The organism is Rhodococcus sp. UFZ-B548 (assembly GCF_903819475.1).
Taxonomy (GTDB): Bacteria; Actinomycetota; Actinomycetes; order Mycobacteriales; family Mycobacteriaceae; genus Rhodococcus_F; species Rhodococcus_F erythropolis.
Window position 1 is genome coordinate 1 of the sequence record NZ_CAIJDS010000051.1, and the last position, 56,765, is coordinate 56,765.

Here is a 56,765-nt window from a genome sequence, read left to right on the forward strand (position 1 = left end):
TCGCCAGGGAGAATCCTCGAATCGCGTGCATCCGATGCAACTCCACAGGGTTCTCCGGGATCCCGATCTGCATCGGCAACGTCGGAGCTGTCCGATCCAATGCCTGAATCTGCGACTTCTCCTCCACACACAGCACGATCGCGTTTTCCGGCGGATCGAGGTACAACCCTACGATATCGGTCACCTTCGCAACCAGTGCCGGATCGGTGGAAAACTTGAATGTCTCACTGCGCCACGGCTGCACACCGTACTCACGCCAGATCCGCGCGACCGTGCCGTACCCGATCCCCAAATGGTTCGCGAGCAAACGCGAACTCCAGTGCGTAACACCGTATTTCTTCGGCGGCGGCATCAAGGTCGCCGAGACGATCTCCCGGTGATCGAGACTGCGTGGCCGCCCCGACCGAGCATCGTCCTCGAGGCCGGCCAACCCGTCCGCATCGTAGCGAGCGCGCCAGGAAATCACCGTCGGCCGCGACACTCCGACCAGCTCTGCGATCGACGAATTCGACTCACCTTGAGATGCGAGCACAATGATCCGTGCCCGCTGCGCCGCACCCGAAGGAATCGACCTCGACCGCACCCGCCTCGCCAATTCGACGTCGTCGCCGTCACGCAAGATCAGAGGCTCAATCCGCATGCCTGAAGTATCTCAAACCGAACTGTCAAAGAACTTTAGGCGCGCGGCACTAGCGTCACTCCTATTTTGGGGTGTGAGACTATGTACACAAAATTTCGTCTGGTGGAGCATTATAATTTAGGATTCCTGTCGAGTTGCTAGTAAGACGGTGCAAGAAGTTTTGTCTAGCGGTGGATGGAGTTTGAATCGGCTGTAATTCAAGCTCTTCGATAGCGGTCGACGGCCTTGAATCCGTGTATGAGAAAAATCAATCTACCTAAGCCCCGGTCTCTTCCCTCCGTGCGAAGTAACCCGGTGGTCCGGTGGTGTGGACAATATTGCGGACTTTATGCAGATTACTGATTGCAGAAAAGACCGTATGTGGCCGAAGTAATGAGACTTCCTGGAACGCTCAAGACAACTACCTTCCCCATGGCTGGCCCGACACCGCGGCGCTACTTGCCGATGTGAAAACCTCGGCTTAACTCGCCTGAATCCACTTGATTTCTACGGACTCCTCCGGCCACCCCCAGTCGCTGGTTGGATCCCTGCTGCGAAGGCCGATGGTTCGAAGCATTCGCCCCGCTGCTTTCCGTCCACGTGTGTCCGAAATGTCGTCCCCATCGGGGACGCCTCAACCCCGAGACTTCAGCGCCACCCGCGCGGCATTGAACCCACCCATCCCGTGGACCCCGCCGCCCGGGGGAGTCGCGGACGAGCAGAGGTACACGCCCGGGGCTCCGGTGGCATAGGGGTCCAGTCCGAACCGGGGGCGCGCGATGATCTGCCGCGCAGTGTTCGCCCCCGCGGAGATGTCGCCACCCACGTAGTTGGGGTTGTACGCCTGCATCTGGGGCACATTGCGCACGTGGACGCCCACGATCCGGTCCCGGAATCCCGGCGCAAAGCGTTCGATCTGACGCGTGATCGCATCGGTGGCGTCACCTGGATATCCGTGCGGCACATGCGCATACGCCCACACGGGATGGATGTCTCCGACGGAACGGGAAGGGTCGGCCAAGAATTGCTGGCCCAACAGAATGAAAGGCTTGTCCGGCATCTGACCCCGCACGGTCTGACGTTCGACAGCAGCAGTCTCCGAAATCGTCCCGGACAGATGCAGGGTGCCGGCCTTGCGGGCATGCGGATTCGTCCACGGCACGACGCTTCCGTCGGAATCACCACGCACGGCGTAGTCGACCTTGTAGGCGGCGGTGCCGTAGCGGAATTTGCGGTAGGCCCGGGCAATGCGGTCGGGCTGCCGGCCGTCGAGCAGACGACCGGCCGCATCGGGGGCGATGTCGAGCATGACGATGTCGTAACCGGCGATCTGGGAGTAGTTGGTGACCCAGTTCCCAGTTTCGATGGTGCCACCGAGGCTGCGCAGAATCGACGCGAGCGCCGCAGCAATTGATCCTGAACCACCCTGCGCCACAGGCCAACCGTGTGCATGAGCGGCCGCGGTCAGCATTGACGCGACAGCGCTGGACAGGGGAAGGTCCAACCGCCCGAACATGTGCGCCGCGACGCCACCGAACAGCGCCCGCGCTTGTGGGGTCTTGAACATCCGTGCGAAACCTGTCGCGGGAAGCAGAGCGCCCGTCCCGAAACGGGCGAGCATCAGCGGATGCTTCGGGAGATGCACGATCGGCTGGAAGACGTCCTGCACCAACTCGTCGAAGTTCTCGGCGAGGTATCCGAAGACGTCGAGCCAGCGCTTGCCGTCGACACCCAGTCCATCAGCGGTCCGGTTGATGTCGCGCCACAGAACCCCGGCGGTGCCGTCGTCGAGTGGATGGACCAGATCGATCTCGGGCCACAGCCACGTCAGGCCATGCTTGGCGAGCCCGAATTCGCGGTCGAGTTCCTTGAAGTAGGGAGAGGCCAAGGCCGTGGGATGGAAGGCGGAGCAATCGTCGTGGACGAGACCGTCGACTATGTATTCGCTACTGCGGGTACCGCCGCCGATCTTGTCCGCACCCTCGATGACGTGGACGTCGATTCCGGCGCGGGCGAGTTCGATCGCCGCCGCGAGACCGTTGGGGCCACTGCCCACCACTACTGCTGTTGTCATTTGCTCTTCGCCACCCGTCTTCTCAAGGTGAGCCTACGGAAATTACAGCGATGGCATTCTGCGAGCAAACAATTCAGGCCTAGACCTTGGTTGATCGATCAACTTTTGTTACAGTTCGAGGCGCACTGGCCGCAGCTGATTTTTATCGCTGCGGCCAGTTGTTGCATTCATCGCCCATCGCGCCTGTTTCCTGCGGATTCGGTATCCTGTGAATCGGAACTTCTCTGCACAGACGCAGCTCCGAAATCTGTCGAGGGGCCTTCCGGCTCCCTGCATCGCCGCAGTTCAGAGCAATTATAGGGCTACCTTAGTTGCGCCCGTGCCGGGGTTCTGAATTATCGTTTTCGTTACACGGTTGACTCACAAAAGTTTCAACCGACCGAAGACTCACGTCGCCGGGTGCCAGAACGCACACCATCGCGTCTGCGCAGGGCGGCTACTTCGGTGGTACCGAACACATCGTCGTGTCGGTGCTTTGAAGGACTTGCATTGCAAGTTGATGGCCATCAGCGCTGCTGGTCGTCGGTGCATCTTTATGGCATACGAAGGCTGGGTATGAAGCAACTTCCAGGCCCCCAGGGCCTCTATCACCCGTCCAATGAGCACGACTCCTGTGGAGTCGCATTTGTTGTCGACATGCATGGTCGCCGCAGCAGGGACATCGTCGAAAAGGCGATCACCGCTCTGGTCAACCTCGAGCATCGCGGCGCTGCCGGATCAGAACCCAACACGGGTGACGGTGCGGGCATTCTGCTGCAGGTTCCCGACAAGTTCTTCCGAGCTGTCGTGGACTTCGCGCTGCCCGCCGAAGGCGCATACGCAACCGGTATCGCATTCCTCCCGCAGGGCGATGCCGATGCACACGAGGCTGCTGCTGCAGTCGAGAAGATCGTCGTCGAAGAGGGCCTGAAGGTTCTCGGCTGGCGCGAGGTCGGAACAGACGACTCCTCGCTTGGCGCACTGGCGCGCGACGCGATGCCGACGTTCCGTCAGATCTTCATCGGCTCCGAGGATGACAAGTACACCGGCATGGACCTCGAGCGTCGTGCATACGTGGTGCGTAAGCGCACCGAGCACGAACTCGGCTCCGAAGGCGCCGGCAAGGGTGGCCCGGGTAGCGAGACCGTGTACTTCCCCAGCCTGTCCGGCCAGACGTTCGTCTACAAGGGCATGCTCACCACCCCGCAGCTCAAGGGTTTCTACCTCGACCTGCAGGACGATCGTGTCGAGAGCGCACTGGGCCTGGTCCACTCGCGCTTCTCCACCAACACGTTCCCGTCGTGGCCGCTGGCGCACCCGTTCCGCCGGGTCGCTCACAACGGTGAGATCAACACCGTCACCGGCAACGAGAACTGGATGCGCGCTCGCGAGTCCCTGATCGACAGTGACGTCTTCGGTGGCCGCGAGAACCTGGACAAGATCTTCCCGATCTGCACCCAGGGCGCCAGTGACACCGCTCGTTTCGACGAGGTGCTCGAGATGCTGCACCTCGCCGGTCGCAGCCTGCCGCACGCAGTTCTCATGATGATCCCCGAAGCCTGGGAGAAGCACGAGAGCATGGACCCCGCTCGTCGGGCGTTCTACGAGTACCACTCGGCTCTCATGGAGCCCTGGGACGGACCGGCGTCGGTGTGCTTCACCGACGGCACCGTCATCGGCGCCGTGCTGGACCGTAACGGTCTGCGTCCGTCGCGTCTGTGGATCACCGAAGACGGCCTCGTCGTCATGGCGTCGGAGGTCGGCGTCCTGCCGATCGATCCGTCCACCGTGGTCCGCAAGGTCCGCCTCCAGCCCGGCCGCATGTTCCTCGTGGACACCGCGCAGGGCCGGGTCATCAGCGACGACGAACTCAAGTCCGAACTCGCTGCCGAGCACCCGTACCAGCAGTGGATCGACGAAGGTCTGATCCACATGGACGACCTGCCGGACCGTCCGTACACGTACATGTCGCACGAGCGCGTCGTGCTGCGTCAGCAGCTCTTCGGTTTCACCAGCGAAGAGGTCAACCTGCTGGTCAAGCCGATGGCACTCTCCGGTGCCGAGGCACTGGGCTCGATGGGTACCGACACTCCGATCGCCGTGCTCTCGTCACGTCCCCGGATGCTGTTCGATTACTTCTCGCAGCTCTTCGCTCAGGTCACCAACCCGCCTCTCGACGCGATTCGTGAAGAGGTTGTCACCAGCCTCGGCGCGACCATCGGCCCCGAGGGCGACCTGCTGCACCCGAATGCGGACTCCTGCAAGCAGATTGCGCTCCCGCAGCCGATCCTGCACAACGACGATCTGTCGAAGCTCGTTCACGTCAACGACGACGGCGAATTCCCGGGCTTCCGCAGTGTCGTGATCCGCGGCCTGTACCCAGTCAAGGAAGGCGGCGACGGTATCCGTCGTGCGCTCGAGGGCATCAAGTACCAGGTCTCGCAGGCAATCGAGGGTGGCGCACGCATCATCGTGCTCTCGGACCGCGAGTCCACCGAGGACTACGCGCCGATCCCGTCGCTGCTCCTCACCTCGGCCGTGCACCACCACCTGGTTCGTGAGAAGTCGCGCACCAAGGTCGGCCTCATCGTCGAAGCCGGCGACGCCCGCGAGGTGCACCACATGGCGCTCCTCATCGGCTTCGGTGCCGCAGCGGTCAACCCGTACATGGCTTTCGAGACCATCGACGAGTTCCTGCAGAACAAGGAACTCGAGGGCCTGACCCTCGAGAAGGGCATCGCGAACTACATCAAGGCAGCCGGCAAGGGTGTCCTGAAGGTGATGTCCAAGATGGGCATCTCGACGCTCGCGTCGTACACCGGTGCTCAGCTGTTCCAGGTCATCGGCCTCTCGCAGGAGCTGACGGACGAGTACTTCACCGGTCTGCAGTCGCAGCTCGGTGGCATCGGCCTCGACCAGATCGCAGCCGACGTCCAGGCACGTCACGCCGTCGCATACCTGGATCGCCCCGAAGAGCGCGCTCACCGCGAGCTCGAGGTCGGTGGCGAGTACCAGTGGCGTCGTGAAGGCGAGTACCACCTGTTCAACCCGGAAACGGTGTTCAAGCTCCAGCACGCAACTCGCACAGGCCAGTACGAGGTGTTCAAGGAGTACACGACCATGGTCAACGACCAGTCGGAGCGCCTTGCCGCTCTGCGTGGTCTGTTCGACTTCAACATCGGCAAGCGGCCGTCGATCTCGATCGACGAGGTCGAGCCGGCCAGCGAGATCGTCAAGCGTTTCTCGACGGGTGCGATGAGCTACGGCTCCATCTCCGCCGAGGCTCACGAGACTCTCGCCATCGCGATGAACCGTCTGGGCGCCCGCTCCAATTCCGGTGAGGGCGGCGAACATCCGTCGCGCTTCACGCCGGACGAGAACGGCGATCTGCGACGCAGTGCCATCAAGCAGGTCGCGTCGGGACGCTTCGGTGTCACCTCGCACTACCTGAGCAACTGCACCGACATCCAGATCAAGATGGCGCAGGGAGCCAAGCCCGGTGAGGGCGGCCAGCTTCCGGCTCACAAGGTGTACCCGTGGGTGGCCGAGGTTCGGCACTCCACGCCTGGCGTCGGCCTGATTTCGCCGCCGCCGCACCACGACATCTACTCGATCGAGGATCTCGCTCAGCTGATCCACGACCTGAAGAACGCCAACCCGCAGGCCCGCATCCACGTGAAGCTGGTCTCCGAGGTCGGCGTCGGAACCGTCGCGGCCGGTGTCTCCAAGGCACACGCCGACGTCGTTCTGATCTCCGGTCACGACGGTGGCACCGGTGCCACCCCGCTGACCTCCGTCAAGCACGCGGGCGCACCGTGGGAGCTCGGCCTCGCCGAGACCCAGCAGACGTTGCTGCTCAACGGTCTTCGTGACCGCATCGTCGTGCAGGTCGACGGCCAGCTCAAGACGGGTCGCGACGTCGTCGTCGCTGCCCTGCTCGGCGGCGAGGAGTTCGGTTTCGCCACCGCACCGCTGGTGGTCTCGGGCTGCATCATGATGCGCGTCTGCCACCTCGACACCTGCCCCGTCGGTGTCGCGACGCAGAACCCGTTGCTGCGTCAGCGTTTCAGTGGCAAGCCGGAATTCGTCGAGAACTTCTTCATGTTCATCGCCGAAGAGGTTCGCGAGCTTCTCGCGGAACTCGGTTTCCGCACGCTGCTCGAAGCAGTCGGCCAGGTCGACATGCTGGACACCACGCGCGCTCTCGATCACTGGAAGGGAAGCAAGGCAGGCAATCTCGATCTGTCGCCGATCCTGACCCAGGTCGAGTCCGCGTTCATGGACCAGGACGTCCACTGCACCGGAACGCAGGATCACGGTCTCGACAAGGCACTCGATCAGCAGTTGATCGTCTCGGCCCGCAACGCACTCGACAAGGGTGAGGCGGTCTCGTTCGAGTCCGCGATCACCAACGTCAACCGCACGGTCGGCACCATGCTCGGCCACGAGGTCACCAAGGCGTTCGGTGGAGAGGGCTTGCCCGAGGGCACCATCGACATCACGTTCACCGGTTCCGCCGGTAACAGCTTCGGTGCTTTCGTGCCCAGCGGTATGACCCTGCGCCTGCACGGCGACGCCAACGACTTCGTCGGCAAGGGCCTCTCGGGTGGACGCATCGTCGTACGCCCGCCGCTCGATGCAGCGGAAGGCTTTGTCGCCGAGGACAACATCATCGGTGGCAACGTCATCCTGTTCGGCGCCACCAGCGGCGAGGCTCTGCTTCGCGGTGTCGTCGGCGAACGCTTCGCAGTCCGTAACTCCGGCGCCACTGCCGTCGTCGAGGGTGTGGGCGATCATGGTTGCGAGTACATGACGGGTGGAAAGGTGGTCATCCTCGGAGCCACCGGACGTAACTTCGGCGCCGGCATGTCCGGTGGCGTCGCGTACATCTACAACCCCGACAAGGCATTCGAGAAGAACCTCAACACCGAACTGGTGGACCTCGAGGATCTTTCGGGCGACGACTTCACCTGGTTGAAGAGCGTCATCGAACGTCATCGCGACGAAACCGGCTCCGAGGTTGCCACGCGCATCCTCGGCGACTGGTCGCAGCAGGTGGGTCACTTCGCAAAGGTGATGCCCCGCGACTACAAGAAGGTTCTTTTGGCCATCGCGGCCGCAGAGAAGGATGGCAAGAACGTGGACGAGGCAGTTATGGAGGCAGCTCGTGGGTGATCCAAGCGGCTTCCTGAAGCACACGTCGCGCGAACTTCCGGTTCGCCGGCCGGTGCCGTTGCGCCTGCTCGACTGGAAAGAGGTCTACGAGGAGTTCCCGAAGGAAACCCTCCAGACCCAGGCCAGCCGTTGCATGGACTGCGGAATTCCTTTCTGTCACAACGGTTGCCCTCTCGGAAACTTGATTCCCGAGTGGAACGACCTGGTCTTCAAGGACCACTGGCACGACGCCATCGAGCGTCTGCACGCGACCAACAACTTCCCGGAGTTCACCGGTCGTCTGTGCCCCGCACCCTGTGAGGCGTCCTGTGTCCTGGGCATCAACCAGGATCCGGTCACCATCAAGCAGGTCGAGGTCGAGATCATCGACAAGGCCTTCGACGAAGGGTGGGTCAAGCCGGTTCGCGCCGCGCATGCCACCAACAAGAGGGTCGCAGTTGTCGGCAGTGGTCCGGCCGGTCTGGCTGCAGCGCAGCAGCTGACCCGCGCCGGTCACGCAGTGACGGTCTTCGAGCGGGCAGACCGCATCGGCGGCCTGCTGCGCTACGGCATCCCCGAGTTCAAGATGGAGAAGCGGCACATCGACCGCCGTCTCGAGCAGATGGAAGCCGAAGGCACCGTCTTCAAGACCAACGTCAATGTCGGCGTGGACATCACCGCGGACGAGCTGCGCGAGCAGTTCGACGCAGTGGTTCTGGCCGGCGGCGCCACCGCAGCTCGCGATCTGCCGATCCCGGGCCGCGAGCTGGACGGCATCCACCAGGCGATGGAGTTCCTGCCGATCGCCAACCGTGTGCAGTTGGGTGACCTCGACGCTCCCACCATCACCGCTGAGGGCAAGAAGGTCGTCATCATCGGCGGCGGCGACACCGGCGCGGACTGCCTCGGCACCTCGCACCGTCAGGGCGCAGCCAGCGTGCACCAGTTCGAGATCATGCCGCGTCCCCCGGAGACTCGCGCCGAGCAGACTCCGTGGCCGACGTACCCGCTCATGTTCCGCGTGGCTTCGGCTCACGAGGAAGGCGGCGAGCGTCTGTTCTCCGTCAACACCGAGAACTTCGTCGGTGAAAACGGCAAGGTCACCGGACTCAAGGCTCACGAGGTCGAGATGAAGTCGGGTCGTTTCGAGAAGGTCGAGGGCTCGGACTTCGAGCTCGAAGCCGATCTCGTGCTCCTGGCAATGGGCTTCGTCGGTCCCGAGAAGCCGGGTCTGCTCACCGATCTCGGTGTCGACTTGAACGAGCGCGGCAACGTCGCCCGCACGTCGAAGTGGAACACCAACGTCGACGGCGTGTTCGTGGCCGGTGACATGGGCCGCGGTCAGTCCCTGATCGTCTGGGCCATCGCCGAGGGACGTTCCGCAGCAGCCGCTGTGGACACCTACCTCGAGGGTGTCACCGCCCTTCCGTCACCGATCCACCCGACAGCGGCTCCGCAGCGCTAGAGGCTCTTACAAAGCCGCACCCCATCGCATTCGGTGGGGTGCGGCTTTGTTTCTGCAAGTAGTTCGCACGATCTGTAACAAACCTTCATCAATCGTGCATCGGACAGACACAACGCCCAGACAGTATGATTCCGGAGCATCGATAGTGGTGTATGGGTTGCTTAAGTTAAATCAGGGGAGTTTCATGCGTGCGAGGCGTCTCGTTGCGGTGTTGTCGGCACTAGCTGCGGCAGTAGTGGTACCGGTTGTCAGTTCTCCCGTGGCGTCGGCTGATCCCTGCCCCGGTCTGTACGTCGTGGCCATTCCGGGAACCTGGGAGCCTTCTGGTACTTCTCCCGGTGCCGGCATGCTTGCCCCGGTCACCAACGGCCTTCCCGGTTCCGTGCGCACCGATTACGTCACGTACTCGGCAACGGCCTTCCCGTGGGAGTCCAACGTCTACGCCAAGTCGAAGCAGCAGGCTGTCGACAACGCCCGCGGCATGATCGCCGCGATGGCCGCCTCGTGCGGTGACACCCGCTTCGCGATCGTCGGATACAGCCAGGGCGCCGACGCGGCAGGCGATCTCGCAGCCGAGATCGGAACCGGCATCGGCGTTGTTCCCCCGACTCGCGTCGAGGGCGTCGGCCTCCTGTCCGATCCCCGCCGCTCCGAGTCAGACGTCCTGATCGGACCCGCTGTCGGAGGCAACGGCGCCAGCGGCGCTCGCATCGGTGGATTCGGTTGGCTGTCAGGCAAAACGGTGACGCTGTGCGCCGTCGGTGATCTGTACTGCTCGACGCCCAAGGACGATTTCGTGATGCGTCTGGCCGGGTTCATGGCTCAGGTTTCCGACCCCACTCCCGCAAACGCTCTCTCGCTACGCGACGAGGCCGCCGTGATCGTCAACGATCTGGTCACCGCAGGCGGACTCCCCGCACTGATGGCTCAGCTCGATCCAGGCGCGAACTCGCGGCGTGTCGATCAACTGGTCGCCTTCTACGGCTCGCAGGTTCACACCGACTACACGCGTTACGTTGTTGACGGCGCAGGCAATTCGGCTACATCCTGGCTGCACAACTGGTTGGCAGGAAAAGCCTGATCAGCAGTACGTCTGCTCCGCGGTGTCGACGTAGATCTCGGCGATTCGCTGCGAAGACATCGGCGTGATCTGTGAGTACACCTCTCCGACGGAGTTGAACTCCGCCAGCACCTCGGACCGCGGCATGCCGTCGGCCAGCGCCTTGCAAGTGCCGTCGGCGTAGAGGATCTCGGCGGAATCCATTCCGGCGGGCGGGATCCCGGCCAGACGTAGTGCAGCGATGTACCGCTGTCCCTTCTCGCCTGCGTTCGCGACGATCTCGTCCGGTGAGCGTGCGTCGATCGGCGCGTTCGCCGGTGGCGCTACCTGTGGCGCTACCGGAAGCGACACCTCCGGGGGCGTCGATTCGACGACGCTCGGCGCTGCTTCCGCAGGTTCGGCGAGTGGGCTGGTCGGCAATTCGGGGAGCGAACTGGGAGCAGTCGAACTCGACGTTGCCGCCACCGTGGTGCTGGTGGCAGCAGAAGTGGATTCCGCTGCGTCGCTGTCGGATTGGCTGCTGCAGCCGCTGAGGAGTAGGCCCGCTGCCGCGACGCAGAGGACAAGTCTGTTCGTGTTCATCACCCGTGAGTGTTACACACCGTACCGCTTAGTTTGTCCGTTTTAAGGAAACTCCCTTTTGCCCTGTTTTTAAGTCGAAGTCCTGTGATATACATCTGTTCAGTTGTTACTTGTGAGTAGGAGCACACCGCAAGACCTTGTCGGCGGCGGTCGAAACACAAGCAATGACTGCGAGTTTCGTCCCCCATCACATAAACGGCAGGGAGAAATCAGTGCAGAAATCTCACAAGAACGGCAACAGACGTCTCGGCACGCGCGTGGCCGTTATTGCAGGTACCGCAGGTGCAGTGCTGGCTTTTGCAGCGCCGATGGCCTCGGCTCAGGACCCGGTCGACAATTCGGTACCGGGCGCCGCAGTGTGTCCGGCTACTGCCGAATCCTGTGTGTCGGTAGTGGTTCAGAGCGGAACCTTCGACAACAACGGCTTCAACCTCCCGATCGGAAAAGGCGACATGATCATCGCCGCCGAGGCCGGCTCCGGTGAAGGTGAGTCCACCGTTCTTCTCCCGCGCGACGACGGACACAACGGTGTCTACTCCAAGCCGCTGACGGTTCCCGGCGGCGTTCTGGGAATCGATCTTCCGTTCGGCAATCTCTTCGGCCTGGCCGCAGTAACGGCCGAAGTGGAGGCAACGGCTGCGCCGACCCTCAACGGAATCATCACCGACATGGATCTGAGCATCCCGGTGCGGATGAAGATCAACAACGCGTTCCTCGGTGACAACTGCTACCTGGGTTCCGCGGCGGCGCCGGTGAATCTTCGTCTCGCGCCTGACCCGTCGGTGGTCCCTACCTACACGGTGCTGCCGTCGACTGCACTGAAGGTGAGCCCGGTCGGGAACGAGGCCACCGGCTTCGCGCTGCCCGCCGCCAGTGGTTGCGGACCGTTCGGAGTGCTGAATCCGATCGTCAACTGGCGAGCAAAGGTACCGGCCACGTCCGGAACCTCGCTCAGCACGATCTCCGACGCCTACCTGTATCCGGGCGGGCTCACCGGTAGCGATCCTCTCGACGATCTCGGTGGCGGAACAGGATCCAGCGGTTCCAGTGGCTCGAGCGGTTCGTCCGGAAGCTCCGGTTCCTAGAAACTCGGAAGCCTAGACGCAGCGGTGGTGACGGAATGTCACCACCGCTGCGGCGTCCGACCTGTAATAACCTGTGCCTCAGGGTGGGCGAAGGCGGCACTCCATCAGGAGGACCTGCGCGGCCACGAAATCACAGGGGAGTCCTCAAACATGTTTCGAGACAGCGTTATTGCCGGTCCGGTCCTGCGTCGAGGTGTGACGGCGCTGGCAGTTGCAGCCGCGGCCACCATGTTTGTCGGCACCGCAGCAACGGCGGAGCCGGCAGCAGTTGTCGGTGAGGTGTCCGCGGACTCTATCGCGGCAGCCCGTGCGCAGGCCATCGGAACGACGGTCACCGTCGTGGGAACCGCGACCACGCCGTCCGGAGTGTTCGAATCCAGCTTCTACGACAAGGGCTTTGGTCTCCAGAGTGGCAATTCGGGCATTTACATCAGCGATCCGAACAACTCCGGGATTGCTCTCGGCGATCAGGTTCAGGTCACCGGAGTCCTCGCGGATCAGGAAGGCCTGCTCGTCGTCCGCCCGACTGCCGTCGAGGTAATCGGCACGACCACCCAGATCAGCCCGGCGCGATTGCCCCTCAATGCAATCGGTGAGGGCAGCGAAGGTCGTCTCGTGACGGTGTCCGGGATCGTGAGCGGACCCGTCGTCGACGATCTGCCGTACGGTCACAAGATCCTGGTGTCCGGCGTCGACGGAAACACCGTCATCTTCGTCAACACCCAGACCGGAATTGACGTCGACGCCATTGCAGTCGGACGCCCGATCACCGTCACCGGTTTCAGTGGCCAGTACGCCAGCACCTACGAGGTTCTTCCCCGTTCGGAAGCCGATGTGCAGCAGGGTTTCACGGGCAGCCTGAGTTTCGGAAGCTGACCTAGATCTCGAACCGAGCTCCGACGCGCATCGACCCGGGAGACAACCGGCTGATCGTGCGTCCGAGCTTGGCTTCGACGGTCACGGGCACCACGGCCTTGTTCGTGCGAACTGCTTTCACGATGGCACTGGCCACCCGGTCGGGGGTGAAGTTGCGCTTGCGGTAGAAGTTGTCGACCTTGGTCTGATTCTCGAGTTGTTCCTCGGCGGTGGTCCCGGCGAACTCGGTGGTCTTGAGGATGTTCGTGTGCACGAGGCCGGGGCAGATGGTGCTGACGCCGATGCCGTGTGGAAGCAGCTCTGCCCGTAGGCAATCCGAGAGCATGAATACCGCTGCCTTGCTTGTCGAATACGCGGTGAGGGCCTTCTGGGGTGTGTAGGCGGCAGCCGAGGACAGGTTGACCACGTGTCCGCCGGTTCCCCGGTCGATCATCATCGGGGTGAATGCCCGGCAGCCGTAGACAACTCCCCAGAAGTTGATGTCCATGACGCGCTCGAACTGGCGCTGCTCGGTGTCGGCGAATGTCCCGGAGAACCCGATTCCAGCGTTGTTGACGACGATGTCCGGCACGCCGTGATGCGCCGCGACTGTCTCCGCGAATCGGATCACGGCCTGTTCGTCGGACACGTCGACCTGGTAGGCGTGCGAACCGCCACCGAAAACCGCTTCGGCTCCGCTGGCCTGAGTGGGTGTGTTGATGAGTGCCGCAGTGTCCTGCGCGCTTTCGAGGTTGATGTCGGAGACGACGACGATAGCTCCCTGGGCCGCGAAGGCGAGGGCCGTTTCACGCCCGATGCCGCTGCCTGCACCGGTGACAACTACGAGCGTGCCGGTGAGGTCGCGTAGTCGACGCTGCAACTTCGTGCCGCGTCGCCAGCCGGTGACGTCCTTCAGTAGCCCCATTGGTTGCCCTTTTCGTGTGTACGTTTGCGGCGTGTGTCTCTAGCTGACTTCCCCTCTGCGAAAGGTATCCGATGAGGGAGCTTCGTGTCGTACGAGTCGTTAGAGTGCGCACATCTGCAGGCTGCACTGGCCGCGGCTGCCCACTCCTCGACGGGGCTCCGGCAGTTCACCCGTTGAGGACACTCGAATCGGAATGAATTCCTGACCTTCGCTAACGGCCTGACCTGCAAATGTCGCTCGAAAACTGAACAATCTTCTCGCTGCATTCCACTGAGCGGGACCTGCAACTAATCCCTGTGCCTTACGTCACAAACTGTCTCGACAATGCTTCACATCACAGTTTCTGACCTGGAGGTTTTGAATGAGTCGCAGTTCTCGGCGCGGTCACCGCAAGGTTGCCGCCGTCGCGCTGGCTGTCTCCGCCGGCCTGTTCGTCTCGTCGTGCGCTGACAGCGGGAACGGGGGTGGGAGCGGCGACGCACCGGATTCCGGTTCGGGGTTGTCCATCGGCCCGGTCAACGAGCAGTCCGGCGAGGGTGACGCGGTCAAGGGCGGCACGCTCACGTTCAGCGGGTACTCCGCTGTCACGAATCTCGACCCCGCGAAGACTCAGATCGCCGGTTCGGTCGCCGGTTCGGAGCTGGGCGCCATCTACGACACCCTGCTGCGCTACGACCCGGCGTCGAAGGAATTTGTTCCGAAACTCGCGGAGTCGATGGAACCGAGTTCCGATTTCAAGACGTGGACTCTCGAACTGCGCGACGGTGTGAAGTTCAGCGACGGGACGCCGGTGGATTCGGCGGCCGTGTCAGCGAGCCTCAATCGCTACGTCACCAACAAGGGGCCGCAGTCGAGCCTGTACGCGTCGAAGATTGCGTCGGTCGACACCCCGGACGCGTCGACCGTCGTCTTCAATCTTGTCGACCCGTGGACCGGTATCGAGTCACTGCTCTCCACCGGACCCGGCATGATCGTCGCGCCGAGCGCCCAGCAGGGCGATCAGTTCACCCCGATCGGCGCCGGCGCGTTCACCCTCGAGAAGTTCGCTCCCAACGAGGAATTGATCCTCGACGCTCGGGAAGACTACTTCGACGGCGCCCCGAACGTGGACAAGCTGCGGTTGATCAGCATCGTCGGTTCACAGTCCACCACCGAATCCCTCAAGAGCGGCGGCACCGACGTCGCGTACATGCGTTCGCTTCCGAACGTCCTGGATCTGATCGACTCCGGCTACCCAGGCTTCGTCGACATCCCGTCGCTGTCGTACCTCTCGCTCGTCAACACGGCTCCCGGTCGTCCCGGTGCCGACGTGCGGGTGCGTCAGGCATTGGCGCTCGCGACCGATCCCGTCGCTCTCGACAACCGACTCAACGAAGGTAAGGGTCTGCCCGGGCAGGTCATCTTCCAGGACACCTCTCGCTGGCACAACGACGTCGCTCCGATCGGCGTAGACACCGCCAAGGCGAAGCAGCTTCTCGACGAGGCCAAGGCCGACGGTTTCGACGGCAAGATCACATACCTGACGCTGCAGGAGAATTCGGCGCAGGCGATGGCTCTGGCGTTGCAGTCGATGGCCAACGCCGTCGGTTTCGATTTCCAGATCGAGTACGTCAACTCGGTTGCCGACGTCGTCAAGCGTTTGTACGCCGACCGCGACTTCGACATGGCAACAGGTTCGGCCAATCTTGCGGAAGCCGATCCGTTCGAGCGTCTGTACTCGAACCTCAAGTCCGGTGGACGAAACAACGCCACGAGCTTCTCCGATCCGGAGATCGATTCGCTGCTCGACCAGTTGGGTGTAGCGACGTCGAACGACGCGAAGATCGAGGTGCTAGCCAAGATCCAGGAGCGCGCCAATGAGGTTGTGCCGTGGCAGGTTTACGGCAACACTCCGTGGCTCGGTGTGTGGGGACAGAATGTCCACGGCATTCAGCAGAGCCTGGACGGAATCATGTTCTTCGACAAGGCCTGGAAGAACTGAAGGCCTCTGAAGAACTAAAGAACTGATCAGACCCGAGAAGCGTCCCCGCGGGGACGCTTCTCGGCATCAGAGAGTGTGACCGATCAAGAAGTGAGATCGAGGGCGGCGCGAACGATGCTGTCGGAGTCGAGGCCGTGGTACCGGTAGACGTCTTCGAGTGAACCGACCTGACCGAACCGGCTCACTCCGAGCGCAGCACCCGGGACATTGTTGATTCCCGTCAGGAACGCGAGGGTGTGCGGGTGCCCGTCGAGAACGGTCACCATCGGCGCTGACCGGCTGCTCGGAAAGACCTGATCCAGGATCCACGACGGACCGTCCGCGAGACCGCGCCGAGACTGGAGTGCTTCGAAGAGCAATCCGGGGCTGGTCACGCACACGACGTCGGCGGAAATGCCTTGCTCGCCCAGTCTTTCGGCGGCGACAAGTGTTTCGGTGACGGTGGCACCCATGCCGACCAGGGTGATGGCCGGATCAGGGTTGTGCCGCAGCGTGTACGCGCCGGCCACCACCTGACGTCGGCGGCGTTCTCGCGCAGCCGGATCGGTCGGCACCGCGGCCAAGGCCTGATCGACCGGACGGGTCGACAGACGCAGATACGACGAGCTGCCGTCTGGTCGGCCGAGGCGTCCGATGCTGTCGAGGAGCGTCCACTCCACGTCGACGGCGAATGCCGGTTCGAAACTGACGCATCCCGGCTGTTCGAGTCCGATGGACGGGGTCTTGATCGACTGGTGCGCACCGCCTTCGGCTGCCAGGGTGACGCCCGACGGAGTGCCGACCATGATCGACTGTCCACCGGCGTAGATGCCGTACGACCACGGTTCGAGAGCCCGCTCGATGAAGGGGTCGTACATCACGCCGATGGGGAAGAGCGGCTGGCCCCAGCGACTCCAGGTTGCACCGAGTTCGCCCATCAGTCCGACCAGGTTGGTCTCGGCGATACCGAGTTCCATGTGCTGACCGGTGGGCTTCTCACGCCAGTGCATGATCGTTTCGGCGTCGTCGGCAAACCAGTTGTGCCGCTCGTTGGGGGACCAAACCCCGACCTTGTTCAGCCACCCTGCCAGGTTGGTGGTGGAACTGACGTCCGGGCTCAGTGTGACAACACGTTTCGCGGCGTCCGGCGCCTCTCGGCTGAGGTCGAGTAGCACCCGACCGAGAGCTGCCTGAGTGGTGGATGTGCCAGAGGGGGTACGGCCGATGTCTTTCGGAACTGCCGGGGGCACCAGAGGCTCCACCTTCGGGCGAGCCAGCCGCTCAGCGGTTTCGGCGCAGATGCGGCCAGACGGGCCGTCCGCCTCGAACCGTTCCCAGGGCTTCGACGGATCCATGCCGAGTTCCGCCGCCAGAATCTCGTACTGCTCGGTGGTGAGCAGCGACGAGTGGTTCTGCGGATGGCCCTGCGTCGGCAGGCCCCTGCCCTTGATCGTGTACGCGATGATCACGGTGGGACGGGTGTCGTCGATCTGCGCGTACGCCTCTCGCAGAGCGTCGAGGTCGTGGCCACCGAGATTGCGGATGGCCTCGAGCACCGTGGCGTCGTCGAGGTCGTTGATCAGCGACGTGATCGCGTCGGCGTCCGCCGCGTCGCCAGGCAGCCTCAGACGGACCTCGTCGGCCGTGCATCGCAGCAGACGCTGGTACTCCGGATTCGGCATGTCCAGGATTCGTTCGCGCAATGCGGTGCCGCCCGGCCGGGTGAAAAGTGATTCCAGGAGCGCGCCGAATTTCACGGTGATGACCTGCCAACCGGCGCCCGAGAACATGCGCTCCAGGCGGGTGGCCGCGATGTTCGGCACCACCCGGTCGAGTGATTGGCGGTTGAGGTCGACGATCCACACGATCTCACCCAGTTCGGCAACTGAATGATCGAGAACTGCTTCCCACACAGCGCCCTCGTCGAGTTCGGCGTCACCGACAAGGGAGTACTGACGCCCGGTTCCGGCGCCGCCGAGGGAGGCGTCGACGTATCGGCGTGCGATGGCGCCCCAGATGGGAGCCGTTGCACCGATTCCCACAGATCCGGTCGAATAGTCCACCGGATCAGGATCTTTTGATCGACTCGGGTAGCTCTGCAGGCCCCCGAACTCGCGCAGCGTTGTCAGGTACGACTCGTCGAGTTCACCGAGCAGATAGTTGATGCCGTGGAGCACCGGAGCCGCGTGCGGCTTGACGGAAACCCGGTCGCCGGAACGAAGTTGGCCGAACCACAGCGACGTCATGATCGAGACCATCGACGCGCACGAGGCCTGGTGGCCGCCGACTTTGAGCCCACTGGGATTCGGACGGACACGGTTGGCGTGATGGATCATCGCGGTCGACAACCACAGAACGCGCTTCTCGATCTCCGCCAGTGGCTCGGGAGCGTTCTGGTTGATGCTGGGGCTGTTCACGGCCGGTCCTGCCTTCGATAGTTGACATCGATCGCCGCACCGCCTGTACCCCAGATCATGGGGCCGACGATGTGGTTGTGATGTTTGGCAGGACTTCCTGAGGCCGAACCGTTCGGCGCGGCAAAGTCCAGCCGCACCTGTCGATCTGTTGTGCAGATTCTGCGTCAAAGTCCATCATCGGCATACAGATTGGGCAATAGCTACCCAGTGGATTGAGCAATGTGCGCAACACCGAGGCCTGTGCGCCGTGCGAGGTGGGCACTATGCGCAGCACACTGCGAGTCGTGCGCGATCAATCCATCAGATCGTGGACGTAGCACCAGCGCCAGGATTCGCCGGGCTCGTGCGAGCGCATGACCGGGTGCGCGGTGTCGCGGTAGTGGTTGGTCGCGTGCTGATGGGGGCTGGAATCGCAGCACCCGACGTGGCCGCAGGACAGGCACATGCGCAGGTGAGACCAGTTATCCTCGCCCAACTCGGCGCACTCCTGGCAGACGCCGGGCGTCAGCGCCGCCGGGTCCGTTTCGGGCGCATTGGTTAGTTCCTCGCAACCGGTCGGAGCGGGTGCGGGCTGCTGTGTGCGAGCTGCTGCTCGCTTCAGGATTTTCTTCATCGCCTTCCATACTGCATGCTGCCAGAGTGAACGGCATATTACTGGGGGTTGTAGTAGCGGCGTTGCTGGTGGCGGCGGTCGCGCGAAGGTTCGGATTGTCTTCGCCGCTGATCCTTGTCCTGGTCGGTTTGATCGCCTGCCAGATACCCGGTGTTCCGGAGTTGGAGCTCGATCCGGACCTCGTCCTGTTCGTCGTGTTGCCTCCACTTCTGTACTCGGCGGCGCTGGACAGTTCATACCTGGCACTGCGGTCCAATCTGCGTCCGATCGGATTTCTCGCAGTGGGGCTGCCCCTGGCGACGACGGCAGCGGTGGGCTTTGTCGCCTACCTGATCGTGCCGGAATTCTCGATTGCGGCCGCACTGGTTCTCGGCGCCATCGTGGCGCCGCCGGACGCGGTGTCCGCGAGCGCAATCGGACGCAAGCTCGGTCTGCCGCGCCGAATCATGACCCTGCTGGGCGGGGAGAGCCTGCTCAACGACGCCACCGCCCTGACGGCATACAAGGTTGCTCTCGCCGCGGCGGTGGGTACCGGTGCGACACTGATCGGCGGCTTCGAGACCTTCCTCGTCGCAGCGGTCGGTGGAACGGTGATCGGCCTCGCGGTGGGCTTTGTCATCTCGAAGGTTCGCGGCAAACTCCAGGATCCGGTGATGGAGAGTGGAATCGGGTTGGTGGTGCCGTTCTTCACCTACCTGGCTGCTGAAGAGGTCCACGCGTCGGGCGTCATCGCGGTCGTCGTAGCCGGATTGTTCCTCGGCCAGCGCTCCACGCGCGCGAGTTATGCGACGCGCTTGCAGGACACGGCAGTGTGGAAGGCCGTCGACCTGATCCTGGAGTCCTTCGTCTTCCTGTTGATCGGGCTCCAATTGCCCAGTGTTGTCAACGGATTGCAGGGGTACAGCACCTCGATCGTCGTCTGGGCGTCGATTGCCGTGCTCGTGACCGTCGTGGTGGTGCGGATCGCCTGGGTGTTCCCGTTCACGTATGTACCGCGTTGGCTGTCGCCCCGTATCCGAGCGAGGGAGCCGGAGATTTCGGCGCGGGCAGTGTTCGTCGTCTCGTGGGCCGGTATGCGAGGGGTCGTGTCGCTGGCTGCTGCCTTCGCCATTCCGTTGACGGTCAACAGTGGTGAAGACTTCCCGGGCCGTTCGCTGATCCTGTTCCTGACGTTTGTCGTCGTGGTCGGCACGCTGCTGCTGCACGGCCTGACGTTGCCGTGGGTCATCCGTGTCCTCGGTGTGCAAGGAGACGAGGAGCAGTCCGACGCACGCGCCGAGGCGGCGGCTCAGGACAAGGCTGCGCGCGCCGCTGCAGCGCGTCTGGACGAATTGGTCGGAGCCGACGCCGACGACGTCCCTCAGGTTCGGAATCGTGCCGCAGACATTTTGCGGAGCTGGAACACCCACCGCGCGAACTCGGCGTGGGAGCGACTGGGACGCAGCGACGAGGATCTGGGGGAGAGCCCGTCGAACGCCTTCCGCTCGCTGCGCCTCGAGATGATCGATGCCGAGCGAGGTGTGTTCATCGCCGAGCGCGATGCCGGCCGGATCGACGACGAGGTTCTCCGCAAGGTACTTCGAGAGCTCGATCTCGAGGAAGCCACGCTCGACCGGGACTAGACCGGCTGGTCTGATGTCGGTGAGGGTAATCGCTGGCCAGGGTCGGTTTACCTGGCCGTTGAGGCCTGCAACTTAACCGATTCCACTGAGCGAGACTCGATCCAATTTTCTGTGCCTCCCGTCACAGACTGTTTCGTGTTCAACATCACGTCACGGTCTTACCCCGCCTTGGAGGCATTCGAATGAGTCGTAGTTCCCGCCGCGGAAGTCGCAGATTGGCTGCGGCTGCGCTGGCGATCACCGCAAGTATGTTCCTGGCGTCGTGCGCCGACAACGGCTCGAGCAATGGCGGCGGCGAATCCGCTGATTCCGGTTCCTCGCTGAAGATCGGCATGGTCAACGAGCAGGCCGACCCCGGCACTCCCACCAAGGGCGGCACGCTGACGTTCAGCGGCTACTCGGCGGTCACGACTCTCGATCCCGCGAAGGCTCAGGTTGCCGGCGCCACCGGCGGCAGCGAGCTCAGCGCCATCTACGACGTGCTCATGCGCTACGACCCCATCGGGCAGAAGTTCGAGCCCAAGCTCGCCCAGTCGCTCGAAGCGAGTTCGGACAGCAAGACCTGGACGCTGAAGCTCCGCGACGGTGTGAAATTCAGCGACGGAACAGCTTTCGATTCCAAGGCAGTGGCGGACAGCATCAACCGCTACGTCACCAACAAGGGACCGCAGTCGAGCCTGTGGGCTTCCAAGGTTGCCTCGATCGACACCCCCGACGCGACGACTGTCGTCTTCAACCTCGTTGATCCGTGGACGGGCATCCAGTCGATGCTCGCTACCGGACCCGGCATGATCGTCGCCCCGAGCGCGCAGCAGGGTGACCAGTTCACCCCGATCGGTGCGGGCGCGTTCACTCTCGAGAAGTTCGCTCCCAACGAGGAACTGCTGTTGGCTGCTCGCCCCGACTACTACGACGGCGCACCGAACATCGACAAGCTCAAGCTGATCAGCATCGTCGGCGCTCAGCCCACCGCTGAAGCCCTCAAGACGGGCGGCATCGACGCCGCGTACATGCGTACGCTCACCCCGATCCTGGATCTGATCGAGTCGGGTTACCCCGGCTTCGTCGACATCCCGTCGCTCGGTTACATCGCCAACGTGAACATGGCCCCGGGTCGCCCGGGCTCGGATGTTCGTGTCCGCCAGGCGATGGCGCTTGCCGTCGATCCGGAGACGCTCAACACCCGCGTCAACAACGGCAAGGGACTGCCCGGCCAGGAGATCTTCCAGGACACCTCGCGCTGGCACAACGACGTCGCACCGATCGGCGTCGATCCCGCCAAGGCGAAGGAACTGCTCGATCAGGCCAAGGCCGACGGCTACGACGGAAAGATCACCTTCCTCTCCATCCAGGAACCGTCCGCCCAGGCAACGGCTCTGGCCATCCAGGCAATGCTCAACGCTGTCGGATTCGACGCTCAGATCGAATACGTCACCGGTGCAGGTGATCTGGTCAAGCGGATGTATGCCGATCACGACTACGACATGAGCACCGCAGCACTGAGCCTCGCCGAGGCCGATCCCTACGAGCGTCTGTACACGGGCATCAAGTCCGGCGGCCGTAACAACGCCACCGGCTACTCCGACGCCGAAATGGACGCTCTCCTGGACAAGTTGGGCGTCGCAACCACCGACGACGACAAGAAGGCAGTCCTGGCACAGATTCAGGAACGCACCAACGAGACCGTCCCGTGGCAGGTGTGGGGCAACGTCGCCGCACTCGACGTCTGGAACCAGAACGTTCACGGTCTCGAGCAGAGTCTCGACGGAATCGTGCTCTTCGACGGAGCTTGGAAGTCCTAGAGAGCCTGAAGTCCTGGAGAGCTTGAACCAAGACCTGAAATCAGAGGAACTGCTGTGTATTGCGAGCTCGCTGTCCGAAGGAGACGAAATCGATGAACATCGGCGCAATAGGTAAGAAATTGGGCCAGCTCGTCATTGTGATCCTGATCGTCAGCTTCGGAACCTTCGTGCTGGCATCACTGATCCCCGGCGATCCTGCTGTCTCCGTTCTAGGTGAAGGCCGAACGCCCGCCGAGTACGAGGAAGTTCGGCAGCAGCTCGGGCTCAACGATCCACTCCTGGTTCGCTATTGGGACTGGCTGACCAGCGCTCTCCAGGGCGACCTCGGTAATTCGCTTGTTCCCCCGCAGCAGGACGTTCTGACTGCGATCGGCTCGGCACTGCCCGTCAGCGTTCAGTTGGCCGTGATGGGTCTGTTCATCGCACTCGTCGTCGCCGTGCCGCTCGCACTCTGGTCGGCGCACCACGAAGGCGGCGTCATCGACCGCGTCATCAGCGCCGCGACGTTCGGTGTTCTTTCCGTCCCGAGCTTCCTCGCCGGTCTGTTGCTGATCATGGTCACCGTCAATTGGCTCGGCTGGTTCCCGCGATCACAGTGGGTGCGCATCGGGGACAGCCTCTCCGGAAACCTCTCACACGCAATACTCCCGGCTATCACCATCAGCCTCCTCGAGATGGCGATGTTCACTCGCGTTCTCCGATCCGATCTGGTGACGACGCTCCGTGAGGATTACATCCTCGCTTCGAAGGCGAAGGGAATGCCCACGCTGCGAGTGCTTTTCAGTGACGCGCTCCGACCGTCGTCGTTCTCGCTCATCACGATGATGGGTCTGGCTCTCGGCGGCATGATCGGCAGCACCGTGATCGTCGAGACGCTGTTCTCGTTGCCCGGAATGGGCACGCTCATCGTCCGCGCAGCGCAGCAAGGTGATTCGCCGATGCTGCTTGGCGCGGTGGTCGTGATCGCGGTCATCTACGTCCTCGTCAACAGTGCGATCGATGTTCTGTACACCTATCTTGACCCGAGGAGTCGTCGTGTCCATGTCTGAAGTGACGCCAGACGGAGCGGCCCCGTCGCCGGCCCCGTCCGAGGTGATGACATACCGGCAGCAGACAGTCCTGCTGGCTCCCGGTCCCGTCGAGACGTTGGAACAGCCCAAGAATCTGGTCCTGATCGGATCGATTCTCACGGTGATCGGCGTTGCGCTGCTCGGCACCGCACTCTTCGGTTCGGCCATCATGATGACCGTCCGCATCGTGCTCGCGCTCGTTGCCCTGGTTTTCCTCTTCAAGGGTCTCGGCAAGCTCGGTACGTCCAAGTGGGGCAGTCAGTTCGATCTCTCGTACTGGTTGGCGTGCATCTGGCTGGCCGCGCTGATCCTGGCCGCGATCTTCGCACCGCTGCTGCCGCTCGGTGAGTACAAGGACACGGTCAAGACCTTGGCCGAGCCGGGCTTCGCCTCGCCGAGCCTGCTCTCCGATCACCCGTTGGGTACCAACAACTTCGGTCTCGACCTGCTTGCCCGCGCTTTGTTCGGTGCCAGGGCATCCTTGACCGTGGCCATCTGCGCCGTACTGATCGGCATGATCATCGGCGGCACCATCGGCGTCATGGCCGGTTACTTCCGCGGCAAGGTCGACGCAGTCGTCGGAATCCTGACCAACTCGCTGCTGGCCATTCCTTCTCTGGTGCTGTTGATCGCACTGGCCGCGGTGCTCACGTCGAACCTGCGCAACATCACCCTCGCACTCTCGATTCTCTGCATTCCCAGCATGGTTCGAATCGCCAGGGCCAACACCATCGTCGTCGCCCAACGGGAGTTCGTGCTTGCCGCGCGGGCCATGGGCGCCACCAAATGGCGCGTCATCTGGCGCGAGTTGGTTCCCAACGTCCTCGTTCCGGTCGCCGCGCTCGGCCTGGTGGCCGTGTCCGGCCTGATTGTCGCGGAAGCATCACTCAGCTTCCTCGGACTCGGTATCGCACAACCTGATCCGACCTGGGGCAACATGATTGCGGAAGGCCAGGGCGGGATCGTGGAGAAGCATCCGTTCATCGTTCTGGTTCCCGGCGTCTTCCTCTTCCTGACGGTGTTCTCCTTCAACCTCATCGGCGAGAAGTATCGGAGTAAGCTGTGACCACTTCAGTTCAGAACGGCGTTCCGCTACTGCAGGCGGACAACATCAGGACCGTATTCGCCACTCCGCGTGGCCAGTTGCGAGCAGTCGACGGTGTCTCGATCCACGTTTCCGCCGGTGAAACTCTCGGTATCGTGGGTGAATCCGGTTCCGGCAAGTCGGTTCTCGGACGCACCATCATGGGTCTGCTGCAGAAGGGTCCGGCTCTGGACATCAGCGGGACGGTGACGTTTGCCGGCCGCGACATGTCGACGATGAAGAAGTCGGAGATGAAGCACTTCTGGGGACCCGAGATCGCCATGGTCTTCCAGGATCCGATGACCTCGCTCAATCCGTTCAAGCGCATCGGTACCCACATCACCGAATCCTTGAAGTTCCACCTGGGTCTGAAGAAGGACGCGGCCCGCGATCGCGCTGCGGAATTCCTGTCGATGGTGGGTATCCCCGAGCCCAAGCGTCGGCTCGATCAGTACCCCCACGAACTTTCGGGCGGTATGCGTCAGCGTGTGGTCATCGCGATGGCCCTGGCCTGCGAGCCGAAACTGCTGATCGCGGACGAGCCGACCACAGCTCTCGACGTGACCGTGCAGAAGCAGATCCTCGACCTGCTCGCCTCGCTCAACGACAAGCTCAACATGGCCGTCATCCTGATCAGCCACGACCTCGGTGTGGTCTCGGGACGGTCGGATCGTGTCGCCGTCATGTACGCCGGTTCCGTCGTGGAAACGTCGGCCACCGAAGAGTTGTTCACTCGTCCACGCCACCCGTACACCGAAGCGCTGATGGCCGCGATTCCGCGACTCGAATCGCCGACGCACACAGTGCTGCAGACAATTCCGGGTGGACTGCCGGACATGACGAAGCCGATCACCGGTTGCCGCTTCGCCGCTCGCTGCCGGTATGCCCAGGACGACTGCCTGACCGGCGAACCGGCTCTGGCTCCCGGTGGCCTGGGAGACAACACAACCGAAAGTCACACGTTCGCGTGCCACTACCCGGTCGACACCCCTGAAGGCACAACGGCATTGGTCGCCAACGAGAAGGCCGGCACTACCGCAGCGGGCCTGACGCTCGCGGTGAAGGAGATGGTCTGATGACTGCAGCAACCGAAACCAGAAAGCCCGAGACGGTGGACGCGGCCCTGACGGTCGAGGACCTGGTCGTCGAATTCAACGTCGGCAAGGGGCAGACCGTTCACGCCGTGTCCGGGATCAGCTTTACCGTCGCTCCGGGTGAAACATTGGGCGTTGTCGGTGAATCCGGCTGTGGCAAGTCCACAGCGGGCCGGGCGATCATGCAGTTGCCCTCACCGACGTCGGGCTCCATTCGCCTCGGAGAGACCGAAATGACGGCACTGGGCGCAGAAGAACTGCGTCGCAGTCGCACTCAGTTGCAGATGATCTTCCAGGATCCGATCTCCTCCCTGAACCCGCGTCGCAAGGTCAAGGCTCTCGTCACCGAGGGTCCGTCGATCTGGGGCGGAAAAGACAAGGCCGCCATCGAAGCTCGGGCACGCGAGGTTCTTGCCGAGGTCGGGTTGGACCCGGACATGGTGTGGGACCGGACCCCGCGGGAACTCTCGGGCGGACAGTGCCAGCGTGTGTGCATCGCCCGCGCATTGATGCTCGATCCCAAAGTCCTGATCTGTGACGAGCCGGTCTCGAGCCTCGACGTCTCCGTGCAGGCGCAGATTCTGAACCTGCTCGAGGATGCGAAGAAGCGTCACGGGCTGTCTTTGCTGTTCATCGCGCACAACATGGCCGTCGTGAAGAACATCAGCGACCGCGTGATGATCATGTACTTGGGCCGCGTCTGCGAAATCGTTCCCGCAGAAGACATGCAGAACCGCGCGCTGCACCCGTACACGCAGCTACTGCTGTCGTCGATTCCCGATCCTGATGCCACCGTCACCGCAGCGCAGAACGTCGAGCAGAAGGTCATCGAGCTGCCGTCGCCGCTCAATCCGCCCAGCGGCTGCCGGTTCCGCACGCGGTGCCCGCTGGCCACGGATCTTTGCGCCGAGGAAGTTCCCGAACTTCGTCTCGTCCAGGGCGGTCATCAGGTGGCGTGCCACAACGTGTGACTACACGCGAAGCATGTTGCGTACGTGACCGGTTTCGTTGATCGACCCGACCCTGCGGCTTCCGTCCCGGGAAACAAGAATTCGCGTGACGGACACGTACTCGATCGGGAAGGTCAACGGACGCTCCAGCCCGAGTAGTTCCTGCAGAACGATATTGATGACGCCGCCGTGGCAGAAGATCGCCACGGTGGCGTTGTTGTCGGTTGCGGCGACGACGTCGTCGATCGCACCGAGGACTCGCGCACGAAAAGCGTCGCCGTCCACCGACTCGGGTAGCCATCCGGCCTTGATGCGCGCATACGTTTCCGGTGCGCGTTCCAAGACCTCGTGCATCGGGATGTAGTGGGGCTGCTCGTAGTCGTACTCCGCCAGACCCTCGAGCTGGGTGACCGGAAGATCCAATGCCTGCGCTACCGGGTCCGCGGTCTCGAGTGCGCGCTTCTGCGGGCTACTGAAGAGCCCGGTGATCCGGTAGGGGGCCAAAGCCGCAGGCAGCCGAAGTGCCTGCACGCGACCGGCGTCGGTCAGTGAGGGATCGGCGAAGCCTTCGGTGACCTCGGCGAGTTCGGGGAGCGCGTGTCGGATCAGGAGTAGTTGCACCCACGTCACCTTGCCATGTACAGATCGACGGCCACCACGAGGTTTCGGCCTTCACGTTTCGCCTGGTACATGGCGGTGTCGGCGATGTCGAGCAGAGCGTCCATCTCGGCCATGGCCTGATCTACCCAGGCGACTCCGATACTGACCGTTCCGGCGAAGCCGCGGATGGATCGGGAGTGCGCCTCCTGTCTCTGCCTGATGCGTTCTGCCAGGGCAATTGCTTCCTCGAATGTGCAGTCGGCGGCGGCGACGGCAAATTCCTCACCGCCAAGGCGACCGGACAGTCCCAGTCCTTCGGTAGTGGCGAGGAGGGTGTTTCCGAACTGTTCGAGGACCGAATCTCCGGTGAGGTGGCCGAGGTTGTCGTTGATCGATTTGAAGTGGTCGAGATCGAGCATCATGACGGCGATCGATTTTCGCGCTGTGTGTTGGGTGTCGAGGAGTTCTTGCGACTGGGTCCAGAATGCATGTCGGCTCAGCGTTCCGGTCAGGGCGTCGCATTCGGCGATGCGTTGGAGTTCACGTTCAGCGCGTCGCTGTGCGCCCGTGGCGACGGCTACGGCGATGGGGGAGAGCGCCATCAAGATGACGGAGATTCTGGTGGTTACACCTTCGCTGAGCAGATGAACCGGATCGGCCAGGGCCAACCGCCCCTGGCCGGCCATGATCAGCGCCCACGCGCTCCACCCAGCCGCGAGGAGCGAAGTGCTGAACAGCGAGACGCGCATCGCGCACCACAAGAGCGCCGGCATCGGAAGCAGCAATGCGAGGGCTCCCTGCACTTCGAGGGCCAGCGGGAGGCAGGCGAGGAGGGCTGCCAGCGGCAGAAGGATCTGGGCGACCCGTCGAAGTCGCAGATTCTGCCGCACGGACGGCCCGAACGTACGACGGACGTGGTCGAACGGAGGTGCGGAAAGAAGGATGGGCAGCACGATCAGATAGGTGCACAGGTCGGCGAAGAACCAACCCACCAATTCCGTTCCCGCACCGCTTCCTTCGTGGAGTTGAGTGCGCAGCGCGCTCGCGGACCCAGCCGTGAACGACGCCAGAACCGAGACGACGAAGATTCTGGTCGTGTACTTGGTCTCGGAGATCCGCCGCGGAAAACAGCCGAGCAAGTTCGCGGCGATCAATCCTGTCGTGACGCCGACCAGATTGATCGCATTCAGTTCGAAGGCCCTCTGCACGGGGCTTCCGGTCGCAAGATCCGCCGTCAGCAGCGCGGCGCCGCCGACAGCGAGTCCGATCGGCGCAAACGAGCGTGGGTTACGAAGGAGAATGCCCAGAAGGATCGCGTTGGCGGGCCAGAAGGTCGACAGAAACCCGGGCGGACGGGCGGCGATGCCGGCGAGGGCGACAACGAGTATGGCGACGAAGATCAGCGACGAGCGCACCCGGGTTGTCGAACGATCCATGGCCAGCCTGTCGTAGAAAGCAGAAGCTGTCCGAGCCTAGCAATGATCCGGCTACTGTCCGAGTTGTACGTTGAAGTGTCATTCCCGAGGGTTCGGCTGCGTGAGGCGCCGAATCAAGTTCGCCAACTCCTCGGGCTGATCGATCATCGCGTGGTGATGCGCCGGGCGCAGGACGTGAAAACTCCCGCCGAGGTAGGTGGCGAGTTTCTGCTGCTTTGCCATCCAGGCGATGGACCAGGGAGTGGTGTGGCCAGTGTGTGCGGCAACGACGCTGAGGTCGATGTCGGGCAGTGGATGCTTGCTCGAGCGTCGTAAAGCGGTGAGCTCCAGCGCCATATCGGTGTACGCGACGTATTCGATCATCGCCGCCTCCAGATAGTGAGGCTCGCGGTAGATCTTCCTGACCCATTCGAGGGTGGCTTCGGACGACCCGCTCGGCGGCACGGACTGGTTGAGGATCTTGCGCGTCGTGGTGCCGAGGAGTCGTTGGAGCCCGGTGGTGCTGAACGAAGCCGCGGCGGCCCGGGAGGCGATCAGCAGCAGGTCACGGGGGAAAAGACGTTTCGGTTCTTTCTCGGCACTGGAATCGAGGAGCAGCATCCCCGCCGCCCGATCGGGGAACAGTCGCGCGAAGCCTTCGGCGTAGAAGCCGGCGATGGAGTGGCCGACGACGACGGCCGGCCGTGCCAATCCCAGAGTGTCGAGCACGTCGCGGATCCGCTGAGCTTCGCCGCGGACGGTCGGCACTTCGGAAGACGGCTCGCTGAGTCCGAAGCCCGGGCGATCGAAGCGGACGACGGTGTGGTCCGACTGGAGATGACGCGCGCAGTCATCCCAGTCGAACCAGTTGCCCGCCAGCCCGCCGCACAGGACGACGACGGGGCCGTCGCCCTCGGCAAGAACATGAAGTCGGCTCTCGCCGACCTGCAAGATCTCGCCCGGTGGTTTCACGTGGAACAATTCCGGCACGTGAGAATCCGGACTACTGACGCGGTTTCGCGAGGGGGAAGGCCAGCGTCTCGCGGATGCTGCCACCCGTGATCAGCATGACGATTCGGTCGACGCCCATCCCGAGACCACCCGTCGGCGGCATCGCGTGTTCGAGGGCTTGAAGGAAGTCCTCGTCCAATTCCATTGCTTCTGGATCACCGCCGGCCGCAAGCATCGACTGCTCGGTGAGCCGGTTGCGCTGATCCACGGGGTCGGTCAACTCGCTGTACGCGGTTCCCAGTTCGACACCCCACGCCACGAGGTCCCACTTCTCGGCGACGCCGGGGATGCTGCGATGCGGCCGGGTGAGCGGAGACATCGAGGTGGGGAAGTTGGTGTAGAACGTGGGGAACTCCGTGTAGTCCTCGACCAGGTGCTCGTACATCTCCTGCGCGATGGCGCCGGTATCCCAGCTGGACTGGTACGGGATCTCGTTGGCGTCGCACAGCTTCTGCAGGTCTTCGAGACTCGTCTCGGGGGAGACGTCGACACCAAGCTTTTCGGCGACGGCGCCGTGCATCGTCTTCACCGGCCACTCGCCGGAGATGTCGACCTCGACCAATTCGCCGTCCGGGCCGGGTCGCATGATGATCTCGCGCCCGAACGCTGCGACGGCCGCCGCCTGGATGAGCTCGCGGCACATCCGCATCATGCCCTCGTAGTCGCTGTGCGCCTCGTAGGCCTCGAGGATCGTGAATTCGGGATTGTGTTTGAAGTCGACGCCCTCGTTACGGAACACGCGGCCGATCTCGAACACCTTCTCCATTCCTGCGACGCACAAGCGCTTCAGGTACAGCTCGGGTGCGATGCGGAGATAGAGGTCGAGGTTGTACGCGTTGATGTGTGTCAGGAACGGAGCGGCGTTCGCGCCGCCGTGCACCTGCTGCAGGATCGGGGTCTCGACTTCGAGGTATCCGCGACCACCGAGTGAATCGCGAAGCGACTTCACGACGGCACTTCGAGCTTCGAGCAGTTCGCGGGCCTTCGGGTTGAGGGCGATGTCGAGGTACCGCTGGCGGACTCGGGTCTCGGGATCCGAGAGGCCCTTCCACTTGTCCGGCAGCGGGTGCAGGCACTTGCCGTTCATGCGCCACTCGGCGGCGATGAGCGACAGCTCGCCCTTGCGGCTACGCCCGATGGTTCCGCTCACTTCGATCAGGTCACCGAGATCGAACTCGGCGGCGAACTCCGCCAGCTTCTCCCGGCCGACGTTGTCCTGGTCGACCAGAACCTGGATGTCGCCGGACCAGTCGCGCACGTCCGTGAACACGACTCCGCCGTAGTCGCGAACCCTCAGCAGGCGTCCCGCGATGCGTACGCGGGTGCCCTCCGGCGACTTCGCTGCGGCTGCGATCGTATGCGTCGGCGGGTAGGCGACGGGGTAGGCGGCGATTCCTTCGTCGGCCAGTTGCGCGAGTTTGTTCATGCGCACGCGGACCTGCTCGGGTCGACGCGGACCGTTGGTCGTTAACGACGGCGCCGAGTCCGGCGGGCTGCCGTCGGCGTGCAGTCCTTCGGAAGTCACCAGAGCTGCCGGCACCGCCGCATGCGTTCCGGTGTGCTTGACGACCTGGCTCGACTTGCGCCCGAAACTGGGCAGAACCACAAAGCCTTCGGCGATGGCCGACGCGAATCCGACGCGTGGAAGCTCACGGTTGTCCTCGAAGCAGAGAAAGCGCGGCTCCCAATCCGGCTGGTACTTCACGTTGGAGCGGTACAGCGCTTCGAGCTGCCACCAGCGGGAGAAGAAGACGAGCACCGAGCGCCAGATACGGAGGATCGGGCCGGCGCCGATGCGCGAACCTTCCTCGAACACCGAGCGGAAGACGGCGAAGTTGAGCGAGACCCGCACGACGCCGATCTCGTCGGAACGTGTGGCCAACTCCGAGACCATCAGTTCGACGACTCCGTTGGGTGCCGTCGGCTTGCGACGCATCAGGTCGAGCGAAACGCCGTTCGGTCCCCACGGCACGAGCGAAAGCATGCCGACGACGCTTTCGTCCTCCGTGCCTTCGCCCATGACGGCTTCGACGAGGAGGCAGTCGCCGTCGAGGTGATCGCCCAGTCGGCCGAGCGCCATGGAGAAGCCGCGCTCGGTGTCGGTGTCACGCCAGTCGTCCGCGCGGATGATGACGGCCGCCATGTCCTCGGGCGGGATGTCTCGATGGCGTCGCATCCGCACGGTGACGCCGTGGCGCCTGACGCGGGTGACGGCCTGGCGCACCGGGCGCATGTCGCGTCCGTTGAGGTTGAACTCGCGGGTGCGCAGGATCGCTTCGTCGCCGAGTTGCAGGACGCTCAAGCCTGCCTTCTTGTACGCCGTCGCCCCGGTTTCGCTGGCGCCCATGACGGCTGTCGCCCAGCCGTACTGCGAGGCCAGGTCCTGCCACGCTTCGATGGCGTGCGGCCACGCTTCGGGATCGCCGATGGGATCACCACTGGCGAGGCAGACGCCGATCTCGACGCGGTACGTGATCGCGGCCTTGCCGCTCGGCGCGAAGATGACGGCCTTGTCGCGGCGGGTGGCGAAGTAGGCGAGGGAGTCGTCGGCGCCGAAGTTCTGGATCAACCCGCGGATCGCGGACTCGTCGTTTCCGGTGAGGGCGTTGTTGGAGCGTTGCGCGCGGAAGAGCGTCATAACGGCGGCGAGTAGTGCGATGGCGCCGAGGAGACCGAGGACCGTGTTGACGAAGACGCGTGGGTGGCCGTCGAACACCTCGTTGTCGACCGAAGCCGCAGCGGTGACGCGGTTCAGGGCCCAGAGGAATCGTTGGTTCTGCGGCAGGTCGCCCGGGAAGAGTTCGACAAGGCCCCAACCGATCACGGTCGCGACAGCCATGCCGCCGATCAGTACGCCGAGCGCTTTCCAACCGGCGCCGCGTCGTACGCGTGTGTAGAACTCGGGCCTCGCGGCGATGAGGATTCCGATCACGACAAGCAAAACGACAGCGGCGACGGCGTTGTTCGGGTTCTTGTCGACGATCGTGGAGGCGATGTTGGTGAGGGTGATCAGCGCGAGGTAGATCGTCAGCAGCCACCAGGCGATGCGCTTGCGACTCGCGAGGGCCGCGGCGAGCAGGGCGACGACGAGCGCCCACGACAGGCTCGTATCCGGTGCGTCGAAGTAGTAGCTGTCGATGTATTCGCGTGGGACGCGGAGGATGTGCCGCAGAACCGGCGAGATGCTCCACAGGAACACCAGTACGGAGAAAACTCCGAGGATCAATCCCGAGATATGGGGAACCTGGCTGAACCGCCCTTTGCGGAATCGCCGCGCCTGGCGCGGATTTTCGGGTGGCGATTCCACCAGCTCTGCAGTGGTGTCCGATACCTCGGTCAATGGTGCCATCGAGCTTCCTCTCCTACCGGTCGATCAGATCCTCACGCTAAGTGTGGTCTGTCGTGTCCAGTTTTGTGGGAGGAGGAAGATGATTGACATGACCGACAACATTCCAGCAGTACCCATCCGCGACGAAATGATTCGGCTCGGTCAGTTTCTCAAGCTCGCGAACCTCATCGAATCGGGCGCGGAGGCCAAGGAAGTGATCGCCGACGGCATGGTTTCGGTCAACGGTGAGGTCGAAGATCGTCGGGGCCGCCAGCTTCGTGACGGCGATGTCGTCGAGATCGGCGGGATGGCCGCCAAAGTGGAAGCCCCCGCCTGATCCCGCGACTTCTGACTAGCTTTCGCGAACGACGACGCCGTCCTGGTCGCTGTAGACGATCTCGCCGGGGTTGAAGGTGACTCCGCCGATTTCGATCGGCACGTTCTTCTCGCCCGAACCGGTCTGAGTGCTCTTGCGCGGGTTGGTGCCCAGCGCCTTGACGCCGATGTCGAGGGTGCGCAGGATCGCCGAGTCGCGGACAGCTCCGTTGACGATGACGCCGGCCCAGCCGTTGTCGACGCCGCGGCCGGCGATGATGTCGCCGACCAGGGCGGTGTGGATGCTCGCGTCACCGTCGACGACGAGGACTCCGCCGTTGCCCGGTTCGCTGAGGGTCTGCTTCACGAGCAGGTTGTCCTGGAAGCACTTGATGGTGGTGATGGGGCCGGCAAACACTTCACGTCCACCGAACTGGGTGAACTGCGTGTCGCAGCTACGGATGTCGGGTCCGATCTCGTCGGCAAGGTCAGCGGTCGCTACAGGCTCGGTCATGCCCCACAGGATAGTCGGCGGGGCTCGGGCCTAGTTGTCGTCGGGGAGTATGCCGTTCAGCACTATGTCGGCGAGAGAATCGGCAAACGGTCCCGGGTCCGAGACGTCACGAACCGACAGCGCGAAGATGGCCGCGCCCGCCATGATGTCGAGGAGAGCGTCGGCGTCGACGCCACTTCGGATGTCGCCGCGCTCCCTCGCCGCTTCCAGTCGACGGTTCAGCTCGACGCGGACTCCGGCCAGTTGCCGCACCACGAGAACGTCGCGTAATTCCGCGTTTGTGCGCACTTCGCTCATCAGTCCGGGCGCCGCGGCCCGGGTGGCGGGAGCGGCAAACAGTGCCACTGCGCCCTGCACAAGCGCGCGAATCTGATCCGCGATCGTGCCCTCGGCGCCGAGTTCGGTGTCGATGTCCGCGCCTTGTTCGACGTCGAGCACGGGGTAGATCGCGTCGTTGACGATGTGTGCCTTCGACGGCCACCGACGGTAGATGGCTGGACGCCCGACTCCCGCGCGCGTCGCGATGGCGTCGATGGATGTGCCGGCGTACCCCTTTTCCTCCAGCAGTTGCCTGGTCGCGTCCAGTACTGCGTCGTCGATTGCAGGGTTTCGCTGCGGGCCCAGGCGGTGCTGAGTTTCGGAATCTTTGGACATTTTGGGCAAATCCCTTGCGGTATCGCTGTGATGGCCGTTACATTCTGTCACGGCTTTAGTCGATACATATTGTATCGACTATCGGCACGTGCGCATCGGCGCCACCGAACCACGAGGAGTGGTGATGAACCTTCGAACCGAAACAGAAACCTCAGGCGGAGATCCCGACTACGCCGAATTCGCCAGGCCCGGCGAATCCCGCAATGACCCGGCAGAGATGCGACGCAGCCTCGAAGGCTGGCTCGCGAGCGTGCTGTGGCGAGGCTCGAAACCTTCCGTGACCTCGGTCGAGGTGCCGGCCGCGAACGGCATGTCCAACGAGACCGTGCTGTTCGATGCAACGTGGATCGAGGACGGGATTCGAGCCGAGCATCGCCTGGTCGCCCGTATCGCTCCGCGAGACAGTGCGGTGCCGATCTTCCCGTCGTACAACCTGGACCAGCAGTTTCGGGTCATGAGCGCCGTCGCAGCCCACACGTCGGTGCCGATCCCGCGCGTGTACTGGTCCGAGAGCAACCCGGACGCGCTCGGCGGCGAGTTCTTCGTGATGGAACGGCGCGACGGCGAAATCCCGCCAGACGTCATGCCGTACACGTTCGGATCCTGGCTCTCGGAGGCTTCAGCGGACGACTGTTCTCGACTCCAGCAGTCATCGGTCCAGGTGCTGGCGGAGTTGCACGCTATGGTCGATCCACACCTCGCTCTCCCCGAGTTGTGTCGCGATGGTGCCGAACCGACTGGGGCAGAAGCTCTTCGCGCGCACCTCGAGGACCAGCGACGCTATTACGAGTGGGCAACAGCCGACGGACCAGGATCTCCGTTGATCGAGCGCGGCTTCGACTGGATCGAAGCGAACTTTCCCGCCGATGCCGGTTCCGCAGTGCTCTGCTGGGGTGACTCGCGGATCGGAAATGTCATCTACCGCGACTTCGAACCAGCGGCGGTCCTCGACTGGGAGATGGCCACACTGGGGCCGCGTGAACTGGACCTCGGCTGGATGATCTTCCAGCACAGGTTCTTCGAGGATCTCGCTGCCATGGCCGGACTCCCCGGAATGCCGGACTTCCTTCGTCGCGAGGCCGTGGCAGAGGTCTACGGCTCGCTTTCCGGCCACCAGGTTGCGGATCTAGATTTCTACATCGTGTACGCCGCGCTGCGGCATGCGGTGATCATGTTCCGAGTCCAAAGTCGCGCAGTGGCTTTCGGTCAGGCCGAACTCCCCGACAACCCGGACGAGATGATCCTGCACCACAAAACACTCGAAGCCATGCTCGACGGCACCTATTGGGAATCGCTCGCTACAGCCACGCTCACAACAGCGTCGGTCGCAACAGGAGATGCACGATGACACTGTCCCCGCTCGACGACTACCCGGTACATCAGATCGCCGAGACCATCCGCCACGTGGGCACCTCGGATCGAAACTTCTACGACCGCTACTACTTCAACTGCCATGCAGGCGTCGACGGCGATACCGAGCCGCTGTTTCTCATCATCGGTCTCGGTCAGTACCCCAATCTCGGTGTGTGCGACGGCTTTGCGGTTCTTCGGCGCGGCGACGACCATATCGTCTTCCGAGCATCCCGTGCCTTGGGCGACGATCGTATGGACCTGTCAGTAGGCCCGTTGAGGATCGAGATCATCGAGGGTCTGCACCGTCTGCGGGTGGTGTTGGACCCGAGTCCCGAAGCGCCGGACCTGAGCTTCGACCTCACCTTCGAGTCCGACGGCCCCGCCAATCTCGAGGCCAGACATTTCCATCGCCAGCTCGAACGAGTCACCTTCGACACGCAACGATTCGTGCAGACCGGAACATGGTCCGGATCCCTGACCGTCGACGGCGACGTCATCCCGGTCACCCCGGAGACGTGGCGGGGTAATCGCGATCGATCCTGGGGTGTTCGACCGGTCGGCGAGGCGGAACCTCCTGGACGCAAGGCGGATCCGTCGATCGCCGGTAGTCAGAACTTCTTCTGGATCTACTCGATCATGCAATTCGGGGACTTCACCGTCGTCACGGTCGTTCAAGAGGATCAGCAGGGACGCCGAATTCTGGAGGATGCGACACGCGTCTGGGCGGATCGTTCGCGCGAGCCGGAGTGGTTGGGTCGACCGGACCACCAGCTCACCTTCATTTCCGGCACCCGCGAGGTGAAGAGCGGAACTCTGTACTTCCGGCGTCCCGGTGCACCAGGCGAATCCGACCACATCCTGGAGATAACCTGCGAACCGATTCTGCCCAACTACATCGGTGTCGGTACGGGCTACGGACTCGAGCAGGATTGGCGCCACGGGATGTGGCAGGGAGAACTGGTGGTTCAGGGCCTGCGAGAGAAGGTTTCGGACATCGAACCGTGGAAGAAGATGCTGTGCCCGGTCGACAATTTGGCCCGGTTCACCCTTGTAGAAGACGGCCTGACTCGCACCGGGACAGGACTGTTCGAGGTAGCAGTCATCGGACCTCATCAGCGATACGGGTTCACCGGAATCGGTGACGTCGCACCGTAACTCCAGCTCACCAAACCGCAAATCCCAAACCACAGAGAGAGACACTGCCACATGTCCACACGCTCACGAATGTTGTTCGCTCGCACTGCGAAGGCCGCCGCACTTGTTGTCACCGGAGGCCTGTTGTTTGCCGCTCCCGCCACGGCCATCCCGCTCGACTTGGGCTCTCTCAACACGGGATCGGTCGATCTCGGCTCGCTCGATCCTGTGCTCGCGCCGACACCGAACTTGGCCTCCGTGGCCAACTTTCGCGACGTCGCCGGCAATGACGGTAGGGGATACGCCACCGTCGACGGCTCGCACCTCAAGCGCGGCGTCATCTACCGGTCCAATGCGCTGACCGCGACCAGCGACGCAGACAAGGCGACGCTCACCGGCCTCGGACTTGCCGACGCCTATGACCTCCGCGGTTCAACCGAGATCTCCAACCCGTTCATCGGTGGCGCGGACAAGCTCCCGGACGGTGTGACGTACACGAACATCCCCATCGAGTTCAAGGATCTCACTCAGCTCGCCACAACGATCAAGTCGCCGGAAGAGGCCAAGCAGTTCTTGGTCGACACCAACCGTAGTTTTGTCACCGATCCCGTGCGCCGTGCCGGCTTCAAGCAGGTTCTCTCGGACATCGCTGCTGGTGACGGGGTGCAGTTGTTCCATTGCACTTCAGGCAAGGACCGCACGGGTTGGACCGCGATGTTGCTGCAGACCATCGCTGGTGTCCCCGCCCAGACGATCATGGACGACTATCTGTTGAGCAACACCTACCTTCAGGCGACCAACGAGAAGATCCTTGCGCAGATCTCTCAGGCCCTGAGCCCGCAGGTAGCGACCAATCTCGAGCCAGCCCTCGGTGTCGATGCGTCATACCTGGAAGCTGGACTCGCGCAGATAGCCAGCGATTACGGAACCGTCGACGGTTATCTCACCGAAGGTCTCGGACTCACTGCGGACACGATCGCACTTCTGAAGGCCAAGCTCGTCGACTAGTTGCGCGCCGCTAAAACGCTTGAACGAACGAGTACCAGTCGCCGTCGAACTCCTGGTATCCGATCTCGCCGTCGCGGCGGGGCTTGCCGAGATATGGTGCGCCGTCGGGTAAGTACGCCAATCCGATCGAATCGATCAGACCGCCCTCGATGTGGAAGCGGCACCCGTTGCCGACGGGCCAGACCTGCAGGACCCGGTAGACGCCAATTGTTCGGTTGTCCAACGACTTCTGGCAATCCGCGGCCACTGCTTCGAGCGAATCTTTCGACAATGCAAACGCAACACGCGAAGGGACGGACAAGGTCACGAGCGCGCCGGTGACGAGGACTATCACCGGCGCGATCGTGCTCAAACGGAGCGTTTTGTACTTCATCCAACCAATCAGGCTGAGTATCAACCACACTCCACCCAAACCGAGTAATACCGAGGCGGCGACCGCAAAGAATGGAAAGTACACAACCGGCGGCATGAAGGACCACACGATGATGCCGCATGTGAGAGCGACAAGCACTGCGATGACAACTGCCATCACCTTCCACCAGGATGCCGGACCTCCGCGCTTAGTTACCGGATCACCGTCAGTCATCGGACAACCCTTGCACAAGGCAGTAATTGTGGGGTGGCAACGAATGGAATTGTTGCCACTGGTTTACGTCGAGGCCGTCGTGCGTTGAACCGAGAATTGGTCACTTTCAGCGCCGGCTATCTCTCTGATGCCGGAGGGTATGGTCGGATTGTGAACCAGGATCTGATCATTCGCCGCTACCTACCCTCGGATGAGGATGTGGTCGTCGACCTGTGGTCGCGCGCTGCCCGTGAAGCCCATCCATTCCTTGCAGGCGAGGGGACCGGTGAGCGGGAGCAGAAGATGCGAGAGGTCTATCTGATTCAGGCCGACAATTGGGTGGCTGAGCACAACTCCGAAGTTGTTGGCCTGTTGGGAATGATCGGCTCCGAAATCGGGGGACTGTTCGTCGCGCCGGCATCACAGGGGTTGGGAGTCGGGAGGGCGTTGGTCGAACACGCCACCACCATGCACGACGAGGTGACACTCGAGGTTTACACCCTCAACGATCGCGCCCGCAGGTTCTATGCGCTGATGGAGTTCGAAGAAGAGGGGCGCCGACACGACGCCGAGACGAACCACGAATTGATCACTCTGCGTCGTACTGGTCGCGACTTCTCCCTCATTCAGGCCTGAGAAAGGCGATTCAGCCCAGCGCAGGGTGCCAGGAGTTCCACCACTCCACGATGGGAACCAGCCAGGGAGTCCAGATCTTCCAACTGTCACCGAGTCCGTACGGCGGTATCGGAATCATGACCATCGCCTCCTGAACGTCCCGCAGACAAACTCGTCCGTGAATCTGATGTATCCCAACGCACCTACGCTTGGGCCTGCTGGTCTGCCTGCAGGTGCTTGACCGGGCATCCCGTGGGGAAGGTGCCGAGGTCTTCGACCTTGTAACCGTTCGGGTAGCTGCGGATGTTGGGCAGCTCGCGGGCGAATTTCCGCTTCGTACGCACCGGGAAGAAGCGCAGCAGACGCGCACGGACCTTCAGCGCACCGCGCGAGACGACGCGCATCGCGGTGCTCGGGTGCTTGTAGTGGAAGGCGTCGAGTAGGTGATCGTCCATGAGGGCGAACGCGAATCCCTTGACCAGAGCCTTCGGCGCCAGGTTGTTGGGCGGGAAGGTGCACATCAGGTCGAGGGTGGAATCGGCAACGGCCCGCGCTCCGGAGTCGAATGAAAAGTGTTCACGCTCATAGTCGTCGAGAAGTTTGACGAACCCCTCGTAGGTGTCAGGAGTGTCCTTGATGTTCATGTACCGACCCAGGTGGCGGTAATAGTTCGTCGACCCGACGATCTCGTTGTCGGTCATCTTCCGCCAGCCGTACTCGTCGAGCCATCTGACCGGGGTGACGACGAAGGTTGCCAGTACGTAGAGCATGTCGTCGTTGGAGATGTCGTACGAACCGTGCATCTGATTCATACGACGCACGCTCTTGCGGCCTTCGGTGCTGCTGAGGCCGTGCTCGAGGATGGCGTCGAGGATCAGGCTGGTGTCGTCGTAGCGCTTTTGAACCTTGTCGGTGAACTCGCCCGTCGAGAAGAGGAGCTTGCCGATGGAAGGGACCGCGTACGTGCGAAAAAGGGCGAAGCTGAGCGCCTGATTGATGTCCCAGGGAAACTCCTGCGCCGCGAGAATGCGCGACATCTCTTCGTAATCGGTTTCGGGATCGAGTCGATCCGTGCGACTGCGGAGGTCGTAGCGCTTCATCTGAACACTCCCTGGGACTGGTCTGCGCGCTGCAGAGGTAGGTGTGAGCTGCACCACCGACTGTAGTTCTGACAACACGCGTTGTCTAGGGGTGTGAATAGTCGACTTTCCATCGTTTCGGGCGTTGTACCAGGGGTATCCGGAAAGTGTTGTCGACCCGAGGAGCAGCTATGAGCGTCACACGCACGGCCGGGGTTTTTGCGGCCATCGGATTACCGATTGCCGCGAGCGTCATGTTCGCCGGAGTCGCCTCGGCTGATCCGCCCCACCCTTTCGGCGGCGCCGCCGTCACCATCGGGTGCCCGAATCAGGGGTCACTGGCCTCGTTGACCGGGCTTACCGGCCAGTCCGGACCAGAGTCCAATCCGCCCATCGCCAAGGGTGATATTCGCTTCGATTCGTTCCCGGCAGCTGCGCCCATTCCGGCGGCGGGTCAGGTGACCGTTGCGTGGGTCAACACAGACACGGGTAAGTCCGGAATCGTGGACCTGGTAGGGGCGTACCCGTATCTCTCTGCCACGGTGAACACCGGCGTCGGCAATGTCGTTGCGACGGCGTTCGGTTCGATCAATTGGGGCAGTAGTCCCATCTGCCAGTCGAATCCGACGATCGGCAGGTTCATAGCCTGATCGTCACAGCCTGATCGTCACAGCCTGAACGGGCACAGGGTTGGCGGTATCGCGTGATTATCTGTCATCTCGGAGATACCGCCGTGTCCGTCCCATCCCATATTCTGAAACGTGTTAGTTGAAAGCATATTTCAGGGATGGAAAAGGTGGCGACGTGAACGGGTCGAGCGCGCGTCAGTTGATGAGCCAGATGCTCGTCGAGAAACGAAACAGTCTTGCGCCCGAAAAGGTCGGCATGCGCTGCGAGGGTGCTCGCCGTATGCACGGACTCAGTCGGCGTGATGTCGCGCAGATTGCCGACATCAGTTTCAATCACTATCAGCGACTGGAACAGGGTACATCCGTTGGTGTTTCGGCTCCGGTCATCGTACGTATCTGCGACGCCTTGTTGATGGAAGACGACGAGAAGGCGCGCATGCTGGCGTTGCACCAGGCATGGGCGCGCCCTCGTCGACCGCTGGCTGGATCCCGAGTTGCCGGACCTCAGGCCGCCGGTGAAATCTCCGGTAGGCAGCGGGCCAGTTCGGCCGGCGTGTAGAAGAAACTCCCGGCGCTCACCGGAGCGCACGGGGCAGCAAATGCTGTCTCGCGCTCGTTGTAGAGCATTCGGACCAGCCGTTCACCGTCCGGTCCGGCGTAGACGTCCCACTGCACGTTGGCGGCCATCGGGCTGACATTCGCTCCGCGCCAGGGGTTGTTCGCATAGGTGTAGAGATCACCCTCGGCCTGCGAGACGGTGCTCCCCGGCAGTTTCAGGAGCGCAGCGAAGGGGATGATCGTTTCTGCGTGTGCAAACCGGAAGTCTGCTCCCGGTACGGCGGCGTCGCCGGTGTGTTCCTGCAAGCCGCGCACGAACTCGTCGCGCAGGACGGTTGCCATCCGGTAGGTGACGTCTTCACCGGTGAAGCCAGGGCCCTTGGCGTAGAAGTCCTCGGCGTCGTTCGTGTACGCGAGCCACTGAGCGTCGTCGGAGTCGATGAACCGCTCGAAATTCCACTTGCCTTCTTCGGCCATGCCCGGAGTGATGATGTACGTGTTGTACAGCATGTACGCGGCGTCGACCTCGTTGTCGATCGTGCTGGAACCCTTGCCACGGTCGACGAGTGAGAACTCGCCCGCACTCAGCCGGTTCACGAAGTCCTCCGAGTAGAGCCTGAGCATCATGTGCCGCGAGACCTCGCGGGTGCGGGGAAGATCGGCGATCTGGTCGTCGACGGCTTTCAGTCGAGGATCGGACTCTTCGTAGTCCTTGTAGTCGGCGTTTGCATTCGAGTCGTGGAAGTAGAGAAGGTCGGCATCCGTGGTCACCGGCGCAACATCGCCGGCGACGGCCGGAAACGCACCGGTCAGGCCCTGAGCGAAGTTCTCGGCGCTGTCCACGGCACGGTCGACGCCCGACGAAGTCAAAGTGATGGTGCCCTGTTGCGCTGCGATGGCGTCGAACAATTGAGGGAGGCGCTCGGTGACGCGCGCTCCGAGCTGCCGATGTTCGGTGACCCCGAGTCCGCTGAGGTTGCCGTACCCGAGCTTCTTGTTGGCTGCCATGAGATCACGAAGCGCCGGGCCGAATTCCTTGCCGACTGGTGTCAATGCGTTCTCGGCTTCGGCGATTTCCCACAGCTGCAGGCTCAGGTCGTCGTACTTCAGGCTCGACAGTGCCCGAGAGCCATGGCGCGCAACACTTTCCGTGTACACCGGGATGTATCCGGTCGGCGGCACCTGATAGTCGGCGATGCGCTGGCCGGGAGTGTAGGGCGTCTTGGACGTGAAGCCGCCGTCGCTGACGGTCGGTGTCTCTGTCGAACCGGAACTCGAACCGGCGTCGAGCGAACCGAACGGTGACGCCGTGGCGATCGACTGGACGCTGCTGGTGACAAGCACGAGTCCGACAGCGCCGGCAGCGGCCAGCACGCCGAAGCGTGAGCTTCGCATGGTGAGTTGATCCTCTCCGTCGGTGCCGAGGTGACACGACGGAAGGAAAGTTAGAACAGCTAAGCGTCCGAATTGCTCCTATTTGCCCATGTGCAGATGGACGCGGGGTTACAAGTTTCGGATCCGCCGAGCTCAGGAGGGTTTGGCGGCAATCCCGATCGACACGGAGAGCGACAACGCGATGAGGGTCATGGCCAGCCACTGGTAGCTCTTGGGCGTGGGCTGCTTCTTACGTCCGAACTTGCTCACTGATGTCTCCCGTTTGTCCGTGGGTACTCAGCACATATTACTGTTCCATTACCCCGATTGCGTGGTCGACCTAAAACTGTGCGCGATCAGACAGCAGGCGGACCGTGAAGTCCGCCCGCTGCCCTGTGATCAGGAGGTCGTGCGCAGCTCCCGTCGCAAGATCTTGCCGGTGACGGTCTTGGGCAGTTCCTCCACCAGCACCACGGAGCGTGGGTACTTGTACGCCGCCATCCGCTGCTTGCAGTGATCGATCAGATCTTCCGGGGTGACGGACGCCCCCGCGACGAGGCTGACAAACGCCTTCACCGTCTCACCGCGGTATTCGTCGGCGATCCCGACGACTGCCGCCTCACGGACTGCGGGGTGCTCGGCAAGAACGTCCTCGACCTCGCGTGGCCACACCTTGTAACCGGACGCGATGATCATGTCCTTCTTACGGTCGACGACGTAGAACCAGCCGGCTTCGTCCATGAAACCAACGTCGCCGGTGTGGAACCACCCGTCGCGAATGGCCGACGCACTCTCCTCCGGCTTGTTCCAGTAACCGCGCACCACCTGTGGACCACGGACGACCAATTCACCGATCTCTCCGATCGGCAGGACCGCACCGCCCTCGTCTTCGATGCGGACCACGGTGTTGGGTACTGGAACGCCGACGGACAGTGCCCCGGACGTGGGGTCGACGGGCGTGTCCGCCCCGACGGGAACGGCGTGAGTGGGCGACGTGGTCTCGGTCAGCCCGTAGATGTTGTGCAGCGCAGCACCGGTCATGGCGCGGACTGCCTCGGCGGCTGTCGGCGAGATGGGTGCGCCGCCGGAATACAGCAACCGCATGGAGGTGAAGTCTGCGGGCGCGCAACCCGGAGTGTTGAGCAGTGCGGTGAACGCAGTGATGGCGCCGACTGTGAATGTCGGGCGGTGCTCACGAATCGCGTCGAGCATCACCTCGGGCTGGAAGCGATAGGCCAGCACCAGCGGCATTCTCGCCAGGACGGACACCGCGATGTGACCGATCAACCCCGTGATGTGGAAGAGCGGTGCTACGCCGAGAACCGTGTCTTTCGGGGTGAGCCCCAGCCAGTCACGGTAGACCTGGGCGTTGAAGGTCATATTCGCGTGAGAGGTCATCGCTCCCTTCGGCGGACCTGTGGTTCCCGACGTATAGGTCAGTACCGCAATGTCTTCCGGTGCAGCGTCGGTAGTGATCGGATCGCCGAGACGATGCTGGTCGATCAGCGTCGCGAGATCGTCGGTACCGAGATCCTTCTTCACGATTCCGTCGAAAACCCGTGGATCGTTGCGGCTTTGGTACTCGAGTTCCGAGGTGGTGATGACTCGCCTGACCGGCGAGTCGGAGACGACGTTGCGGCCGACGGACTCGTAGAGCCCCTCGAGAGCGATCAGAACCGCTGCTCCGGAATCTTCGAGTTGGTATCCCAGTTCTCGTTCACGGCTCATGGGATTGATCGAGACTGCGACGCCGCCGGCTTTCCAGATTCCGGCGAGGGCGAGCACGAATTGCGGAACGTTCTGCAGGAAGAGTGCGACACGGTCTCCCTTCGTCAGACCACCTGCTCGTAGTGCGCGGGCCAGGGCGTCACTCTGCTGATCCAGTTCGGCGAAACTGAGTTGACCGTCGAAGTACTTCACAGCCGTGGCGTCCGGATCAGAGCGGACCGCCGCCGCCAACATTTCGAGCATTGTGGGCTGTTCGACGTCGATGTCGGGGGGAACGTCGTTGCGGTACAACGCCAACCAAGGGCGATCTTCGTATGTCATTTGATGGCAACCGGATTCACGGGAGAGCCGCTGGCCTTGGCAACCTTGAGCGGTGCGGCGACGTACAAGAACGTGTACTGGCCGTCGGACGCGCAGTCCGCGGCCAGCTTCTCCAGATCGCAGATCTCGGTGAACACCACACCGAGGTTGCGCATCAATGCGTTGTGGAGAACCAGTGCCACACCGTTTTCGGGGTCGGTGGTGACCTCGTTGGCAATGGTGTCGGTGACGAGGTTCGCAATCTCCATGTCCTGGAACCACTGGACGAGTTCGGGGCTGTAGATCAAGCCGGGCTCGCAGAAGCCCTCGTAGAAGGCCTCGCCTTGGTCGAAGAACAGCTTGAGGAAGTTGGTGCGGATGACGAGAATGTCACGCTTCTCGATGGTGACGCCCTGCGCTTCGGCGCAGGCCAAAAGATCATGGTGCGTGAAGGTTTCGGCCTTGTCGAGGTTTTCCTTGCCGCGGAACTTCGCCATGTCGAGAAGTACTGCGCGTCCGACGACGCCGCGGTCGGCAATCGGTTCGACGCTGGCCTTCTCCAGGCCGCCGACAGTGGTATCAGCCGAGTATCCGTTCCACAGGGCGCCGTCGTACCAGACGTGGCCGAGTGCGTCGTACTGCGTCGAGCCCTGCAGGAATGCGTCGATCTTGTCGTCCGCGTAATGCAGGCCGCCGGGGAAGTTGGGGGCGTCGTCGCCGTCCCAGCTGCTCTCGTCGAAGATCTGTGTGCGCTCGGCGGGGCTCCGGCCCGGCCAGACCGGATCACCCTTGGGATCGCCGATAAGACGTTGGAGTGTGAACACGGAACCCTGCTTGATGGTTCCGACGCCGCGAAGCACCTGTCCGGCGTCGAGGTAGTTCAGTGAACCGACCTCGTCGGACTCTCCCCACTTGCCCCAGTTGCTGGGTGCGTCGCGCAGGAGTTCTCCAAGATATGGCGCCTCGGTCATGGTGATTCGATCCTCTCGCTACCGACACCGAACGATCGCTCGGGCGGACCTGGGTCTTTGTGATCCACATCATGTTCAGGCCGATAACTAGTAGTCAACACGTTCATAGATTTCCGTGGTCATCGCATTGTTGGAAATCCTATGTTCGGCAATACTGAACACTGTGACCGAATTTGAGAATGCTGTCCTGATCGGGGCGTCGATCCGGCAAGCGCGGCGTCACAGCGGGCTCTCGCTGCGTGAATTGGCCAGGCGTCTCGATGTCAGCCCGGCCACCCTCAGCGCTGTCGAGACCGGAAAGACCAGAGTCAGCGTCGACCGGTTGGCGGCAATCGGCGGGATTCTCGGAGTGCGTTTCGACGCTCTGCTCCCGGCTGCGATAGTGCGTCCGCCGGAACAGCCGCGATGGGGAGGCGACGACGCCGACCCGGACGCACATTTTCGCCCGAACGAGTGGCGAAGGTTCGGTCCGAGTTCGTTCGATCCGGTGTTGGCTGCCGCGCTCGCGGAGATGGTGAAGACCGGATATCACGGCGCTGCGATGCGTGAGATCGCCAAACGTGCGCAGATGAGTGTTCCGGGTCTGTATCACCACTATTCCAGTAAGCAACAGATGTTGGCCAAAATTCTCGACCTCACCATGGCTGAACTCAACACGAGATCGTTGGCGGCTATCGAAGAGGGCGAAAGTCCCGACGAAAGATTGGCTTTCCTTGTCGAATGTGTGACCTTGTTCCATATCTATCGGCGTGATCAAGGATTTCTCGGCGCCAGTGAAATGCGCAGTCTCACAGCCGAGAACAGGTTGCGCATCACGGAATCACGCAACTACCAGCAGTGGTTGATGACGAAGCAGGTGGACGACGGAATCGCCGCCGGTGTGTTCGAGACGGATCGGCCGCGACAGGCCGCGCGTGCGATTGTCGTGATGTGTGTCTCTGTCGCGCAATGGTATCGGCCGAGTGGGCCGCAAACGCCCGAGGAAATCGCACGTGACTACGTGCGTTTTGCGCTCGATCTGGTGCGCCTTCAACGACCGTGACGGACGTCATCCGGCTCGGGTGATGCGCCTGCGGGCAAACGGGTCCATGCTTGGAAGGTATCCGTACCGCGACTCGAGTAAGGAACGAAACCCAATGTCTTCCAATCTGTCTCACAAGGCCTACATGATCGGTGCCGGCATCGGAAACCTCTCGGCTGCCGTCTATCTGATTCGAGACGGTGAGTGGAACGGTGAGGACATCACCATCATGGGCCTGGACATGCACGGAGCGAACGACGGCGAATCCGCCGCTACGTTTCAGCACCAGTACGGCCATCGCGAACTCGGTAACGACGCGGGTTTCATCAACCGCGGCGGCCGCATGCTCAACGAGGAAACCTACGAGAACCTCTGGGACATATTGAGTGCGGTTCCGTCGCTGGACAACCCGGGAAAGTCGGTGACGGATGACATTCTCGACTTCGACCACGCGCACCCCACGCATGACGTCGCACGGTTGATCGACCGAGACGGTATTCGCAACAAGGGCGAGAACGATTACAAGCACATGCAATTCGACAACAAGGACCGGTACTTGTTGACGAAGCTGATGACGATGCCGGAGTCGGACGAGGCAAAACTCGACGACATCAGCATCGAGCAGTGGTTCGAGGACACTCCGCACTTCTTCACCACCAACTTCTGGTACATGTGGGAGACCACTTTCGCTTTCAAGCGGGTGAGTTCGGCGATGGAGCTTCGCCGGTACATGAACCGAATGATTCTCGAGTTCAGCCGCATTCAGACGCTTGCGGGTGTCACCAGGTCCCCGTACAACCAGTACGAGAGCATCATCTTGCCGATGCGGACCTTCCTCCAAGGTAAGGGCGTGAAGTTCGTCAACGAACTGAAGATCACGGAGTTCGTGTTCAAGGACACCCCGCTTCGAGACGAGATCATCGTGACGGGACTCGATTACGAGAACGTCCGCACCGGCGAGAAGGGCCGAATCGACGTGGCGGAAGGCGATTTCGTCTTCGACACCAACGGCAGCATCACCGACAGTTCGTCGATCGGCGATCTGGATACTCCGATCGTCGAAGACATGAGATACGCGCCGAGTGCGCTGCTGTGGAAGCAGGCCACCGAGCATTTCTACGATCTCGGGAATCCCGACAAGTTCTTCGGGGACCGGGCGCAGAGTGAGTGGACCAGCTTCACCGTCACCACTTCGTCACACGAGCTCATCAACGAGATTTCCCGAATCACCAAGCAGCTCCCCGGAAATGCACTCAACACGTTCGTGGACTCGAACGTGCTTCTGTCGATCGTGGTTCACCATGAGCCGCACTACCACGCGCAGAAGGAGAACGAAGGAGTCTTCTGGGGTTACTGTCTGTTCCCGCGCAAGGACGGAGATTACGTGAAGAAGCCGTTCATCGAGATGACCGGCCGGGAAATGCTGGAAGAGACTCTCGGGCATCTCGAGGCACTCGACGAGAGCGGTGCGCTCGCCGCGCGCCGACAAGAGATTATGGACAGCGTCGTGAATTCGATTCCCAGCCACATGCCTTACGCCAGTGCGCTGTTCAATCGGCGAGCCGTCGGCGACCGGCCGCTGGTGGTGCCGAAGCACTCCAAGAACCTGGCCTTCATCAGTCAGTTCGCGGAGTTGCCGTTCGACATGGTGTTCACCGAGCAGTACTCGGTGCGCTGCGCTCAGGTGGCCGTCTACAAGTTCCTGGGGATTCCGGAAGACAAGCTCACCAAGATGCATCACTACGAGAAGGATCCGAAGGTCCTCGCCAAGGCCGCAGTGACGATGTTCCGCTGAGGGGTGCTCAGCGACCGTGCCGCTTCTCGTAGTCCTCGCGAGTGCGATCGGCACGGCGCTGGGCCTTCTCGTCGAGCAATTCGGGATCGAGTCCGTGGCTCAGCAGTCGGTGACGGCGGTAGATGGTCCCGAGCGCCACGACGAAGTACGCGAGCGGGATGAGCAACAAGGCCATCATGGCCAAGGGAATCCAGATCGGTCCCGGAATCAACAGGAACAGCAGAAGAATCAGCGTCGCCGGCACGGTGAAACGAATGATGTAGCGAGCCTGTGCACCCGGTCCGACCAGATCGTTCCGCACCCAGTCCTGGTACCGGTCGGGGAGCGTCTTCCCCAGGAGGTATCCGCAGTACTGGGGAAAGTTCGGGCGAGTCTGTTCGGCCATGGTCTCCAGGATAGTGCCTGGTACTGCCGCTTACGCCGGTGCCTTGAACGTGCGTCGGTAGGCGCTCGGTGAAACGCCGAGCGCTTCGTTCATGTGTTGACGCATCGATGTCGCAGTCCCGAAGCCGGTTCGAGCTGCAATTGCATCGATCGACAGATCGGATTCCTCCAGCAATTCACGTGCCCGATCGACGCGTCTGCTGGTCAACCAGCGGTTCGGCGTGGTTCCGACTTCGTCGCGGAATCGACGGCTGAACGTGCGGACGCTCATGTTGGCACGCGTCGCCAGGTCTGCCAGCGTGATCGGATCGCCGAGATGTTCGAGGGCCCAGTGCCGAGCGTCGGCAGTCGATTCCGAAGGCTTGTCAGCCAGTGGGCGGCGGATGTACTGCGCTTGACCACCGTCGCGCCACGGCGGTACGACGCAACGCCTCGCGACGGTGTTCGCCACTTCCATGCCGTGGTCGCGTCTGACGATGTGCAGACAGAGATCGACGCCTGACGCCACGCCGGCCGAGGTCAGGATGTGGCCTTCGTCGACGAACAGCACGTCGGGATCCACGTTCACCTTGGGATAGACACGCTGGAAATGGTCGGTGTTGCGCCAATGCGTCGTGGCGCGGAGTCCGTCGAGCAAACCGGCCGCGGCGAGGATGTACGAACCGGTGCAGATCGAGACCAGCCGGGTCCCCGGGCGGATGTGTTCGAATGCTGCGGCCAATTCGGGGGAGAGATACCCCTCGTCGAAGGCCGGGCCCAATTCGTACGACGCGGGGATGACGACGGTGTCGGCGGTGGCGAGCAACTCGCTCCCATGGTCGACCGAAATGCTGAAGTCAGCGTCGGTCTGCACGGGATTGCCGTCGACGGTGCACGTCAGGATCTCGTACAGCGGCCGATCCTCGACGTCGAGGGCACGCCCGAAGATACGCGCGGGGATCCCGAGTTCGAAGGGAATGACTCCGTTCAGAGCCAGTACGACGACGCGATGCGGACCAGACATGGCTCGATTCTTTCATATATTGGCAATCTGGCCACTGTTCTCGATCGAATCCGAACTGCAGAATTCTCTCTGTGACTTCTGAGACCGCTCTCCCCGAATCGGGCCCGCAGCAGGTGAGCCCCCCGCGCTTTCACCGCGCGTGGTCCGTCGCGATCGTGGCATTCCTGGCATTGGTCGGTGCGGCGAGCTTCCGCGCTGCCCCATCGGTGCTGATCGATCCGCTGCACGAGGATTTCGGGTGGTCGCGCGCCAGCATCTCGGCCGCCGTCTCGGTCAACCTGATCCTGTACGGGCTGACCTCGCCGTTCGCCGCTGCCCTGATGGAAAGGTTCGGTATCCGGGCGGTCGTCACTTCGGCGTTGGCGCTCATCTCGCTCGGCAGTGGTCTCACGATCTTCATGACCTCGAGTTGGCAGCTCATTCTGCTGTGGGGTGTGTTCGTCGGCCTCGGTACGGGTTCGATGGCGCTGGCGTTTGTCGCCACCGTCGTCGATCGCTGGTTCGTCGAAAAGCGTGGTCTCGTGACCGGCATCCTGACGGCCGGTGGTGCTGCCGGTCAGCTGGTGTTCCTGCCGGTCCTGGCGAAGCTCGCGGAAACGTACGACTGGAAGAGCGTCGCCTTCACAGTTTCGTTTGCCGCACTGGCCGTCGTGCCGTTCGTTCTGCTGTTCCTGCGTAACTATCCGTCAGACGTGGGAACGACGCCGTACGGCGCGCCCGCCGATTACGCCCCACCCGCCAAGCCTGTCTACCAGCGCGGCGGCGCCGGAGGCCGGGCGATCTCGGTGCTGGTGATGGCGTCGAAGACCAAGGTGTTCTGGCTTCTCGCCGGTACCTTCGCGATCTGCGGCGCGAGCACCAACGGACTGATCGGAACGCACTTCGTCCCGGCGTCGCACGATCACGGAATGCCGATCACGACGGCCGCGTCCCTGTTGGCGTTGATCGGAATCCTCGACATGGTCGGCACCATTGCTTCGGGTTGGTTCACCGACCGGATGGACTCGCGAAAACTTCTCGGCATCTACTACCTCTTCCGCGGAATCTCGCTGCTCTTCCTGCCGCTGCTGCTCGCCAACACCGTGAATCCGCCGATGATCGCGTTTGTCATCTTCTACGGGCTCGACTGGGTGGCGACGGTTCCGCCGACGGTCGCGCTGTGCCGTCAGCACTTCGGCGCCGACGCTCCCATCGTGTTCGGTTGGGTGCTGGCATCTCATCAGATCGGTGCGGGTCTGGTGGCCTTTTTGGCCGGCCTCGTTCGTGATCAGATCGGCTCGTACGACGCTGCCTTCTTGGTGGCCGGCGCGCTCTGCGCGATCGCTGCAGTCATGTCGTTGTTGATCGCAAAACGTCCGAAAGAGGCAGTATTGGTTGACTCTGTCTGATTCGGCACTGTGATCGGTACCACCGACGGGGTAAGTTGTGTGTAACTCCAAGAACTACTCACCAGTAGGGGTACTGAAATGCCTGCTCCGTCCGCTGCGACCTTCTCGCGGCTCGCCGATCTGATCGCCATCGACAATGTTGCCGATCGCCCGACGAAGTCCATCACCGAGGTGTTCACCGGCAAGGAGCTGGCGACCATCCCCGTCGGCACCGCCGACGACGCACTTGCGGCCATCGCCCGTGCCCGCGTCGCCCAGAAGGAATGGGCCAAGCGCTCCGTCCTCGACCGCGCCGCCGTCTTCCACCGCTACCGCGACCTCATCCTCGAGAACCGCGACGCCCTCATGGACATGGCTCAGGCCGAGACCGGAAAGTCGCGTACCGCAGCTCAGGAAGAAGTCCTCGACATCTCGATGACGTCGCGTCACTACGCACGTGTGGCTCCGAAGCTGCTGCGCCCGCGTCGCGTCTCCGGCATGCTCCCGGGTCTGACGAAGACCGTCGTCCGCTACCAGCCCAAGGGTGTCGTCGGCGTCATCTCGCCGTGGAACTACCCGATGACGCTGGCCGTGTCCGACGCCATCGCCGCGCTGCTCGCCGGTAACGCCGTTGTCCTCAAGCCGGACAGTCAGACGCCGTACTGCGCGCTCGCCTGCGTCGAACTGCTCTACAAGGCGGGACTGCCCCGCGACCTCTTCGCCGTGGTTCCCGGACCGGGCTCCGTCGTGGGCACCGCGCTGGTCGAGAACACCGACTACCTCATGTTCACCGGTTCCACCGCGACCGGTCAGCTCCTCGCCGAGCAGGCCGGCCGTCGACTGATCGGCTTCTCCGCCGAACTCGGTGGCAAGAACCCGATGATCGTCGCGGCCGGCGCAGACCTGCGCGAGGTCACCGACGCCGCCGTGCGTGCGTGCTTCTCCAACTCCGGTCAGCTGTGCATCTCCATCGAGCGCATCTACGTCGAAGAGTCCATCGCACCCGAGTTCATCCGTATGTTCGGTGACCGCGTCAAGAAGATGAACCTCGCCGCTGGTTACGAATTCGGAATCGAGATGGGCAGCCTGGTCTCCGAGGCCCAGGTCAAGGCAATCTCCGCGCATGTCGACGACGCAGTGGTCAAGGGCGCCACCGTCATTGCCGGCGGCAAGGCCCGCCCGGACATCGGACCGCTGTTCTACGAGCCCACCCTGCTCACCGGGGTTCCCGAAGACGCCGAGTGCTACCGCGACGAGACCTTCGGGCCGCTCGTCTCGATCTACCCCGTCAAGGACGTCGAAGAGGCCATCGCTGCGGCCAACGACACCGAGTACGGCCTCAACGCCAGTGTGTGGGCGGGAAGCAAGGCTGCCGGCGAAGCCATCGCAGCGCGCATCCACGCCGGCACCGTCAACGTCGACGAGGGTTACGCACCCACCTGGGGCAGCACCGCAGCACCGATGGGCGGCATGGGTGTCTCGGGCGTCGGTCGTCGTCACGGCGCCGAGGGGCTGATCAAGTACACCGAGCCGCAGACCGTTGCCACCACCCGCGTCATGAATCTCGGTGGACCGCGCGGACTTCCGGCCAAGGTGTGGGCAAAGCTCATGCCTCACGCCATCAAGATCATGTCCTGGGTTCCGGGCCGGTAACGGGTGGAAACCGCCAGCGCGTACATCGAGGCAACTCCCGTATCGGTGTGGAAGGTTGTCAGCGACATCGAAGGTATGGGTCGCTTCAGCCCTGAAAACACCGGCGGAACATGGACTTCCGGAACCCCGGGCACCGTGGGCGCAAAGTTCAAGGGCACCAACAAGCACGGCCTGATTCGGTGGAGCACGCACTGCACGGTGGTCGACGTGGTCGACTGCCGGAAGTTCTCCTTCGAATCGGACGAGCCGAAGGCTCGGTGGACGTACGTGCTCGAACCTTCGGGAACGGGCACTGTGCTTACCGAGACTCGTGAAATCTATGCGACGCCTGCGCTTTACGTCCGCATGATGTCGGGTAGCGGCCTACTCGGTCGGGGTCGAGATCAGCTGATGCAGACCGGAATGGAAACCACTCTGGCGCGCATCAAGGCGTTTCTGGAGAGCTAGAAACATACACAAGTGGGGCTGCACTCGATTCGAGTGCAGCCCCACTTGTGTTGCTGCGGATCAGTTTGCAGTGGTGACAAGCGCGGCGTCGATGAGCGCGGTGTAGACACGCTCCGGCTCTTCGGCGATGCGATTGAGTACGTACAGCCACCACTGTGTTCCGAAGATGACGTATTCGCGTGTGGTGAAGCCCGCGGCTCGGAGTGCGTCCAGTTGCTCGGTACCGAGGCCGAGCAGCATCTCGAACTCCACATGTTCGGCTCTGAGCTTCGAATCATGCTCGGCGCGCAATGCTTCGAGGATGTCGCGGTCATGCGTCGCGATGGAAACCTGGTGACCCGAGTCGACGATTCGGCCTGCGTAGTCGAGATACGCGCTGCGCAGTTCGGCACTACCGCGCGGGTAGGCGACGGATTCGGCTTCGAGGAAGGCGCCTTTCACGAGACGGATGCGACCGGGTCGGTCCAGCAGAGCGGCGAGATCCTTTGCGGTCCGGTGCAGTCGGGCCTGAACGGTGATTCCCACGTGAGTGAAACGCTCGGTCAGCCGCGCATGCATGTCGAGGACCAGGTCGGTGCGATCGGACGCTTCGGCGGAAATGATCAGCTCGGCACCTGCGTGTTCCGTGGCCTCGGCCAGGCGCACGACATTGCGAAAGCACTGCTCCGGATCGATCACCAAGCCGATGTGTGAGAGGTCGAACGACACGGTGCTGTCGACACCCGACGTGCCGATCCGTTCCGCCAGTTCCACGAAAACATCGGTTTCGGCGTTCGCGAGCTCGGGATCCCGGACGCTTTCCCCGGTGTATTCGATGCTCGCCTTGTGCCCTCGGGCGAAGATCGAGGGAAGACGATCGAAGGCGTCGTCGATGGTTTCGCCGCCGATGTAGCGAGCGGCGACTTTCCGTGCGAGTGCTGCAGTCGCAGCGTCCGCCATGGTGCGTTCTTTCAGGGATTCGTCGAGTGCGAGGCGGCGTAGGACGTCTGCGGCCTGGGCTTGTAGATCCGTGTTCACGGCTTCAGCGTATCCGGACGAGGGTGCGGGAATTATTCTCCGGACCCTTGCGTTCGATCTATTGTCGATATATCGTCGATACGTCAAACAAACACAGACAGTCCAGGAGGACAACATGTACGCCCCACATAACAACCCAGAAATGCAAGAACGTCGCGAGCATGGCCGCCGAGGCCCGCATCGTGGACACGGTTTCCGTCGAGGATTCGATGGAGAGCGCCCCGAGGGTCGCTTCGAAGACCGAGCAGAAGGACGCCCCGAAGGCCGACGCGGTCGCGAAGGTCAGCGCGGACACGGCCGCCCTCACTTCGGTGAAGCCGGCGCAGCGCTCCGTCCCGCGATGGGTCTACTCCGAGGTGCCGCTGTCGCGGTAGCCGCAGGTGGGACTGCTGAGCAGGTCGCCAAGGCAGAGGCAATTCTTGCCGAGGCACGCCGTGCACTGTTCGAGATGCTGGCGGAAAAGCCGGCTGACGTGCAGCAGGCTCACGCAGAATCTACCGACACACTGCCGGCAGAGTGATCACGGCGCTCAGGCGCCGACGGTGACTTCCTCGCTGTTCATGCCGGAAACGTGGCCGTCGGCGCCCTCTCGCCAGTACCCGACAACATTGTGCTTGTCGCGAGCAATTCCTCGAACTTCCCTCAGATGCTTACGAATACGACGGCTGGTTGCGCTTTCGCACGCCACCCACGCGTAGATGTCGGCCGATTCGGATTCGGGAAACTCGATCTTCTCCACAGCTTCGAACAGTGCGCTCGGCGCCTTTCCGAGGCCACTCCCCACGAGCCACGTGTACGTGACGTCGCCGCGAGTGACAAATTCCTGTCGATCCTCTTCGGTTTCGACCTCGATGATCGCCTGTGCGACATCGCCCTCTCGAAGTTCTTCGACAATCCTGCCCAGTCCGGGGAGACCCGTGGCGTCTGCGACCAGCAGCTGCCAGCGAGGACCCGCCGGTGCTTGGTAGTGGGACCGCGAACTGTCCGACCAGAAGACGCCTAGTAGGTGACCTGGTTCGGCCCGCAGGGCCCAATCCGCTGCAATACCGCCAGGGTGCACGACGAAGTCGATGTCCAGACGTCGGCCACCGTCGTGCACCTTGCGCACGGTGTAGTGCCGCCACGGTGGCTCGGTTCCGAGATCGGCCTTGCCGTAGTCGGGATTGTTGAAGTAGTCGTAATCTGCTTCTGTTTCACCGGGTTTCGGGAACGCGATATCGATGCGCTCGTCGCCTTGTCCGCCGGTCGGCCAGTGCCAGTCACCTTCTGCCTCGATGCTGATTCGCCGCATGTGCGGGGTCAGGGACGTGACGGTGACAACGCGGGCGGGTTCGCAGAAAGACATGCCTCGACCCTATTGGTCCTGCGTGTCGAAGTGGAGACAGATGCTGTCGCAAGACGGACATCGAGCGCAACCGAAAATGCCAGCGTATGCCCCGGGGCATGGTTATTCCCCGGGGCATACGCTGGCATTTTCAGTTATGCCCGTTCAGGCGGCTGTCGGTGGGCTGTTCCCGCCGATCGGGTGCTGATACGGGTCAACGGACATCGGCGGATAGAACACCGTCTTCCGATCCGGGCCGATCTCGACACGCCACTCGGTGTGGTGCAGCGTCCGGTGGTGATGACCGCACAACAAGATCAGATTGTCGAGATCTGTTGGGCCACCATCATTCCAGTGAACAATATGATGAGCATCGCACCACCCCGACGGAGTCCCACACCCCGGAAACGCACACCCACCATCACGAACCGCCAACGCCCGCCGCTGCGGCACCGTCGCCGTTCTCGCTTCCTTACCGCACTCGAGCGGAACACCATTCTCGTCCAACAGGATCCGGGTGACGGTGCAGTCGCACGCCAACATCCGTGCGGTATCGATACTGATCGGACCCACCCAATCCGTCCACGCGAACCCGAGTTCCTCCGTCGACGGCAGCAAGTCCTTCAAGGCCTGCAGATCCGTCATGTCTTTCGCGGACGCGGTGATCGTGATGTGCGGTTTCACCCCGCCCTCGATCGGACCCAACCCCGCCCGCTCGTACCGGCGCAACAATTCGCAAAACCCGTCCGCACGCCGTAATGCCGGAGTACGCGTGTCCTTGACACCGTCCTTCTCCGGCGTCGGCGCCGACAAACTCGACAACAACGTGATCAACCGCGCCCCGTTCACAGCATCTAGGTCGCCCTTCACAGTCACCCGCCCGTACAAGCCTTTCGAGGCGTAGAACTCATTCCGCTCCGAATCTTCCCCGACCGGAACGCCATCCTCGCGTTTTCCGTACTGCTTCTCGATCCGCCGAATCGCTGCCCGCACCGCATCACAATCCGCGATGTTCTTCGACGCCAACCCGAGCAGAATCCCGCGGGCCTTGTCCACATCCGCCAGGGTCATGTTCTTCGGTGGATGCTGACAAAACGACGCCACCTGACGGGCTTTCAACGCATCCACATCACCACGGTGAAACGCATCCGCCACAACAGGTTCGAGCATCAACAACCGCGCCAACCCGACCA

Annotated in this window: 47 protein-coding genes; 25 read left to right on the forward strand and 22 right to left on the reverse strand. The window is 62.6% G+C overall.

Annotated features, from left to right (window positions below; genetic code table 11):
- On the reverse strand, window positions 1–640 hold a 640-nt coding region (locus H7C86_RS29770), incomplete at its 3' end, for an IS630 family transposase (protein WP_182262747.1).
- A gap of 613 nt (window positions 641–1,253) precedes the next feature.
- The gene (locus tag H7C86_RS29775; RefSeq protein ID WP_182262748.1) at window positions 1,254–2,693 is read right to left on the reverse strand and encodes an NAD(P)/FAD-dependent oxidoreductase; all 1,440 of its coding nucleotides are present in this window, start codon (window positions 2,691–2,693) and stop codon (window positions 1,254–1,256) included.
- Window positions 2,694–3,248: 555 nt separating this feature from the next.
- On the opposite strand from H7C86_RS29775, the gene gltB reads away from it, so the two are divergent.
- The 3 genes from gltB to H7C86_RS29790 all read left to right on the forward strand — a co-directional run bounded on the left by gltB (window position 3,249) and on the right by H7C86_RS29790 (window position 10,372).
- Window positions 3,249–7,847, forward strand: coding sequence for a glutamate synthase large subunit (gene gltB, locus H7C86_RS29780; protein WP_182262749.1), 4,599 nt, complete (start codon window positions 3,249–3,251; stop codon window positions 7,845–7,847).
- Window positions 7,840–9,291 carry a glutamate synthase subunit beta gene (locus tag H7C86_RS29785; RefSeq protein ID WP_020968013.1) on the forward strand — a complete coding sequence of 484 codons (1,452 nt, stop codon included), beginning with the start codon at window positions 7,840–7,842 and terminating at the stop codon, window positions 9,289–9,291. Before gltB ends, H7C86_RS29785 begins: the two co-directional genes overlap by 8 nt.
- Window positions 9,292–9,475: 184 nt before the next feature.
- Complete coding sequence (locus tag H7C86_RS29790; protein WP_020905644.1) at window positions 9,476–10,372, forward strand: cutinase family protein; 897 nt, start codon at window positions 9,476–9,478, stop codon at window positions 10,370–10,372.
- Here H7C86_RS29790 and H7C86_RS29795 read toward each other — a convergent pair whose 3' ends face one another.
- On the reverse strand, window positions 10,373–10,933 hold the full coding sequence (locus tag H7C86_RS29795; RefSeq protein ID WP_182262750.1) for a DUF732 domain-containing protein: 561 nt from the start codon (window positions 10,931–10,933) through the stop codon (window positions 10,373–10,375). It lies immediately after the preceding gene.
- A gap of 212 nt (window positions 10,934–11,145) precedes the next feature.
- Between H7C86_RS29795 and H7C86_RS29800 the strand changes: the two genes are divergently transcribed.
- On the forward strand, window positions 11,146–12,018 hold the full coding sequence (locus H7C86_RS29800; protein WP_020968016.1) for a hypothetical protein: 873 nt from the start codon (window positions 11,146–11,148) through the stop codon (window positions 12,016–12,018).
- 150 nt (window positions 12,019–12,168) lie between these two features.
- Entirely contained in the window at window positions 12,169–12,894 is a 726-nt protein-coding gene (locus H7C86_RS29805; protein WP_182262751.1) for a hypothetical protein, read from the forward strand.
- Window position 12,895: 1 nt separating this feature from the next.
- On the opposite strand, the gene H7C86_RS29810 is transcribed toward H7C86_RS29805, so the two are convergent.
- Window positions 12,896–13,798: an SDR family NAD(P)-dependent oxidoreductase gene (locus H7C86_RS29810; RefSeq protein WP_020968018.1), complete on the reverse strand. Its 903-nt coding sequence runs from the start codon at window positions 13,796–13,798 to the stop codon at window positions 12,896–12,898.
- 361 nt (window positions 13,799–14,159) lie between these two features.
- On the opposite strand from H7C86_RS29810, the gene H7C86_RS29815 reads away from it, so the two are divergent.
- Entirely contained in the window at window positions 14,160–15,779 is a 1,620-nt protein-coding gene (locus H7C86_RS29815; protein WP_080909347.1) for an ABC transporter substrate-binding protein, read from the forward strand.
- An 83-nt stretch (window positions 15,780–15,862) separates the two neighbouring features.
- Here H7C86_RS29815 and H7C86_RS29820 read toward each other — a convergent pair whose 3' ends face one another.
- Both H7C86_RS29820 and H7C86_RS29825 read right to left on the reverse strand, forming a co-directional pair.
- Window positions 15,863–18,175 (reverse strand): transketolase-like TK C-terminal-containing protein, encoded by a 2,313-nt coding sequence (locus H7C86_RS29820; RefSeq protein ID WP_182262752.1) that lies wholly within the window; start codon window positions 18,173–18,175, stop codon window positions 15,863–15,865.
- 292 nt (window positions 18,176–18,467) lie between these two features.
- Window positions 18,468–18,788, reverse strand: a complete 321-nt coding sequence (locus H7C86_RS29825) for a UBP-type zinc finger domain-containing protein (RefSeq protein ID WP_019746256.1) — start codon at window positions 18,786–18,788, stop codon at window positions 18,468–18,470.
- Window positions 18,789–18,814: 26 nt separating this feature from the next.
- On the opposite strand from H7C86_RS29825, the gene H7C86_RS29830 reads away from it, so the two are divergent.
- From H7C86_RS29830 to H7C86_RS29855, 6 genes are all read left to right on the forward strand, one after another.
- The gene (locus H7C86_RS29830; RefSeq protein WP_020905652.1) at window positions 18,815–20,410 is read left to right on the forward strand and encodes a Na+/H+ antiporter; all 1,596 of its coding nucleotides are present in this window, start codon (window positions 18,815–18,817) and stop codon (window positions 20,408–20,410) included.
- A 182-nt stretch (window positions 20,411–20,592) separates the two neighbouring features.
- On the forward strand, window positions 20,593–22,212 hold the full coding sequence (locus tag H7C86_RS29835; RefSeq protein WP_182262753.1) for an ABC transporter substrate-binding protein: 1,620 nt from the start codon (window positions 20,593–20,595) through the stop codon (window positions 22,210–22,212).
- 92 nt (window positions 22,213–22,304) lie between these two features.
- The gene (locus H7C86_RS29840; RefSeq protein ID WP_182262754.1) at window positions 22,305–23,261 is read left to right on the forward strand and encodes an ABC transporter permease; all 957 of its coding nucleotides are present in this window, start codon (window positions 22,305–22,307) and stop codon (window positions 23,259–23,261) included.
- Window positions 23,254–24,348, forward strand: coding sequence for an ABC transporter permease (locus H7C86_RS29845; RefSeq protein WP_020968023.1), 1,095 nt, complete (start codon window positions 23,254–23,256; stop codon window positions 24,346–24,348). The genes H7C86_RS29840 and H7C86_RS29845 overlap by 8 nt, the downstream gene beginning before the upstream one ends.
- Window positions 24,345–25,442: an ABC transporter ATP-binding protein gene (locus H7C86_RS29850; RefSeq protein WP_182262755.1), complete on the forward strand. Its 1,098-nt coding sequence runs from the start codon at window positions 24,345–24,347 to the stop codon at window positions 25,440–25,442. The genes H7C86_RS29845 and H7C86_RS29850 overlap by 4 nt, the downstream gene beginning before the upstream one ends.
- Window positions 25,442–26,431 carry an ABC transporter ATP-binding protein gene (locus H7C86_RS29855; protein WP_182262756.1) on the forward strand — a complete coding sequence of 330 codons (990 nt, stop codon included), beginning with the start codon at window positions 25,442–25,444 and terminating at the stop codon, window positions 26,429–26,431. Before H7C86_RS29850 ends, H7C86_RS29855 begins: the two co-directional genes overlap by 1 nt.
- On the opposite strand, the gene H7C86_RS29860 is transcribed toward H7C86_RS29855, so the two are convergent.
- From H7C86_RS29860 to lysX, 4 genes are all read right to left on the reverse strand, one after another.
- Window positions 26,432–27,031, reverse strand: a complete 600-nt coding sequence (locus tag H7C86_RS29860) for a histidine phosphatase family protein (protein WP_020968024.1) — start codon at window positions 27,029–27,031, stop codon at window positions 26,432–26,434.
- Window positions 27,032–27,036: 5 nt separating this feature from the next.
- Window positions 27,037–28,446 (reverse strand): GGDEF domain-containing protein, encoded by a 1,410-nt coding sequence (locus H7C86_RS29865; protein ID WP_020905658.1) that lies wholly within the window; start codon window positions 28,444–28,446, stop codon window positions 27,037–27,039.
- 78 nt (window positions 28,447–28,524) lie between these two features.
- On the reverse strand, window positions 28,525–29,415 hold the full coding sequence (locus tag H7C86_RS29870) for an alpha/beta fold hydrolase (RefSeq protein ID WP_080909343.1): 891 nt from the start codon (window positions 29,413–29,415) through the stop codon (window positions 28,525–28,527).
- Window positions 29,416–29,428: 13 nt separating this feature from the next.
- Entirely contained in the window at window positions 29,429–32,785 is a 3,357-nt protein-coding gene (gene lysX / locus H7C86_RS29875) for a bifunctional lysylphosphatidylglycerol synthetase/lysine--tRNA ligase LysX (RefSeq protein ID WP_182262757.1), read from the reverse strand.
- Window positions 32,786–32,873: 88 nt separating this feature from the next.
- Between lysX and H7C86_RS29880 the strand changes: the two genes are divergently transcribed.
- The gene (locus H7C86_RS29880; RefSeq protein ID WP_003943569.1) at window positions 32,874–33,101 is read left to right on the forward strand and encodes an RNA-binding S4 domain-containing protein; all 228 of its coding nucleotides are present in this window, start codon (window positions 32,874–32,876) and stop codon (window positions 33,099–33,101) included.
- Between the two features lie 15 nt (window positions 33,102–33,116).
- On the opposite strand, the gene rraA is transcribed toward H7C86_RS29880, so the two are convergent.
- Both rraA and H7C86_RS29890 read right to left on the reverse strand, forming a co-directional pair.
- Window positions 33,117–33,593: a ribonuclease E activity regulator RraA gene (gene rraA / locus H7C86_RS29885; protein WP_003943552.1), complete on the reverse strand. Its 477-nt coding sequence runs from the start codon at window positions 33,591–33,593 to the stop codon at window positions 33,117–33,119.
- Window positions 33,594–33,623: 30 nt separating this feature from the next.
- Window positions 33,624–34,247 (reverse strand): TetR/AcrR family transcriptional regulator, encoded by a 624-nt coding sequence (locus H7C86_RS29890; protein WP_020968028.1) that lies wholly within the window; start codon window positions 34,245–34,247, stop codon window positions 33,624–33,626.
- Between the two features lie 124 nt (window positions 34,248–34,371).
- Here H7C86_RS29890 and H7C86_RS29895 point away from each other — a divergent pair, with 124 nt between their 5' ends.
- Genes H7C86_RS29895 through H7C86_RS29905 form a run of 3 tightly spaced genes read left to right on the forward strand, consistent with a single transcriptional unit; the run spans window position 34,372 to window position 37,742 of the window.
- Window positions 34,372–35,595 (forward strand): phosphotransferase family protein, encoded by a 1,224-nt coding sequence (locus H7C86_RS29895; RefSeq protein ID WP_182262758.1) that lies wholly within the window; start codon window positions 34,372–34,374, stop codon window positions 35,593–35,595.
- Window positions 35,592–36,755 carry a hypothetical protein gene (locus tag H7C86_RS29900; protein ID WP_182262759.1) on the forward strand — a complete coding sequence of 388 codons (1,164 nt, stop codon included), beginning with the start codon at window positions 35,592–35,594 and terminating at the stop codon, window positions 36,753–36,755. The genes H7C86_RS29895 and H7C86_RS29900 overlap by 4 nt, the downstream gene beginning before the upstream one ends.
- A 51-nt stretch (window positions 36,756–36,806) precedes the next feature.
- Window positions 36,807–37,742 carry a tyrosine-protein phosphatase gene (locus H7C86_RS29905; protein WP_019746272.1) on the forward strand — a complete coding sequence of 312 codons (936 nt, stop codon included), beginning with the start codon at window positions 36,807–36,809 and terminating at the stop codon, window positions 37,740–37,742.
- Window positions 37,743–37,752: 10 nt separating this feature from the next.
- On the opposite strand, the gene H7C86_RS29910 is transcribed toward H7C86_RS29905, so the two are convergent.
- Window positions 37,753–38,328 (reverse strand): hypothetical protein, encoded by a 576-nt coding sequence (locus H7C86_RS29910; RefSeq protein ID WP_259349326.1) that lies wholly within the window; start codon window positions 38,326–38,328, stop codon window positions 37,753–37,755.
- Window positions 38,329–38,478: 150 nt separating this feature from the next.
- Here H7C86_RS29910 and H7C86_RS29915 point away from each other — a divergent pair, with 150 nt between their 5' ends.
- Window positions 38,479–38,943, forward strand: coding sequence for a GNAT family N-acetyltransferase (locus tag H7C86_RS29915; protein ID WP_182262760.1), 465 nt, complete (start codon window positions 38,479–38,481; stop codon window positions 38,941–38,943).
- 182 nt (window positions 38,944–39,125) lie between these two features.
- On the opposite strand, the gene H7C86_RS29920 is transcribed toward H7C86_RS29915, so the two are convergent.
- Window positions 39,126–40,022 carry an oxygenase MpaB family protein gene (locus tag H7C86_RS29920; protein ID WP_021342356.1) on the reverse strand — a complete coding sequence of 299 codons (897 nt, stop codon included), beginning with the start codon at window positions 40,020–40,022 and terminating at the stop codon, window positions 39,126–39,128.
- Between the two features lie 170 nt (window positions 40,023–40,192).
- Here H7C86_RS29920 and H7C86_RS29925 point away from each other — a divergent pair, with 170 nt between their 5' ends.
- Both H7C86_RS29925 and H7C86_RS29930 read left to right on the forward strand, forming a co-directional pair.
- Complete coding sequence (locus tag H7C86_RS29925; protein ID WP_019746277.1) at window positions 40,193–40,651, forward strand: hypothetical protein; 459 nt, start codon at window positions 40,193–40,195, stop codon at window positions 40,649–40,651.
- Window positions 40,652–40,805: 154 nt separating this feature from the next.
- Window positions 40,806–41,189: a helix-turn-helix domain-containing protein gene (locus H7C86_RS29930; protein WP_069146723.1), complete on the forward strand. Its 384-nt coding sequence runs from the start codon at window positions 40,806–40,808 to the stop codon at window positions 41,187–41,189.
- Here H7C86_RS29930 and H7C86_RS29935 read toward each other — a convergent pair.
- From H7C86_RS29935 to H7C86_RS29945, 3 genes are all read right to left on the reverse strand, one after another.
- Complete coding sequence (locus tag H7C86_RS29935; RefSeq protein ID WP_182262761.1) at window positions 41,135–42,583, reverse strand: histidine-type phosphatase; 1,449 nt, start codon at window positions 42,581–42,583, stop codon at window positions 41,135–41,137. The genes H7C86_RS29930 and H7C86_RS29935 overlap by 55 nt on opposite strands.
- A gap of 378 nt (window positions 42,584–42,961) precedes the next feature.
- Window positions 42,962–44,611, reverse strand: a complete 1,650-nt coding sequence (locus H7C86_RS29940; RefSeq protein ID WP_060938732.1) for a class I adenylate-forming enzyme family protein — start codon at window positions 44,609–44,611, stop codon at window positions 42,962–42,964.
- Window positions 44,608–45,561, reverse strand: a complete 954-nt coding sequence (locus tag H7C86_RS29945) for a cyclase family protein (RefSeq protein ID WP_182262762.1) — start codon at window positions 45,559–45,561, stop codon at window positions 44,608–44,610. The genes H7C86_RS29940 and H7C86_RS29945 overlap by 4 nt, the downstream gene beginning before the upstream one ends.
- 115 nt (window positions 45,562–45,676) lie before the next feature.
- Here H7C86_RS29945 and H7C86_RS29950 point away from each other — a divergent pair, with 115 nt between their 5' ends.
- Both H7C86_RS29950 and H7C86_RS29955 read left to right on the forward strand, forming a co-directional pair.
- Window positions 45,677–46,603, forward strand: a complete 927-nt coding sequence (locus tag H7C86_RS29950) for a TetR family transcriptional regulator (RefSeq protein WP_182262763.1) — start codon at window positions 45,677–45,679, stop codon at window positions 46,601–46,603.
- A 46-nt stretch (window positions 46,604–46,649) separates the two neighbouring features.
- The gene (locus H7C86_RS29955; RefSeq protein WP_182262767.1) at window positions 46,650–48,377 is read left to right on the forward strand and encodes an oleate hydratase; all 1,728 of its coding nucleotides are present in this window, start codon (window positions 46,650–46,652) and stop codon (window positions 48,375–48,377) included.
- Between the two features lie 7 nt (window positions 48,378–48,384).
- Here the strand turns inward: H7C86_RS29955 and H7C86_RS29960 are convergent, their stop codons facing one another.
- Both H7C86_RS29960 and H7C86_RS29965 read right to left on the reverse strand, forming a co-directional pair.
- A complete protein-coding gene (locus H7C86_RS29960; protein WP_003943558.1) occupies window positions 48,385–48,762 on the reverse strand; it encodes a DUF5313 family protein in 378 nt (125 codons plus the stop codon).
- A 30-nt stretch (window positions 48,763–48,792) separates the two neighbouring features.
- Window positions 48,793–49,764, reverse strand: coding sequence for a GlxA family transcriptional regulator (locus H7C86_RS29965; protein ID WP_092765217.1), 972 nt, complete (start codon window positions 49,762–49,764; stop codon window positions 48,793–48,795).
- 71 nt (window positions 49,765–49,835) lie between these two features.
- Between H7C86_RS29965 and H7C86_RS29970 the strand changes: the two genes are divergently transcribed.
- The 3 genes from H7C86_RS29970 (at window position 49,836) to H7C86_RS29980 (ending at window position 53,231) form a co-directional block, all read left to right on the forward strand.
- A complete protein-coding gene (locus H7C86_RS29970; RefSeq protein ID WP_021332663.1) occupies window positions 49,836–51,152 on the forward strand; it encodes an MFS transporter in 1,317 nt (438 codons plus the stop codon).
- 78 nt (window positions 51,153–51,230) lie between these two features.
- Window positions 51,231–52,784 carry a succinic semialdehyde dehydrogenase gene (locus H7C86_RS29975; RefSeq protein WP_003943578.1) on the forward strand — a complete coding sequence of 518 codons (1,554 nt, stop codon included), beginning with the start codon at window positions 51,231–51,233 and terminating at the stop codon, window positions 52,782–52,784.
- Window positions 52,785–52,787: 3 nt separating this feature from the next.
- Entirely contained in the window at window positions 52,788–53,231 is a 444-nt protein-coding gene (locus tag H7C86_RS29980; RefSeq protein WP_019746286.1) for an SRPBCC family protein, read from the forward strand.
- 60 nt (window positions 53,232–53,291) lie between these two features.
- Here H7C86_RS29980 and H7C86_RS29985 read toward each other — a convergent pair whose 3' ends face one another.
- Window positions 53,292–54,248, reverse strand: a complete 957-nt coding sequence (locus H7C86_RS29985) for a proline dehydrogenase family protein (protein ID WP_182262764.1) — start codon at window positions 54,246–54,248, stop codon at window positions 53,292–53,294.
- 115 nt (window positions 54,249–54,363) lie between these two features.
- On the opposite strand from H7C86_RS29985, the gene H7C86_RS37500 reads away from it, so the two are divergent.
- Window positions 54,364–54,768, forward strand: coding sequence for a hypothetical protein (locus tag H7C86_RS37500; protein WP_242459737.1), 405 nt, complete (start codon window positions 54,364–54,366; stop codon window positions 54,766–54,768).
- A gap of 9 nt (window positions 54,769–54,777) precedes the next feature.
- Here H7C86_RS37500 and H7C86_RS29995 read toward each other — a convergent pair whose 3' ends face one another.
- Window positions 54,778–55,593, reverse strand: a complete 816-nt coding sequence (locus H7C86_RS29995) for a siderophore-interacting protein (RefSeq protein ID WP_166501594.1) — start codon at window positions 55,591–55,593, stop codon at window positions 54,778–54,780.
- Between the two features lie 144 nt (window positions 55,594–55,737).
- Window positions 55,738–56,765, reverse strand: a 1,028-nt coding sequence (locus H7C86_RS30000) for an HNH endonuclease signature motif containing protein (protein ID WP_182262765.1), incomplete at its 5' end; no start/stop codon positions are given.

Bases quoted from the DNA above. Each gene is read 5' to 3' on its own strand.
- H7C86_RS29935 (WP_182262761.1), bottom strand. From the start codon at position 42,583: ATGCGAAGCTCACGCTTCGGCGTGCTGGCCGCTGCCGGCGCTGTCGGA.
- H7C86_RS29905 (WP_019746272.1), top strand. From the start codon at position 36,807: ATGTCCACACGCTCACGAATGTTGTTCGCTCGCACTGCGAAGGCCGCC.
- H7C86_RS29975 (WP_003943578.1), top strand. From the start codon at position 51,231: ATGCCTGCTCCGTCCGCTGCGACCTTCTCGCGGCTCGCCGATCTGATC.
- H7C86_RS29865 (WP_020905658.1), bottom strand. From the start codon at position 28,446: ATGGATCGTTCGACAACCCGGGTGCGCTCGTCGCTGATCTTCGTCGCC.
- H7C86_RS29810 (WP_020968018.1), bottom strand. From the start codon at position 13,798: ATGGGGCTACTGAAGGACGTCACCGGCTGGCGACGCGGCACGAAGTTG.
- H7C86_RS29840 (WP_182262754.1), top strand. From the start codon at position 22,305: ATGAACATCGGCGCAATAGGTAAGAAATTGGGCCAGCTCGTCATTGTG.
- lysX (WP_182262757.1), bottom strand. From the start codon at position 32,785: ATGGCACCATTGACCGAGGTATCGGACACCACTGCAGAGCTGGTGGAA.
- H7C86_RS29815 (WP_080909347.1), top strand. From the start codon at position 14,160: ATGAGTCGCAGTTCTCGGCGCGGTCACCGCAAGGTTGCCGCCGTCGCG.
- H7C86_RS29890 (WP_020968028.1), bottom strand. From the start codon at position 34,247: ATGTCCAAAGATTCCGAAACTCAGCACCGCCTGGGCCCGCAGCGAAAC.
- H7C86_RS29940 (WP_060938732.1), bottom strand. From the start codon at position 44,611: ATGACATACGAAGATCGCCCTTGGTTGGCGTTGTACCGCAACGACGTT.
- H7C86_RS29920 (WP_021342356.1), bottom strand. From the start codon at position 40,022: ATGAAGCGCTACGACCTCCGCAGTCGCACGGATCGACTCGATCCCGAA.
- H7C86_RS29845 (WP_020968023.1), top strand. From the start codon at position 23,254: ATGTCTGAAGTGACGCCAGACGGAGCGGCCCCGTCGCCGGCCCCGTCC.
- H7C86_RS29895 (WP_182262758.1), top strand. From the start codon at position 34,372: ATGAACCTTCGAACCGAAACAGAAACCTCAGGCGGAGATCCCGACTAC.
- H7C86_RS29805 (WP_182262751.1), top strand. From the start codon at position 12,169: ATGTTTCGAGACAGCGTTATTGCCGGTCCGGTCCTGCGTCGAGGTGTG.
- rraA (WP_003943552.1), bottom strand. From the start codon at position 33,593: ATGACCGAGCCTGTAGCGACCGCTGACCTTGCCGACGAGATCGGACCC.
- H7C86_RS29795 (WP_182262750.1), bottom strand. From the start codon at position 10,933: ATGAACACGAACAGACTTGTCCTCTGCGTCGCGGCAGCGGGCCTACTC.
- H7C86_RS29880 (WP_003943569.1), top strand. From the start codon at position 32,874: ATGACCGACAACATTCCAGCAGTACCCATCCGCGACGAAATGATTCGG.
- H7C86_RS29945 (WP_182262762.1), bottom strand. From the start codon at position 45,561: ATGACCGAGGCGCCATATCTTGGAGAACTCCTGCGCGACGCACCCAGC.
- H7C86_RS29965 (WP_092765217.1), bottom strand. From the start codon at position 49,764: ATGTCTGGTCCGCATCGCGTCGTCGTACTGGCTCTGAACGGAGTCATT.
- H7C86_RS37500 (WP_242459737.1), top strand. From the start codon at position 54,364: ATGTACGCCCCACATAACAACCCAGAAATGCAAGAACGTCGCGAGCAT.
- H7C86_RS29825 (WP_019746256.1), bottom strand. From the start codon at position 18,788: ATGAAGAAAATCCTGAAGCGAGCAGCAGCTCGCACACAGCAGCCCGCA.
- H7C86_RS29925 (WP_019746277.1), top strand. From the start codon at position 40,193: ATGAGCGTCACACGCACGGCCGGGGTTTTTGCGGCCATCGGATTACCG.
- H7C86_RS29790 (WP_020905644.1), top strand. From the start codon at position 9,476: ATGCGTGCGAGGCGTCTCGTTGCGGTGTTGTCGGCACTAGCTGCGGCA.
- H7C86_RS29960 (WP_003943558.1), bottom strand. From the start codon at position 48,762: ATGGCCGAACAGACTCGCCCGAACTTTCCCCAGTACTGCGGATACCTC.
- H7C86_RS29995 (WP_166501594.1), bottom strand. From the start codon at position 55,593: ATGTCTTTCTGCGAACCCGCCCGCGTTGTCACCGTCACGTCCCTGACC.
- H7C86_RS29835 (WP_182262753.1), top strand. From the start codon at position 20,593: ATGAGTCGTAGTTCCCGCCGCGGAAGTCGCAGATTGGCTGCGGCTGCG.
- H7C86_RS29855 (WP_182262756.1), top strand. From the start codon at position 25,442: ATGACTGCAGCAACCGAAACCAGAAAGCCCGAGACGGTGGACGCGGCC.
- H7C86_RS29775 (WP_182262748.1), bottom strand. From the start codon at position 2,693: ATGACAACAGCAGTAGTGGTGGGCAGTGGCCCCAACGGTCTCGCGGCG.
- H7C86_RS29900 (WP_182262759.1), top strand. From the start codon at position 35,592: ATGACACTGTCCCCGCTCGACGACTACCCGGTACATCAGATCGCCGAG.
- gltB (WP_182262749.1), top strand. From the start codon at position 3,249: ATGAAGCAACTTCCAGGCCCCCAGGGCCTCTATCACCCGTCCAATGAG.
- H7C86_RS29955 (WP_182262767.1), top strand. From the start codon at position 46,650: ATGCTTGGAAGGTATCCGTACCGCGACTCGAGTAAGGAACGAAACCCA.
- H7C86_RS29910 (WP_259349326.1), bottom strand. From the start codon at position 38,328: ATGACTGACGGTGATCCGGTAACTAAGCGCGGAGGTCCGGCATCCTGG.